This window comes from Salinivibrio sp. AR647 (assembly GCF_001995415.1).
Taxonomy (GTDB): Bacteria; Pseudomonadota; Gammaproteobacteria; order Enterobacterales; family Vibrionaceae; genus Salinivibrio; species Salinivibrio costicola.
The window spans coordinates 115,344-158,850 of sequence record NZ_MUFE01000009.1 but is presented as its reverse complement, the minus strand read 5'-3'; the positions used below and the strand labels follow the sequence as shown (position 1 = coordinate 158,850).

Annotated in this window: 46 protein-coding genes and 1 pseudogene (1 of these 47 running past the window's edge); 13 read left to right on the top strand and 34 right to left on the bottom strand. The window is 50.5% G+C overall.

Annotation, left to right across the window (positions count from 1 at the left end):
* The 10 genes and pseudogenes from BZG76_RS15580 to fkpA form a co-directional block, all read right to left on the bottom strand.
* Positions 1–254, bottom strand: a 254-nt coding sequence (locus BZG76_RS15580) for an EF-Tu/IF-2/RF-3 family GTPase (RefSeq protein WP_241824090.1), incomplete at its 3' end; no start/stop codon positions are given.
* Positions 255–425: 171 nt separating this feature from the next.
* Positions 426–849, bottom strand: a pseudogene (locus BZG76_RS15575) (GTP-binding protein); the annotation flags it as partial.
* A 100-nt stretch (positions 850–949) separates the two neighbouring features.
* Entirely contained in the window at positions 950–3,046 is a 2,097-nt protein-coding gene (fusA, locus tag BZG76_RS12265; RefSeq protein WP_025744278.1) for an elongation factor G, read from the bottom strand.
* Positions 3,047–3,121: 75 nt separating this feature from the next.
* On the bottom strand, positions 3,122–3,592 hold the full coding sequence (gene rpsG, locus BZG76_RS12260; RefSeq protein WP_025673237.1) for a 30S ribosomal protein S7: 471 nt from the start codon (positions 3,590–3,592) through the stop codon (positions 3,122–3,124).
* 97 nt (positions 3,593–3,689) lie between these two features.
* Complete coding sequence (gene rpsL / locus BZG76_RS12255; RefSeq protein ID WP_025673238.1) at positions 3,690–4,064, bottom strand: 30S ribosomal protein S12; 375 nt, start codon at positions 4,062–4,064, stop codon at positions 3,690–3,692.
* A gap of 177 nt (positions 4,065–4,241) precedes the next feature.
* Positions 4,242–4,532 carry a sulfurtransferase complex subunit TusB gene (gene tusB / locus BZG76_RS12250; protein ID WP_077461577.1) on the bottom strand — a complete coding sequence of 97 codons (291 nt, stop codon included), beginning with the start codon at positions 4,530–4,532 and terminating at the stop codon, positions 4,242–4,244.
* A gap of 9 nt (positions 4,533–4,541) precedes the next feature.
* Entirely contained in the window at positions 4,542–4,895 is a 354-nt protein-coding gene (gene tusC, locus BZG76_RS12245; RefSeq protein WP_077461576.1) for a sulfurtransferase complex subunit TusC, read from the bottom strand.
* Positions 4,896–4,904: 9 nt separating this feature from the next.
* Entirely contained in the window at positions 4,905–5,297 is a 393-nt protein-coding gene (tusD, locus tag BZG76_RS12240; protein WP_025744273.1) for a sulfurtransferase complex subunit TusD, read from the bottom strand.
* Positions 5,294–5,983 carry a helix-turn-helix transcriptional regulator gene (locus BZG76_RS12235; protein WP_174566330.1) on the bottom strand — a complete coding sequence of 230 codons (690 nt, stop codon included), beginning with the start codon at positions 5,981–5,983 and terminating at the stop codon, positions 5,294–5,296. Before BZG76_RS12235 ends, tusD begins: the two co-directional genes overlap by 4 nt.
* 162 nt (positions 5,984–6,145) lie before the next feature.
* On the bottom strand, positions 6,146–6,928 hold the full coding sequence (gene fkpA / locus BZG76_RS12230) for an FKBP-type peptidyl-prolyl cis-trans isomerase (protein WP_077461575.1): 783 nt from the start codon (positions 6,926–6,928) through the stop codon (positions 6,146–6,148).
* A 123-nt stretch (positions 6,929–7,051) separates the two neighbouring features.
* Here fkpA and BZG76_RS12225 point away from each other — a divergent pair, with 123 nt between their 5' ends.
* Together BZG76_RS12225 and BZG76_RS12220 are read left to right on the top strand one after the other, a co-directional pair.
* The gene (locus BZG76_RS12225; RefSeq protein WP_077461574.1) at positions 7,052–8,038 is read left to right on the top strand and encodes a WD40 repeat domain-containing protein; all 987 of its coding nucleotides are present in this window, start codon (positions 7,052–7,054) and stop codon (positions 8,036–8,038) included.
* A gap of 12 nt (positions 8,039–8,050) precedes the next feature.
* Entirely contained in the window at positions 8,051–8,272 is a 222-nt protein-coding gene (locus tag BZG76_RS12220; RefSeq protein WP_025744270.1) for a SlyX family protein, read from the top strand.
* 115 nt (positions 8,273–8,387) lie between these two features.
* Here the strand turns inward: BZG76_RS12220 and slyD are convergent, their stop codons facing one another.
* Genes slyD through kefG form a run of 4 tightly spaced genes read right to left on the bottom strand, consistent with a single transcriptional unit; the run spans position 8,388 to position 11,516 of the window.
* A complete protein-coding gene (gene slyD, locus BZG76_RS12215; protein WP_077461573.1) occupies positions 8,388–8,879 on the bottom strand; it encodes a peptidylprolyl isomerase in 492 nt (163 codons plus the stop codon).
* A 50-nt stretch (positions 8,880–8,929) separates the two neighbouring features.
* Positions 8,930–9,133 (bottom strand): YheV family putative zinc ribbon protein, encoded by a 204-nt coding sequence (locus BZG76_RS12210; protein ID WP_025744269.1) that lies wholly within the window; start codon positions 9,131–9,133, stop codon positions 8,930–8,932.
* A 9-nt stretch (positions 9,134–9,142) separates the two neighbouring features.
* A complete protein-coding gene (gene kefB / locus BZG76_RS12205) occupies positions 9,143–10,942 on the bottom strand; it encodes a glutathione-regulated potassium-efflux system protein KefB (RefSeq protein ID WP_077461572.1) in 1,800 nt (599 codons plus the stop codon).
* On the bottom strand, positions 10,932–11,516 hold the full coding sequence (gene kefG, locus BZG76_RS12200; RefSeq protein WP_077461571.1) for a glutathione-regulated potassium-efflux system ancillary protein KefG: 585 nt from the start codon (positions 11,514–11,516) through the stop codon (positions 10,932–10,934). The genes kefB and kefG overlap by 11 nt, the downstream gene beginning before the upstream one ends.
* A gap of 192 nt (positions 11,517–11,708) precedes the next feature.
* On the opposite strand from kefG, the gene BZG76_RS12195 reads away from it, so the two are divergent.
* The 6 genes from BZG76_RS12195 (at position 11,709) to crp (ending at position 17,254) form a co-directional block, all read left to right on the top strand.
* Complete coding sequence (locus BZG76_RS12195) at positions 11,709–13,637, top strand: ABC transporter ATP-binding protein (RefSeq protein WP_077461570.1); 1,929 nt, start codon at positions 11,709–11,711, stop codon at positions 13,635–13,637.
* 8 nt (positions 13,638–13,645) lie between these two features.
* Positions 13,646–14,125, top strand: a complete 480-nt coding sequence (locus BZG76_RS12190) for a TIGR02444 family protein (protein WP_101494532.1) — start codon at positions 13,646–13,648, stop codon at positions 14,123–14,125.
* Positions 14,109–15,080 (top strand): hydrolase, encoded by a 972-nt coding sequence (locus BZG76_RS12185; RefSeq protein ID WP_077461568.1) that lies wholly within the window; start codon positions 14,109–14,111, stop codon positions 15,078–15,080. Before BZG76_RS12190 ends, BZG76_RS12185 begins: the two co-directional genes overlap by 17 nt.
* A 147-nt stretch (positions 15,081–15,227) precedes the next feature.
* Positions 15,228–15,446, top strand: coding sequence for a YheU family protein (locus BZG76_RS12180; RefSeq protein ID WP_025744266.1), 219 nt, complete (start codon positions 15,228–15,230; stop codon positions 15,444–15,446).
* A 56-nt stretch (positions 15,447–15,502) separates the two neighbouring features.
* On the top strand, positions 15,503–16,372 hold the full coding sequence (locus BZG76_RS12175; RefSeq protein WP_077461567.1) for a phosphoribulokinase: 870 nt from the start codon (positions 15,503–15,505) through the stop codon (positions 16,370–16,372).
* Between the two features lie 249 nt (positions 16,373–16,621).
* Complete coding sequence (gene crp, locus BZG76_RS12170) at positions 16,622–17,254, top strand: cAMP-activated global transcriptional regulator CRP (RefSeq protein WP_025673251.1); 633 nt, start codon at positions 16,622–16,624, stop codon at positions 17,252–17,254.
* A 118-nt stretch (positions 17,255–17,372) separates the two neighbouring features.
* On the opposite strand, the gene BZG76_RS12165 is transcribed toward crp, so the two are convergent.
* From BZG76_RS12165 to rpe, 9 genes are all read right to left on the bottom strand, one after another.
* Positions 17,373–18,164 carry a DUF1338 domain-containing protein gene (locus tag BZG76_RS12165; protein WP_077461566.1) on the bottom strand — a complete coding sequence of 264 codons (792 nt, stop codon included), beginning with the start codon at positions 18,162–18,164 and terminating at the stop codon, positions 17,373–17,375.
* A gap of 10 nt (positions 18,165–18,174) precedes the next feature.
* A complete protein-coding gene (gene astD, locus BZG76_RS12160; protein ID WP_077461565.1) occupies positions 18,175–19,656 on the bottom strand; it encodes a succinylglutamate-semialdehyde dehydrogenase in 1,482 nt (493 codons plus the stop codon).
* Position 19,657: 1 nt separating this feature from the next.
* Entirely contained in the window at positions 19,658–20,680 is a 1,023-nt protein-coding gene (gene astA, locus BZG76_RS12155) for an arginine N-succinyltransferase (RefSeq protein WP_077461564.1), read from the bottom strand.
* 29 nt (positions 20,681–20,709) lie between these two features.
* A complete protein-coding gene (locus BZG76_RS12150) occupies positions 20,710–21,927 on the bottom strand; it encodes an aspartate aminotransferase family protein (RefSeq protein ID WP_077461563.1) in 1,218 nt (405 codons plus the stop codon).
* A 406-nt stretch (positions 21,928–22,333) separates the two neighbouring features.
* Complete coding sequence (locus BZG76_RS12145; protein WP_077461562.1) at positions 22,334–22,912, bottom strand: anthranilate synthase component II; 579 nt, start codon at positions 22,910–22,912, stop codon at positions 22,334–22,336.
* A 96-nt stretch (positions 22,913–23,008) separates the two neighbouring features.
* Complete coding sequence (locus tag BZG76_RS12140; protein WP_077461561.1) at positions 23,009–25,354, bottom strand: ExeM/NucH family extracellular endonuclease; 2,346 nt, start codon at positions 25,352–25,354, stop codon at positions 23,009–23,011.
* Positions 25,355–25,576: 222 nt separating this feature from the next.
* A complete protein-coding gene (gene trpS / locus BZG76_RS12135; protein ID WP_198532346.1) occupies positions 25,577–26,590 on the bottom strand; it encodes a tryptophan--tRNA ligase in 1,014 nt (337 codons plus the stop codon).
* Positions 26,591–26,650: 60 nt separating this feature from the next.
* On the bottom strand, positions 26,651–27,331 hold the full coding sequence (locus BZG76_RS12130; protein ID WP_077461559.1) for a phosphoglycolate phosphatase: 681 nt from the start codon (positions 27,329–27,331) through the stop codon (positions 26,651–26,653).
* A gap of 9 nt (positions 27,332–27,340) precedes the next feature.
* Positions 27,341–28,015: a ribulose-phosphate 3-epimerase gene (rpe, locus tag BZG76_RS12125; RefSeq protein ID WP_077461558.1), complete on the bottom strand. Its 675-nt coding sequence runs from the start codon at positions 28,013–28,015 to the stop codon at positions 27,341–27,343.
* 150 nt (positions 28,016–28,165) lie between these two features.
* Here rpe and BZG76_RS12120 point away from each other — a divergent pair, with 150 nt between their 5' ends.
* Positions 28,166–28,354: a DUF2970 domain-containing protein gene (locus BZG76_RS12120; protein ID WP_077461557.1), complete on the top strand. Its 189-nt coding sequence runs from the start codon at positions 28,166–28,168 to the stop codon at positions 28,352–28,354.
* A gap of 19 nt (positions 28,355–28,373) precedes the next feature.
* Here the strand turns inward: BZG76_RS12120 and BZG76_RS12115 are convergent, their stop codons facing one another.
* From BZG76_RS12115 to pilM, 9 genes are all read right to left on the bottom strand, one after another.
* Entirely contained in the window at positions 28,374–29,204 is an 831-nt protein-coding gene (locus BZG76_RS12115; protein WP_077461556.1) for a Dam family site-specific DNA-(adenine-N6)-methyltransferase, read from the bottom strand.
* A 72-nt stretch (positions 29,205–29,276) separates the two neighbouring features.
* Positions 29,277–30,866, bottom strand: coding sequence for an AAA family ATPase (locus tag BZG76_RS12110; protein WP_077461555.1), 1,590 nt, complete (start codon positions 30,864–30,866; stop codon positions 29,277–29,279).
* A gap of 11 nt (positions 30,867–30,877) precedes the next feature.
* Positions 30,878–31,957 (bottom strand): 3-dehydroquinate synthase, encoded by a 1,080-nt coding sequence (gene aroB, locus BZG76_RS12105; protein WP_077461554.1) that lies wholly within the window; start codon positions 31,955–31,957, stop codon positions 30,878–30,880.
* 19 nt (positions 31,958–31,976) lie between these two features.
* Positions 31,977–32,495, bottom strand: coding sequence for a shikimate kinase AroK (gene aroK / locus BZG76_RS12100; RefSeq protein WP_025739049.1), 519 nt, complete (start codon positions 32,493–32,495; stop codon positions 31,977–31,979).
* A 144-nt stretch (positions 32,496–32,639) separates the two neighbouring features.
* Complete coding sequence (locus BZG76_RS12095) at positions 32,640–34,382, bottom strand: type IV pilus secretin PilQ (RefSeq protein WP_443216266.1); 1,743 nt, start codon at positions 34,380–34,382, stop codon at positions 32,640–32,642.
* 15 nt (positions 34,383–34,397) lie between these two features.
* Positions 34,398–34,910, bottom strand: coding sequence for a pilus assembly protein PilP (locus BZG76_RS12090; RefSeq protein ID WP_077461552.1), 513 nt, complete (start codon positions 34,908–34,910; stop codon positions 34,398–34,400).
* 8 nt (positions 34,911–34,918) lie between these two features.
* Complete coding sequence (locus BZG76_RS12085; RefSeq protein ID WP_077461551.1) at positions 34,919–35,524, bottom strand: type 4a pilus biogenesis protein PilO; 606 nt, start codon at positions 35,522–35,524, stop codon at positions 34,919–34,921.
* Positions 35,524–36,102 (bottom strand): PilN domain-containing protein, encoded by a 579-nt coding sequence (locus BZG76_RS15385; protein WP_158009988.1) that lies wholly within the window; start codon positions 36,100–36,102, stop codon positions 35,524–35,526. Before BZG76_RS15385 ends, BZG76_RS12085 begins: the two co-directional genes overlap by 1 nt.
* Positions 36,099–37,013, bottom strand: a complete 915-nt coding sequence (pilM, locus tag BZG76_RS15275; RefSeq protein WP_108742921.1) for a pilus assembly protein PilM — start codon at positions 37,011–37,013, stop codon at positions 36,099–36,101. Before pilM ends, BZG76_RS15385 begins: the two co-directional genes overlap by 4 nt.
* A gap of 141 nt (positions 37,014–37,154) precedes the next feature.
* Between pilM and BZG76_RS12075 the strand changes: the two genes are divergently transcribed.
* Positions 37,155–39,653 carry a penicillin-binding protein 1A gene (locus BZG76_RS12075; RefSeq protein ID WP_077461549.1) on the top strand — a complete coding sequence of 833 codons (2,499 nt, stop codon included), beginning with the start codon at positions 37,155–37,157 and terminating at the stop codon, positions 39,651–39,653.
* 68 nt (positions 39,654–39,721) lie between these two features.
* Here BZG76_RS12075 and oxyR read toward each other — a convergent pair whose 3' ends face one another.
* Positions 39,722–40,630 (bottom strand): DNA-binding transcriptional regulator OxyR, encoded by a 909-nt coding sequence (oxyR, locus tag BZG76_RS12070; RefSeq protein WP_077461548.1) that lies wholly within the window; start codon positions 40,628–40,630, stop codon positions 39,722–39,724.
* A 147-nt stretch (positions 40,631–40,777) separates the two neighbouring features.
* On the opposite strand from oxyR, the gene BZG76_RS12065 reads away from it, so the two are divergent.
* The 3 genes from BZG76_RS12065 (at position 40,778) to BZG76_RS12055 (ending at position 43,415) form a co-directional block, all read left to right on the top strand.
* Complete coding sequence (locus BZG76_RS12065; protein ID WP_077461547.1) at positions 40,778–41,509, top strand: glutathione peroxidase; 732 nt, start codon at positions 40,778–40,780, stop codon at positions 41,507–41,509.
* 52 nt (positions 41,510–41,561) lie between these two features.
* Positions 41,562–43,013: a dihydrolipoyl dehydrogenase gene (locus BZG76_RS12060; protein ID WP_077461546.1), complete on the top strand. Its 1,452-nt coding sequence runs from the start codon at positions 41,562–41,564 to the stop codon at positions 43,011–43,013.
* A 162-nt stretch (positions 43,014–43,175) separates the two neighbouring features.
* Positions 43,176–43,415 carry a DUF3624 domain-containing protein gene (locus tag BZG76_RS12055; protein ID WP_077461545.1) on the top strand — a complete coding sequence of 80 codons (240 nt, stop codon included), beginning with the start codon at positions 43,176–43,178 and terminating at the stop codon, positions 43,413–43,415.
* Between the two features lie 17 nt (positions 43,416–43,432).
* Here BZG76_RS12055 and argH read toward each other — a convergent pair whose 3' ends face one another.
* Positions 43,433–43,507 carry the 3' end of an argininosuccinate lyase gene (argH, locus tag BZG76_RS12050; RefSeq protein WP_077461544.1) on the bottom strand. 1,812 nt of this gene lie beyond the right edge of the window, so 75 of the gene's 1,887 nt are visible here — the last part of the coding sequence; its start codon lies off the right edge, out of view; the stop codon is at positions 43,433–43,435.

Here is a 43,507-nt window from a genome sequence, read left to right as displayed (position 1 = left end):
AACGGCGTATGACGGCCGCCTTCGTCTTTACCTAGTACGTATACTTCTGATTCGAACTTGGTGTGCGGAGTGATTGAACCAGGCTTCGCCAGTACTTGACCACGCTCAACTTCGTCACGCTTAGTACCACGCAGAAGAACACCAACGTTCTCACCCGCACGGCCTTCGTCTAGAAGCTTACGGAACATTTCAACACCAGTACAAGTGGTCTTGGTGGTGTCTTTCATGCCTACGATTTCAACGTCGTCACCCACGGTGATGATGCCTTGCTCAACACGACCAGTTACAACAGTACCACGGCCTTGGATTGAGAATACGTCTTCGATTGGYAGGATGAACGGCTTGTCGATCGCACGCTCTGGCTCTGGGATGTAAGAATCCAGGGCTTCAGCAAGTTCAACAATCTTCTGCTCCCACTGCTCTTCACCGTTCAATGCACCCAGTGCAGAACCTTGAATTACTGGGCAGTCGTCACCTGGGAAGTCATACTCTGAAAGTAGCTCACGGACTTCCATTTCAACCAGCTCAAGCAGCTCTTCGTCATCAACCATGTCACATTTGTTCATGAACACGATGATGTTTGGAATACCAACCTGATCCTGGGCAGTCAACGTGTGCGTAGTGACGGTTTGGCGTATCGTACTCAACGTGAGACGTTGCGATGGTGATACCACGATCACGCTCTTCTGGCGCATTATCGATTGACGCGAAATCACGCGCAGCACCGCCGTATACTTTTGCAAGTACAGTACAGATAGCTGCAGTCAGCGTAGTTTTACCATGGTCAACGTGGCCGATAGTACCAACGTTAACGTGCGTTTTCGTACGTTCAAATTTTTCTTTAGACACGATCGTCTTCCTTCCTAGTTGTGAGTTAAGGGGCTTTGCCTAATAACTCAGAAGTCAGTGTTTGATGCCGGTGATCGCACCGGCATCAGGACCAAAATAATTAGCTACGCTCAGCAATTAGAGCATCAGCAATGTTCTTCGGCACTTCACCATACTCGCTGAATTCCATCGAGTATGACGCACGGCCTTGTGTTGCACTACGTAGGTCTGTAGCGTAACCGAACATTTCAGACAGTGGCACTTGGGCACGTACGATCTTCAGACCCGCTGGGCCTTCGTCCATACCGCCAATCAGGCCACGACGACGGTTCAAGTCACCGACAACGTCACCCATCCACTCTTCTGGCGTGGTTACTTCAACCTTCATCATTGGTTCAAGCATAACAGGTTGCGCGTCGTGTGCACCTTTCTTGAATGCCATTGATGCAGCGATCTTAAACGCCATTTCGTTGGAGTCAACATCGTGGTAAGAACCATCGAACAAGGTCGCTTTAACGTCGAGCACTGGATAACCGGCGAGTACACCGTTTTTCATTTGCTCTTCGATACCTTTTGATACCGCACCGATGTATTCGCGTGGAACCACACCACCGACGATTTCGTCAACAAAGACGAAGCCTTCGTTTGGCTCTGAAGGTTCGATCTTCAGCCATACGTGACCGAATTGACCACGACCACCAGACTGCTTCACGAATTTACCTTCAACTTTGGTGCTACCACGGATGGTTTCGCGATAAGCAACCTGAGGCTTACCAACGTTACACTCAACGTTAAACTCGCGACGCATACGGTCAACGATGATGTCTAGGTGAAGCTCACCCATACCCGAGATCAGGGTCTGGCCAGACTCTTCGTCAGACTCAACGCGGAAAGACGGATCTTCTGCCGCTAGTTTACCCAGCGCGATACCCATTTTCTCTTGGTCTGCTTTAGACTTAGGCTCAACCGCGATCTGGATAACAGGATCTGGGAACTCCATGCGCTCAAGGATAACTTTTGAATCCATCGCACACAGCGTATCACCCGTGGTCACGTCTTTGAGACCAACACCTGCAGCGATATCACCGGCGCGGATTTCTTTGATCTCTTCACGCTTGTTAGAGTGCATCTGTACGATACGGCCCAAGCGCTCACGCTTTTGCTTCACTGAGTTGTATACACTGTCACCAGAGTTCACTACACCAGAGTAAACACGCATAAAGGTCAGCGTACCTACGAATGGGTCAGTTGCAATTTTGAATGCCAACGCAGAGAACGGTTCTTTATCGTCTGCATGACGCTCAATTGGGTTACCGTCTTCGTCTTCACCTTTGATCGCTTTAACGTCGATCGGTGAAGGCAAGTATTCGATAACCGCATCCAGTACCGCCTGAACGCCTTTGTTTTTAAACGCCGAACCACAGGTAGCTAGAACAATCTCGTTATCAAGGGTGCGCTGACGTAGCGCTTTCTTGATTTCTTCTTCGGACAATTCGCCTTCTTCAAGGTATTTGTCCATCAGTTCTTCAGACGCTTCAGCAGCAGACTCAACCAGGAAGTTGTGCCACTCTTCTGCTTGCTCTTTCAGATCGTCTGGAATTTCTTCATAGGTATACGTCATACCCATGTCTTCTTCATTCCAGTTGATCGCTTTCATTTTGATCAGGTCGATAACGCCCTTGAACTGGTCTTCTGCACCAATGTTCAAGTGAATTGGCACAGGGTGTGCACCAAGGCGATTTTTTATTTGATCAACAACGCGCAGGAAGTCAGCGCCCGCACGGTCCATCTTGTTGACGAATACCATACGCGGTACTTCGTACTTGTCAGCCTGACGCCATACGGTCTCAGACTGAGGCTCAACACCTGATGAACCACAGAATACAACCACAGCACCATCAAGCACACGCAAAGAACGCTCAACTTCGATGGTGAAGTCAACGTGTCCAGGGGTGTCGATGATGTTTACACGGTGCTGTTTAAACTGCTGATCAGAACCGGCCCAGAAAGTGGTGGTCGCCGCAGAGGTAATAGTGATACCACGCTCTTGTTCTTGCGACATCCAGTCCATGGTCGCGGCACCGTCGTGTACTTCACCGATTTTGTGTGACAGACCTGTGTAAAACAGGATCCGCTCGGTAGTCGTGGTTTTACCGGCGTCTACGTGAGCACAAATACCGATGTTACGGTAGTGCTCGATAGGGGTTTTACGAGCCACAATAGTATCCTCTTGCTAAGGTTAACCTTAGAAAATGGGTTTGGCGTGCTCCGAACGGAACACGCCATGAAGGCATTACCAGCGGTAATGTGCGAACGCTTTGTTCGCGTCTGCCATACGGTGAACGTCTTCACGTTTCTTAACAGCAGTACCTTTGTTTTCTGATGCGTCTAGCATCTCGCTTGCTAGGCGCTGAGCCATAGATTTTTCACCACGCTTACGAGCGGCTTCAACCAACCAACGCATAGCCAGGGCATTACGACGCACTGGACGTACTTCTACTGGCACTTGGTAAGTTGAACCACCTACACGGCGAGATTTCACCTCGACCGCTGGGCGTACGTTTTCAAGAGCTTGTTCAAATACAGCCAAGTGCTCTTTACCAGAACGCTCAGCCATGATGTCTAGAGCACCATAAACGATTTTTTCAGCAGTTGACTTCTTACCGTCAACCATCAGGATGTTTACAAATTTTGCCAGCAATTCGGATCCGAACTTAGGATCTGGAAGAATTTTACGCTGACCAATTACGCGACGACGTGGCATGGATTATCTCCGTTGTCTTCTTCAGGTTTTATCCAAAACTTTTCAGTTTTTTCAAAATTCAATTGTTTGAGTGTTTGGCCTTACTTAACGGAATCCATTAAGACTTAGGACGCTTCACACCGTACTTAGAACGACCTTGTTTACGGCCGTTAACGCCTGCACAGTCAAGTGCGCCACGAACAGTGTGGTAACGCACACCCGGCAAGTCTTTAACACGACCGCCGCGGATCAGAACAACACTGTGCTCTTGCAGGTTGTGGCCTTCACCACCAATGTATGAGGTGACTTCAAAGCCATTAGTCAAACGTACACGGCATACTTTACGCAGTGCGGAGTTTGGTTTCTTTGGAGTAGTAGTGTAAACACGAGTACATACACCACGTTTTTGTGGACACGCTTCCAGCGCAGGCACGTTGCTTTTCGCAACTTGCTTCAAGCGTGGTTTGCGGACCAGCTGGTTAATAGTTGCCATTAAATAGCTCCTGATATTACTTAACGTATAAGTGTGAAAAATCTAGCCCCAATACAACAGGGACGCGAAATTTTAGGCGTCGGGGTATAGGGTGTCAAGATTTATACAGAGATCTTTGCATTGTTTGTTTTTCAAGCAGCGCGCAGGGGGCGTTTTCACGCTATACAGGCTAGGGTATTACCATGTCATTTGCGTGACATGCTCGACGCTCAAGCTCACTAATTTGTTCATCTCAATCATCACCGCGCTGGGATGAAGCTTATCGCCGAGTCCTCGAGCGTGAACATCATCACTGAGCAAATAAACAACATGATTCCCGGTAAATAAGCGCGTCGCCCACTCGCTGCTATCTACTCCCGCCAGTACCGCATCACTGATTAGTACAATCACACTGTCCTGATCGATGTAGTTTAAGCACAACGTTAGCGCTTGGTCACGATAGGGAGACGATTTCACGATATGAAGCACGTCGACTCCTTAAAAATGTAGTATACGGTCGCACTCTGACAACCGCTTTTTGACTTGTTCAAGTGCCAGAACTTGAGTGGGTAAGACGGTCTCGGTGTGTTCCAGCCCACGAGATGCCAATGAAGCGCGGCACACATAGATGTTCTCAACGTCACACAGCGGTAGCATTTTAAAGCTGGCAATGTAATCGCGGCTCAGAATCTGTTGCGGTTGCTGACCCGCTATAAGTTGTAGAACCCCATCTCCAATAAAAAAAACCGATAAGGTGTCGCAAAACGCCGAGGTGGCGAGTAACGCATCTAGCCCTTCTCGACCGCTCGCCGACCCGTGGGGCGATGTAGAAAATACAAACCCTATTTGCATGAAGCCCTCTTAAAATTGCATCACTCGGTCAGCGGTTAACAAAGCGTCAGCCAATGCACCTAAGCCTGCCTGAGAAAATCCTTCTGCCAAGGTCGCCGTCGATAATTGATGCTGCGTCGCTTCTTGCTCACTGATAATCCCGCGTCGTAATGCCGCAGCCACACAAGTTTCCAACGCAACACCGTGATCGTGCGCCAACCGCTGCCACGCTTCCACCAAATCAAATTCATCATTTGCAGGCACTGTGGTTGCGGCGCCATTCAGTACACCTTCTTGATAAAAGAAGACTTTACTCACCTGATGCCCAGCCTTTATTGCTGCACAGGCAAACTGATAGGCAGTGCGTGCCAACTGTGATCCATACGCTGGCTCGGTCACGACTAACACATAACGCAGACTCATGATTCGATCTCTTCTGTTTTGCGCTGTCTAACGTAAAGATAGACCGTATGTTTCGAGATATTGAGACGAGATGCCACACGATGAATGGCATCTTTAATATCAAAAATCCCTTTGTCATAGAGCGCCATGACTATCTGACGGTTTTTAGTGTTATTAGACACCGTTTTGTCGGCATTGACTTCTTCAACTGTCCGTTCAACGGTTTGATCCACCAGCTCTTCCACGTCACTGGCAAAGTTTACCGACGAGGCCGCTTGTTTGGCGAGATCATCCGGAATGAAGGCTTGTAGTACCTGTGAAAAAGGCGCATCTAAATTAATGTTGATACACAATAGCCCGATGATACGATTATCCCCATTGCGAATCGCTACCGTGATCGACTTCATCAAGGTGCCACTTTTCGCTCGGGTAAAATAAGCCCGTGAAAAATTACGCTCTGAGCCTTCAATATCGCGCAACATCCGCAGCGCAAGATCGGTGATTGGCGATCCCACTTTTCTACCCGTGTTTTCACCATTCGCGATCTTGATCGCTGATTTATTTAAATCGTCTAATGCGTGCAGCACGATTTCACAATGTTCACCGATCAGCGCCGCAAGCCCATCCACTACCGCCGCATAAGACCGCAGAATAACACTGTCTTGTTGATTCAATGGATTAGACTCAATGAGCTCATTTTCCGTCATCACGTTCGCGCCAAAGCCTTCTGTCGGTACCACGTACGCCTATCCTTATTCGACCGTCAATGTAAATGTCTCTGCGCACAGTTTAACAGAATTTAAGCCTAAAAATGCAAAAAGCCCCGGCGATGCCGGGGCGGATATTACACAGTCAGACGAGGCTGTCGTTTAGCCTTCGCTCGCCGCGTCTTTTTTGGTATCGTCTTTTATTTCAAGCAGTTCAACATCAAACACCAGGGTTGAGTTGGCAGGAATTGATGCGGTATCTTGATCACCGTAAGCCAACTCAGGTGGCACAACAAAAGTAAATTTAGAGCCAACAGGCATGAGCTGCACACCTTCAGTCCAGCCTGGAATCACGCGGTTAAGCGGGAAGGTAGCTGGCTCACCACGATCGTAGGAGCTATCGAACTGGGTACCGTCAGTCAAGGTGCCTCTGTAGTGAACAACCACGGTATCTTCTGCGGCTGGCTTATCGCCCTCACCCATGCTATCCACTTTGTAAAGTAAGCCAGAGTCCGTTTCTTTAACGCCGTCTTGCTGGGCAAAGTCAGCCCGATATTTTTCACCTTCCGAAATCGCGGCTTCTGCTTTCTCTTTGGCTTGCTGTTGCGCCAGTTTAGTCACGCGCTGATCAAGCGATTGCAGCGCCGCTTGCGCTTGCTCATCGGTCAGTTTTGATTCCCCTTGAAAGACATCTTTCACCCCTTGCAGTACCACCTCTTTATCAAGCTCTAAGCCGATGTCTGCCTGTTGCTCTAAGTTAGCGTTGAGGTATTGGGCTAAAGACGCACCGATCGCGTAGGCTGCTTTGTCGTCATCGTTGGCAAACGCTGCTTCCGCTTGTTCGGCAGCTTGATTGGTTTGCTCTACTTTAGCGTCGTCTTGCTGACAGCCGACGGCAAAGGCAACGGTTGCCGCGAGTAGCGACATCTTCATTACTGATTTCATTGGGTACTCCGTTGATGACAAGGATAAATCCTCGTATGGTTGTTACTGACGCATCAACAATGCGAAAGCCTGATTCTATCAATATACTCGTGGTTATATGGCTGCAAACACTGGAACTCAAGCATGGTGCCCAAAATCCGCCACATTATTTGCATTTTTATAGTTATTAACAGCTTAACCGGTTGTTGGCAGTCTGGCAAAGAAGCCCAGCGCTGGTCAATCCATCCGGAAGGGGCGACCAGTTTTAGCCTCAGTCGTGACGGCCGTTTTGCCCTGATCGCGTCTGAGGAAACGGATATTGTCCTGTGGGATCTGGTCACTAATCAGCAACTGGCCGAACTCGGTGCGCAAGATCCGGACGCCAATCCGGTCGTTGTTAGTCATATTTCCGATAATAAGCGCTATGCCATTACCACAACAGCACAAAACTTTGCCGTCTGGGACCTGGCCTGGAGCCAAGCTCAAGGGCTATGGTCTATTTCTGAAGGCATCATACGCGATGCCGCGATCAGTAATAACGGTGAAAAATTGGTACTAGCGTTGTCGAATGGAAAAGCACTATTTATCGACTTAGGCACGGGAAGGCGCTTAGAGTTCCTCGCCCACCGCGATAAAATCAATGCAGTCTCGATTTCTCCCAACGGCGCCTATGTGCTCTCAGGTGGCAATGACCATCATGCCTACTTCTGGGATACCCAGTCTGGCCAGATCATCAATGACTTTGCTTATGACCGGCGAGTGAAACAAGTCGCCTTGCATCGTGAGGGGAAGTACGCATTTGTCTCTGACGGTGGCAACCGCGCTGTGATTTGGGCCCTACCCAGTGGCGAGAAAGTCAGTGAGTTGGATATCTTTGCCCGCCAAGCCATTTATGTCAGTGCCCGGTTTTCCGATGATGGTACCTTGCTAGCCACCGGCTCACCGTCACAACGGGTCGAATTGTGGGATGTGAAAACGGGTGAAAATATAGGTCGTTGGCAAGCATTGGCCCAGCCGGATACTCGCCCACCCAGCGCAGTGGTGTATGATGTAGCGATTGATCCAACTGGACGTGTTATTTCAGGTACCTCGGCCGGGATTGCCCAAGCTTGGTTAACCGACGCGCAATAACGAGAGAGCAATATGAGCGAGATAGATAAGTTACAACAGCAAATTGATGATCTTGAGTACAAAGTGGCGTTTCAAGAAGACACGATCGACCAGCTCAATACCGCATTGACGCGACAACAAGGTGATATTGAGCGCATGACGGTCCAAATCCAGTACCTTGTCAGCAAGCTCCAACATGTTGAGCCAGAGAATATTGCTAGCCAAGCTGAAGAAACACCCCCCCCGCATTATTGAAACCACACCGTATGCGTGACGATTAGCGCGCGGTCACGACGGCCAAATAAAAAAAAAGGCGCCAAACGGCGCCTTTTATTCGATGGGACTCATTACCACTCATCTATCGTCGTGATTAGTGGTCGTGGCCACATTCTTCACCGTCTTGGTGAATGTGCCCGTGTGAAAGCTCGTCTGCAGTGGCTTCACGCACATCAACGATTTCCACTGAGAAGGACAGGGTTTGGCCTGCAAGCATGTGGTTGGCATCAACAACAACTTCATCGCCTTCAACCTCAGTCACTTCGACTGGGATCTGGCCTTGGTCGGTTTCAGCCATAAAACGCATACCAACTTCAACTTGATCGACGCCTTGGAACACGTTAGCCGGTACACGTTGTACCATGGCTTCTTGGTAGTCACCGTAAGCTTCGTCTGGGCCTACCGTCACTTCAAAGTTCTCGCCTTTTTCACGGCCTTCCAGCGCGCTCTCAAGTCCGACGATCAGGTTACGATGACCGTGTAGGTATTGGAGAGGCTCTTGTGCTGTTGATTCATCAACAAGTGCACCGTCTTCATTTTTTACTTGGTAAGCCAGGCTGACTACCACATCTTTTGCAATTTTCATGCTCGCTCCGAGACCGGAAGGTAAATGGACTGCCGATGATAACGGATCCCCTACTCCGGTTTAAAGATCCCAATGACATTCTCTGCCGACTCGGCGCCAGAGTGTGACTGTTGTGCCGATTCCGGTAACCGACTATCGTGGTAATCGCAGCTGACACATTCCACTTTGTCAATGTTATTCTCACGCCACACTCGCAATGTATCGCGTTGTTGGCACGACGGACAGGCAGCGCCTGCGATAAAACGTTTTTTCACATCAACACCTTATTCGTCTCGATTCCAACTTTGATGCCGCTCACTATCACCGCGCATTTCTCGGTCAAAAATTTCTTCCAGCTCTTTGCGCGCTTCTTTGACTCGTGATGCTGTCGCGACATCTTGACTGTGCTGAGGCAATAAATCTTCCAGCACCCGCATGTCGAGTTTACGGAACAATATTTCTGCGCGTTTCGCTTTGTACGGGTGCATACCTAGGGACTCTAACGTTTGCCGCCCAAGATCCAGCGCGCCCAAAAAGGTTTCCCGAGAAAACTGCTCGACACCGTGCGCCATCAACTGATACGCCTCGACACGACTACGCGCACGCGCCATTACTTTTAGATTAGGGAAGTGATGAGCACAAAGATCAACAATCTCCATCACTTCGTCTGGCGAATCGGTACAAATCACGATCGCTTCAGCCGTCTTTGCACCAGCGGCACGTAATAAATCGAGCTGCGTAGCATCACCATAATACACTTCGTATCCATAGCGGCGTAGTAACTTGATTTGAGTCGGATCACGTTCCAGGATGGTCACCCCAATTTTATTGGCGAACATCAAGCGACCGACGACCTGACCAAACCGACCAAATCCGGCAATGATGACTCGCGAGTCAGTCTCAGTAAATGGCGCTTGCGGAGGCAAGGATTCAGGCTCGTTAAAAGTACGCGCAAACCAACGCTGCTGGAGCGAGAGAATTAACGGTGTAGTCATCATCGACAAGCTCACGACCACAAGCAAAAAGGCATTTAATTCTTTATCCAGTAGCCCTTGGCTACGCGCGGCAGTGAAAATCACAAAGGCAAACTCGCCCCCCTGACTGAGCAATACCGCCATTTGACTGCGCGCCTTGGGCGCGACACCAAACGCTCGTGCCAGTCCATACAGTAAGCAGGCTTTACCACCGACTAACGCAGCCACGGCACCGATGATCGCCCAGGGATATTCCAGTAAAAGCCCTAAGTCGACCGTCATCCCAACCGCTATAAAGAACAGCCCGAGTAATAACCCTTTAAAGGGCTCAATTGCCGTCTCAAGCTCATGCCGGTATTCACTCTCAGCCAACAACACACCGGCTAAAAACGCCCCCAGCGCCATCGATAGACCAAGGCTTTGCATGGCCAATGCAATCCCGATGACCAAGGCAAGCGCGGTGACAGTAAACAACTCGGTGACGCCACTCATGGCAATCAGACGAAAAATAGGGCGCAAGAAAAAGTGACCGCCGGCCAAGAGAGCGCCAATGCCTAAAAACATCCAGAGGACATCAAACCAACTACCTGCACTGCCACCGGCCAACGCTGGGATCACAGCCAGTATCGGGATCACGGCGATATCTTGAAATAATAAAACGGCAAATCCAGATTGTCCGGTTTCGCTGCGCATTAAGCGTTGGTCTTCGATGATTTTCATCGCAATCGCGGTAGAAGAAAGTGCCAGCCCCGCCCCGATCACCACGCCTTGTGGCAACGTGAGCCCAGCGAAGACACTTAATACCCCTATCACGACCCCRGTCAGCACCACTTGGCTACCACCAAGGCCGATAATGGGGCGCCACATTTTCAATAGCTTTTTAGGGTTAAGCTCCAAGCCAATTAAAAACAGCAGCAGCACCACACCAAATTCGGCAAAATGCAGGGTTGAGTCGACATCATCGATTAAACCCAGCCCCCAAGGGCCAATCACAATGCCTGCTACCAAGTAGCCAAGCACCGAGCCCATCCCCAAACGCTGCGCCAAAGGCACCGCAATCACGGCTGCCAATAAAAAGATAAACGCGATGAGCAGAAAGCTATGATCCACGATGTGCCTCCTGCTTCGCTAAAGGGTTAGCCAACCAGTCCGCATAGAGTTCAGCAAAGGCATTGCGATCCGCATCGGTGACGCGGCGCGCCCAGTGAAGAACTAAAGGTGAGACCCAGTGCATGCGGCATAACGCCGCCGTCAGTTCAAAAGGTTGCAATAACTCCTCCATGGAATATTTGTTGTAGCCGATTTTACTGAACGCTTCTGCTGCTCCACCTGTAGTGACCACAAAACGACATGTTTTTCCCGCTAACGCATCTCCCCCTTGCCCATGAGCAAAGCCTTTTCCGAGCACCACATCAATCCACTCTTTCAATAACGCCGGGCATGAGTACATCTGTAAGGGATGTTGAAACACCAACACATCGGCGTCAGTCACCAACGCACGCTCGTGATGGATATCCACCACAAAATCCGGATAAGCGGCGTAAATATCATGCACAGTGACATTCGCCAGCGGGCGTATCGATTCGAGTAATCGACGATTGGCGACCGATTCATCCGGATCAGGATGCGCCACGATAACAAGCACCTTGGGAGGGCGTGGGTTGTCCTTCTTATCTTGAGGCATACGCTTCCTTATCGTTATGATTGGCCAAGCACGCAATCTGTTCTTTATGCCATGTTTTAACTTTAACATACAAAAAGGCTAACCCCCTGTCTAACCACTCTCGCCACGGGGTGGGATTTGGCAATCTCCGCATCAAGCTGGTATAACGACCGCGCAACGTGCATCCATCAACCCAAGACAGACTGAGTAATCATGATTCGCTTCTCCGACATTCAATTGCTTCGTGGTGGTAAGCCCCTGCTTGACCACACCTCTGCCATCATTGCACCCGGCGACAAAGTCGGCTTGGTGGGTAAAAATGGCTGTGGCAAGTCCAGCCTGTTTGCCTTGCTACGCCACCAACTTTCGCTTGATGCAGGGCACTATGATTACCCCAGTCAATGGCAAGTGGCTTGGGTGGCACAAGAAACCCCCGCATTGGATAAAAGTGCGCTGGAATATGTGATTGATGGCGATACCGAATACCGTGAGCTGCAAGACGCGTTGCGTAACGCCGAAGCCAACGATGATGGCAATGCAGTGGCGTTGTTACACGATAAGCTCGATGCGATTGGCGGCTATACCATAGAGGCGCGCGCCGCAAGTTTGCTGGATGGCTTGGGGTTCAGTCAGACGCAAATCCATTGGTCATTAACGCAGTTCTCTGGGGGCTGGCGCATGCGACTTAACTTGGCACAAGCTTTGTTATGTCGCTCAGATTTACTGCTACTCGACGAGCCCACCAACCACCTCGATTTAGACGCAGTGATGTGGCTAGAAAAATGGTTGCAGCAGTACCCGGGAACCTTGGTCTTGATCTCACACGACCGTGATTTTCTTGATCCTGTGGTCAATCGTATCATTCATATTGAGCACGCTAAGCTGAATGAATACACCGGTAACTACTCGGATTTTGAAAGCATGCGCGCGCAAAAGTTAGCACAACAGCARGCGCAATATGAGAAGCAACAAAAGCAAGTTGCTCACATGCAATCCTACATTGACCGTTTCCGATACAAAGCCAGCAAAGCCCGCCAAGCGCAAAGTCGGATAAAAGCGCTGGAACGCATGGAAAAGGTGCTACCGGCTCAATACGATAATCCATTTAGCTTTACCTTTTTACCCCCTGATGCATTGCCCACTCCCATTCTTATGATGGATAAGGTGGCCGCTGGCTATAACAAAACGCCAATTATCGAGAACATTCGCCTTAACTTAGTGCCTGGGGCGCGCATTGGCCTGTTAGGGCGTAACGGTGCGGGCAAATCAACGCTGATCAAGTTATTGTCGGGCGATTTGCCGGCGATGGCTGGCGAGCTAAGCTACTCTCAAGGGGTGAAAATAGGTTATTTTGCCCAGCATCAACTCGATACCTTACGTATCGATGAAACGCCGCTCCAGCATCTAAATCGCTTAGCACCAACTACTGCCGAGCAAACCCTGCGAGATTTTCTCGGACGGTTTGGCTTTCAAGGTGACAAAGCGTTGGAAAACATTGGCCCTTTCTCTGGCGGCGAAAAAGCACGTTTAGTCCTTGCATTGTTAGTCTGGCAAAAACCGAACTTGTTACTGTTGGATGAACCGACTAACCATTTGGATCTCGACATGCGCCAAGCGTTAACGCTCGCATTGCAATCCTATGATGGCGCGATGGTGATCGTCAGCCACGATCGCTTTTTATTGCGTGCGACAGCCGATGACTTGTATTTGGTGGACAAGGGCGCAGTGCTACCTTTTGATGGCGACTTAGACGACTATCACCGCTGGCTGACCGAACAACAACGCGCTGATCGTGCGGAAAACAAAAAGCAAGCCGCAGACGAAAAACTTGCCCCACAGCAAACGCAGTTAGATCGAAAAGCACAAAAGCGTCGTGAAGCCGAATGCCGAAAACAAACGGCGCCACTACGAAAAAAAATTGACCGTTTAGACACAAAGATCGAACAACTTTCTGCCATTATCGCAGAAGCAGAAAACCAATTAGCGGATCCCGCTATTTACCAGAGTGACAACAAAGCCCGTTTAACGGAGCAATTGCAACGCCAAGCCGATGCAAAGTCGACGCTCGAAGAGGTGGAACAAGAATGGATGGAGCAACAAGAAGCGCTAGAAGCCCTGGAGGCGACATTCAACCAACACTAACGCCTGGGATGGCAAACGCCGCCGATCTTTGGCAGTTTTGTTTGCACCACTATGCTAAGCAAGAGGTCAAACAAGCCTGCCTTAAATTACAAGACGAGCACCAAGGCAATGTGAACCTTGCTTTGTTGCTCGCTTGGATTGAAAGCCATGGTTACGGGCTTAGCCCCGAGAGCCTCACCCAGCTTAAGCACGCCTTGAGCCGGTCTGAACATTTGCTGATCGCTTATCGCCATCTAAGACGCGATCTCAAGCCACGCGTGGGCACCGGCCAATATAAAAAAATGCTCAACTTTGAACTCAGTTTAGAAAAGTTCCAGCAACAAGACTTGATTGAAGTGCTTAATCGTCAATCCTGGCTCACACAAGCCGCGTCTCCCTTGGCCTATTATTGCCGCCAGCTATCCCCCTCTGCCCGAAATCTCTATACACCACTACGGGTAGACCGGCCTACAAAAGAGGATGGAGCAGACGATGATGACACCCTTTAATCCCATTCCAACTGCCCGTAATGCGCATCTGCAAACCTTACTGCCACGCCTGCTGCGCCGGCAACCGCTTTTTGCGCCTATTTGGCAAGCGTTTGATCTACCTGACGGTGACTTTGTCGATCTTGCATGGACGCATCATCCCGAAGTAGGACAGCCTATTATTGTCTTGTTTCATGGCCTAGCAGGAAGCTTTGATAGCCCTTATGCCAATGGATTATTGGCCGCTTTCAAACAGCAAGGCTGGTGCGGTGTGGTGATGCATTTTCGCGGTTGCAGTGGCCGTCTTAATCGCGCGCCGCGGACTTATCATTCCGGCGAAACGGAGGACGCTCGGGCATTTTTGACCTATTTACGCCAGACCTACCCGAACAATGAGATTGCCGCTGTGGGAGTCTCTTTGGGAGGAAACATGTTGGTGCGCTACCTGGCCGACTATCAGCATGATCCGATTGTCAGTTGTAGTTGTGCTATTTCTCCCCCGCTCGATTTAGCGGCGTGCTCGACCCGTATTCAACAAGGGTTTTCCCGTGTTTATCAAGCGTATTTGCTACGGTCGATGCGACAAACCTTATCGGAAAAACTTACCCGACACCAAAAAGTGGGTCGGTGGCATGCTGGGGAGCGGCCAAAGATTAAAACTCTGTTCGAGTTTGATCAAACGGTCACCGCACCGCTGCATGGCTTTGACGATGCTCAACACTACTATCAAAGCTGTAGTGGTTTATCTGTCCTTGACGCTATTACGGTCCCACTTGCGATTATCCATGCGAAAGACGATCCCTTTATGACCGACGCAGTAATCCCAACCTCGCCTCTGCCCGCGAATATTGACTATCAACTGAGCGAGCATGGTGGGCATGTTGGTTTTGTTACCGGCAGTTGGCGCCAGCCACAGTTCTGGCTGGAGCAGTCGGTGCCTCACTGGTTAGCCTCACGCCTTTGCTCGTCCCGTTAAAAAGGGACGCCACGCAAAGCAAAAAAGACCGACGCACATTGATCTACTGCATTGTGTTGAATGATTGGGTAAAATGCGAGCTGATTCACAATATCAGCATCAAGCACCCTAACGTCTCAGCCATAAATCAACAAAAGGTGATGTAGTATGATGGTTCCTTGGCAATCGGTCCCTGAGGAAACACTGACTCGTTTAATCGAGCACTTTGTGTTACGGGAAGGAACCGATTATGGTGAGCAGGAAGTCAGCTTTGCACAAAAAGTGGCGGATGTTCGCCAACAACTGCAATCCGGCGACGCCGTGATTGTGTATTCTGAGTTGCACGAGACAGTGGATATTCGTCGTAAGGAAGCACTCAGATCTTAGCATCGCTGTACGCAATAAACAGCGATACACATTCAGACTGAATGACAGGGCGCGTCATGTCGGCTAAACATCCAATCATCGCGGTCACCGGCTCTTCAGGAGCAGGGACCACCACCACGTCCGAAGCATTCCGTAAGATGTTCCAGATGATGAACATCAAAGCGGCGTGGCTAGAAGGGGACAGTTTCCATCGCTTTACGCGACCGGAAATGGACGTCGAGATCCGTAAAGCACGTGAGCAAGGACGGCACATTAGTTACTTTGGCCCCACCGCCAATGATTTTCCGCGATTAGAGCAGTTTTTCCGTGAGTACGGTGAACTCGGCACAGGCAAATATCGCCGCTACTTGCATACCTTTGATGAAGCGGTGCCCTACAATCAAATGCCAGGGACCTTCACACCATGGCAGGATTTACCCGACAATACCAACGTACTATTTTACGAAGGCTTGCACGGCGGTGTGGTTGATGGTGAGGTCAATGTCTCCCAACATGTCGACCTATTGATTGGTATGGTCCCGATCGTCAACCTTGAGTGGATTCAGAAATTTGTCCGCGATACCCGCGATAGGGGCCACTCACGCGAAGCGGTCACCGACTCAATTGTGCGGTCGATGGACGATTATTTGCATTATATTACGCCGCAATTCTCACGCACTCACATTAACTTTCAACGGGTGCCGACGGTCGATACCTCCAACCCACTGAACGCCAAAGGCATTCCTTCGTTGGATGAGAGCTTTGTGGTGATCCGCTTTCGAGGGATGAAAAACGTCGACTTTCCTTATCTGCTGCAAATGATCACGGGGTCTTTTATGTCACGGCATAATACACTCGTCGTGCCAGGCGGTAAGATGGGCTTTGCGATGGAACTTATCATCCGTCCATTGATTCAGCAGCTAATCGAAAAAGGCAAGATTGGCTAGGGCGTAGCGCATCTATCGTGTATTACTTCTCAAGCCGTGATCTTAGCCACGTTTTTGCCAGGTTTTTAGGCGGTTGGCCTAGATCAAAATCAAGAAATTGCTAACAAAAAAAGATACACTCTTGTTAACATACAGTGAGCTTGTAGCCCGCGCCCAGACTTCGTATTCTGTGCATAGATCTGGTGGGTTACCCCTCAGACAAAGATAGGACGTTGTTGCCGGGCAACACATGCAGAGGAAATAAGTTATATGGTTCCAGGAAAACCTCAAACAGACCCTACACTCGAGTGGTTCCTTTCACATTGTCACATCCACAAGTATCCGTCTAAAAGCACGCTGATTCATGCAGGCGAAAAAGCGGAGACCTTGTATTACATCGTGAAAGGGTCTGTCGCCGTTCTAATCAAAGATGAAGAAGGCAAGGAAATGATCCTGTCTTATCTTAACCAAGGTGATTTTATCGGTGAGCTAGGCCTTTTCGAAGATGATCAGGAGCGTACCGCTTGGGTTCGGGCTAAGTCTCCTTGTGAAGTGGCAGAAATCTCATTCAAAAAGTTCCGCCAACTGATCCAGGTTAACCCTGATATATTAATGCGTTTGTCCTCACAAATGGCGCGCCGTTTGCAAGTGACCAGCCAAAAAGTGGGGGATCTTGCCTTCCTGGACGTCACGGGCCGTATTGCGCAAACCTTGTTGAATTTAGCGAAGCAACCCGATGCCATGACGCACCCTGATGGCATGCAAATTAAGATCACACGTCAAGAAATTGGCCAAATCGTTGGGTGTTCGCGTGAAACCGTGGGGCGTATTCTTAAAATGCTGGAAGAGCAAAATCTTATTTCAGCCCATGGTAAAACCATCGTGGTATACGGTACCCGCTAATCACAGCGCTCTCTGTATTCCCAACCGACGCCCTGGCGTCGGTTTTTCTTTTTAAAACAAAAAAAAGGAAGAGCGAACTCTTCCTTAACTGTGTATGCCTCGTTATATCAGCTATTTATTAGTGCGTGCTCTCAAAAATTTTATCCGCTGAAGCGGCAACAAATCCCTGGTACAACTCACCGTTGGGCAACACATAACGCTTAGCAAACTCATAAAACCCACCTGGAATGGTTTGCGTGCCATCAGAGAAAACAACAGCGACACGGTCAGCCATGGTGGAGGATTGCTCCAGATAAACGGATGCGTCCCCTTTTACTTCACCACCCGCTTCGTTAATTGCAAAGCCATTGTCTCGCAGCTTTTGATTAACCGATTGGCAATGATCATGAGCCTTTAACTGATTGACACTCACCGTGAAATGATTCGCACCATAACCGTGCGCGGCTACCCAGGACGCGTATTCACTCTCCTCAGCAAGCGCTTGATAGGTGGCGCTATCGATGTCCCAAAGCCGCCCCTGATGAAGAAAATCGCTCCCTGTTAGTGACGACGCATCGACTTGTGCCACCAGCTTGTGAACAATGGCTTGCAGCGCAGGCGAGCATTGCTCGACCATCAATTCACTGATAAACACTTTCGGCATCAAAGGATCGGGGTGCTCGAAATGGCAGGCATTGAGCTTTTTCGCTTCAAAGGTATAGTCCCCTTTTTGCTGATAGCCTAGCGCCAGGAAGGGGCGCGCCAAGACCTCAAGCCCAACCTTGGGCAAACCAAATGTCCGCAAGGCAATATGATCATTGATTAAAGGCTGCCCTTCTTCGAGCAAGGCATGTACCTGATGTGCCGATGGGCAAAGACGGTTAATATAGTCTTGCCATAATTTATCGAATAACGCTTGGCCACTGTCCATGTTGGTCTCCTTAATCTTGTTGAGTCGGAATACCGGGGGCGAACGTCTCAGGCAGTACCACCTGCTCCCCTTCCATTGATGCCATGGGATAAGCGCAATAATCGGCGGCATAGTAAGCGCTTGGACGTAAATTACCCGACGCACCTGGCCCGCCAAATGGCGCATCACCGCTTGCCCCTGTCAACTGACGATTACGATTCACAATCCCTGCGCGAATATGATCGAGGAAGTATTGCCATTCGCCCTCGTCTTCACTGATAAGGCCTGCCGACAAACCATAGCGGGTATCATTCGCCTTCGTGATCGCATCAGCCATATCCTGATAGCGCTGCACTTGTAGTAGCGGACCGAAATACTCTTCGTCGGGTAACGCTTGAATGCCACTCACATCTAAAATCCCTGGAGAAATCACCGCATCGTGTAAATGCTCGCACTCTATGACGGGGGTTGCTCCCAGATCGATCAATTTTTGTTGTGTGGCCAAAATCCCCTCGGCGGCAGCCATTGAAATTTGGGCGCCCATGAAAGGTGCGGGATCATCAAACTGTCCGCCCACTCGCACGGTTTTGGTCCATTGTGCTAGGCGAGTCAAGATCTTGTCACCCACTTCTCCCTCAGGCAGTAGCAGGCGGCGTGCACACGTACACCGCTGACCGGCACTGAGGTAGGCCGATTGAATAATGGTGTATACGGTGGCGTCTAAATCACCGAACTGATCACTCACCACCAAGGGGTTATTGCCCCCCATTTCCAGCGCCAGCATTTTATCGGGCTGGCCAGCAAACTGACGATGAAGAATATGCCCCGTATTGGCGCTACCGGTAAACAATAAACCGTCAATACCGCGCGCTTGGGCCAGCGCCTCACCGGTATTGCGCCCACCTTGTACCAGGCTGATCAGTCCTTGCGGTAATCCCGCTTCGAGCCAATAGCCCAAGGTCTTCTCTGCGACTTTTGGCGTCAGCTCAGAGGGTTTAAATACTACGCTGTTGCCCGCCAATAAAGCTGGAACAATGTGGCCATTAGGTAGATGCCCAGGGAAATTGTAAGGCCCGAATACCGCCATAACGCCAAGTGGACGATGGCGTAATACCGCTTGGGTGCCATTGACGTCTTTTTCACGTGAGCCTGTTCTTTCGTGGTACGCGCGCAAGGAGATCGCCACTTTGCCTACCATGGCCCCGACTTCGGTTTTGGTTTCCCACAAGGGTTTGCCCGTTTCTTCGGCAATGACCCGAGCCAGTTCATCGGTATTGGCTTTCACTATTTCGGCAAAGCGTTCCACCAGCGCTTGGCGCTCAGAAAAATCGGTATTGCGCCAACGCAAAAACGCGTCGCGTGCGGCGCTGACCGCTTGCTCCACTTGCGAACGACTCGCTTCTGCACCTTGCCAAATACATTGACTATCAAAGGGGTTTTGCGAGGTCATGATCTCGCCCTCGCCTTTCACCCACTYGCCATGAATCAAATGGCCTGCTGATTGCTTTGTCATTTTATCCCCCCATAGCAATCAAACGCAGTTGATCGCCGTTTTTTACATTCAATGCATCGGCAACCGCTGGGCTAATCACAACTTGATTGGTTTCGTGATCGATCGCAGCTTTCGCCGCGGTGGCACGGAAGCCAGCAAAATCGGTATTCGATATTAAATAATCCTGTGCGCTACTGTGCTCTCGTACGCGCGCTGAGGCGGTGAAAGAGTGACGTACAGACTCAATATTGGGGCGTAAGCATTCTACCGTTGGGCCCGCATCAAAGATGTCGACATAACCACGGCAAGAAAAGCCCTCTTTTTCCAACAAGCGTAATGCTGGACGGGTATTCGGGTGCACTTGACCGATAACTGCACGAGCTTCCTCACTCAGTAGGCTCACATAAATCGGCAATTTAGGCATTAAGTCGGCAATAAACCCTTTGGCACCAATCCCGGTGAGATAATCCGCCAAGGTAAAGTCAATGTTAAAAAAGTTGTCTTTTAGCCACTGCCAAAATGGCGAGTTGCCCTCGTCATCCGACACACCGCGCATTTCGGCAAACACCACGTCAGCGAAGCGCTCTGGAAATTGCGCCAGCATTAGGAAGCGGCATTTAGACAATAACTTACCGTTTAACCCGCCACGAAACTCTGGACGCATAAACAGGGTGCAGATTTCTGTCGCCCCCGTGTAGTTGTTGCCAAAGGTCAACACTTCAACAATGTTGTGCACGTTCAGTTTGCGTGATGAATGTACCACCTTGGTCAGATGGTAACTGTAAAACGGGTTATCAAGACCAATGGCGGCTTCGATGCCCGTGGTCCCTGCGATTTCACCGGTTTCTAAATCTTCGGCGACCATCAGATATCCCTCTGGCCCCGGCTCTGTCACCTGTTTGGCAAAACTCTCGAGCGAATTATTAATCCGCCCCTGTAGCAAATCGGCATCGACCGGCAAGGAGGTGAATCCATGCCCGGACGCTTCCGCACACAACATCAGTGCATCAAAATCTGATGCACGGATCGGCCGAATAACTAACATCTCAAATCCCTCCGAGTGAGTCAGGTCGCTTATCCTGCGACGACCTTGGCAATCGCACGTTCTAGGCGTGCCATTCCTTCTTCAATATCCGCTTTGGTAATGACCAGTGAGGGAGTAAAACGCACCACATTAGGCCCGGCAACGAGAACCAATAAGCCTTCTTCGCCTGCCGCAACCAAGATATCGCGTGCTCGGCCTTCCCAGTCTTGGTTCAGTGCCGCACCGAGTAACAAGCCTTTGCCACGCACTTCACTGAAGATGCCATATTTATCATTGATCGCTTCTAACCCGTCACGGAACCATTGCTCACGCTCTATGACACCGGCAAGCACGTCGGGTTTGGTCACTTCATTAACCACCGCTTCTGCCACCGCACAGGCCAGTGGATTACCGCCATAAGTAGAGCCGTGAACCCCCGGCTTCATATGCGCAGCCAAGGCGTCGGTCGTTAACATGGCACCAATTGGGATCCCGCCACCCAGTGATTTTGCGGTGGCTAAAATATCGGGCTCGACCCCAGACTCTTGATAAGCATAAAAAGTACCGGTGCGCCCGTTCCCCGTTTGCACTTCATCAAACACTAAAAGCGCATTGTGTTTATCACACAGTTCACGCACGGCTTGGAGAAAACCTGGCTCTGGCGGCACAATCCCACCTTCACCTTGTAAAGGCTCCATCATCACCGCACAGGTTCGGTCCGAAATATGATCGGCCAATGCGGCAATGTCATTGTAAGGAAGGTGTGTTACATCGCCGGGTTTAGGTCCAAAGCCATCGGAATACGCGGGCTGACCACCTACGGTGACAGTAAAGAAGGTGCGACCATGGAAGCCTTTGGTAAAGGCAATGATTTCACTTTTATGCTCACCATGTTCTTCTTTTGCCCAACGACGTGCCAGTTTCAGGGCCGCTTCGTTCGCTTCAGCGCCCGAGTTAGCGTAAAACACGCGGTCGGCAAATGAGAGTTCGGTGAGGCGTTTAGCCAGACGCAACGCGGGCGCATTGGTCATGACATTACTCAAATGCCACAGTTTCTGGGCTTGCTCGGTTAACGCATCAACCATGACCGGATGACAATGGCCTAAACAGCTCACCGCGATACCACCGGCAAAATCGATATACTCTCGGCCTTCTTGGTCCCAAATGCGCGACCCTTTACCGTGATCAGGAATCATCGGCATTGGGTTGTAACATGGCACCATGACTTCATCGAAGAGTTTACGTTCTACTTTGTGCTCCATTGTCATCACTCAATCCTTCTATGTTTTATCTATGAGGCATAGTATTTACATTATTTTAACCGCAGCAATAGCAGATTATGTTTTGTTTTCAGCATGGTAACAAAGCTCATGCAGTTTAAAGAGATAGTTATGCATAAACTGTGAGCAAAGAGAAGATGAAAGTGAGTAAGGCTATGATGCTAAGAAGGCAAGATTAACGGACTAGAGACCGACAGTTGCATAAGGTTGCAGCCGTTGACAAAGTGATTAAAAACAGCGAAATGTAAAATTAGTGATAAAGATCGCTATTTTTTGCAACCATTGCTGAAAAAAAAGACTCAAGAAAGGAAGACATACGGTAAAGGCTGCACGATAGAGGCCGCCACAGATAGAGCGTCAAAAGACGAACATATTAACCTGCCCGCACCGCTACCTAAGATTGTTGAAGAAAATTGGCTAACAAGGCATGGCCCTGCTCCGTCAGAATACTTTCCGGATGAAATTGCACCCCCTCAATCGCCAGCTGCCGATGTTTGAGCGCCATTATAATCTCACTGCCATCGTTATCGATAGCGGTCGCTGTGACGGCCAAACAGTGAGGTAGGCTTTGAGGTTCAACTAATAAAGAATGATAACGCGTGACAGTGACAGGGCTAGGCAGGCCTGCGAAGACCCCTTCTCCTTGGTGGGTAACTTGGGACGTTTTGCCATGCATTACCGTACGAGCTCTCACGACGTTCGCGCCAAATACTTGTGCCAGCGCCTGATAGCCAAGACAAACCCCTAAAATTGGAATTTTCCCGGCAAAGTGTGCAATCACCGCTAAGGAAATCCCCGCTTCATCCGGGGTACAAGGGCCAGGGGAGATAACGATGTGCGAGGGAGCCATCACCTCAATATCCGCCACACTAATGGCGTCATTTCGCGCAACATGGACCGATGCGCCCAGCTCACAAAAGTACTGATAAAGGTTATAGGTAAAGGAATCGTAATTATCGATGATAAGAAGCACTGTGCTACGCCATGCGATGGAAAACCGGCATGATGCTACCACAGTGCTGAATAGGCGTCATCCAGGTGCGAGCAACCTTCGCTGCCCGCCACAAGATTACGGCTGGGTGAGCTGACAGCGAAATCCGGTGTATTTAACCGTCATCGCGCTATCTGCAGGTGCACGGCCGCAGTAAACCGGGATCAGCCCTAGCGCTTTCACGGATACCCTTATCGAATCATCCGTCTGCAGCGCCAAGGATTGAACCAAAGGGCTAGCCTGGTCAAAGGTGCGCGTCGCGCGCCATTTCATCCACGCATGATCCGGACTTTTTTGTCCATTAAGTAAGGGGATAATAGGCAAGAAACTGCGATTATTGATCGTCACCGAGACGGGGACCACGGGCTCAGGATAATCGAGTGAGATCAGCACAGGATCGTGATCGGATGACGAGAATGGATTACTCGATTTCACCAATTCTCCGCTATATTGTCGGCTGTACTCAAACAGAGTGCTCTCTACTGAGTTAATATGCCACTCTTCCACCCCGACCACTTTGCTCGCCAAACTGGCATTGGCGAGTGCATGATCTAACGCGCCCAGCTCTCCAGAAAATGAGTACGAGTAGGCTTTATCCCCTAACCACTGCGTTGCGAGGTTGGTATAACCAAGACCTTGCTCAACGACGCTTGGCGTTGGATGCATAGGCACACCACGAATTTCAGTGCCCGCCGCGGTGATAATATCGCGCTGGCCCTCAGTACGCTGATAATCCGTTAGCACCCGCACCGGATCTTCTTGCGCATAAGCATTGAGATCACCCAAAATTAATACGTCACCGTCGACCGCTTTGAGATGGTCACGCAATGCAACGGCGGCAGACACGCGAAACGCATTGCAGTGTCCCTGCATATCCGCGGTATCAGTATCAAACTCACCCGCAATCCAGTCTTCATAGCAGCCTGAGCCTTTCGATTTAAAGTGATTCACCACCACACTGAGCGGCTGGTCATTAACCATAAAACGTTGAATTAGGCTATCACGCTGGTATTTGTCGAGTGTCTTAGTTTCTCCGTCTGGACTTTCGCCGCTGATATGCTGCTCTGGCATGGGTACCGCTTGCGCCTCACCTGCGAGATTGACCTTCGCGGGGCGATAAATCATGCCCACCATAATCGCATCTGAGCCAAAATAGGCGCCCTGATTTTTCTCTTGGTCACTGGGTTCGACAAATTGGTAATGATCACGCGAGTCAGCAAATTGCGCATTTAAATGGGTCACCAGATCAGCAATGGCGCTGCCAGCCTCAAAGCCAWTATTCTCAATTTCCATCAAACCGACAATGTCGGCGTCCATCGCGGTGAGTGCATTGACAATTTTAGTGCGTTGCAACCCAAACTCAGCCGCCGTTTTCGCCCCACGGTTACAGCCACGATTCGCATCGGCATCGGCACGATCATTACAGGTCACGTTGAGTGGGCCACCGACCGCACTGGCGCTGGTGAAATAGTTAAGTACGTTAAAACTGGCCACCTTAATGTCAGCGCCAGGCACGTTATTCGGTGCCGGTTGACGATCATTTTGGTGCACAATATCACCGGCAGTGATGGTGTTTGTTGCAACAAGTCGGTATTGGTTGTAGCTATAACCCATAACACCGCTCAAACGCTCGACCCGATCGCCAATACGTAGATATCCCTGCTCGGCATCTAAGCCTGGAAAATATGGGATCTTGCCGTCTTTCGCTTTTTGATCGCTCTCGATATACAGCTGGTTATCGCTATTTTTCGCGGCGAGTGCCTCAGCGTCAGGCGTTAACGCGGGATACTGTTGCGTGGGTTTGTATAAAGGGGATTGATGCGATAACACCATATTGTTACGGAAGGCATCGTAGTCAAAGCCAAAGTTACGCGTGATCACCAAATCGCTATCCGCGTCCATGGTGACGTACATCCCTTCGTAGCGCTCAAGTGCCTCGTGCAAAGTCTCATCGGGTTGAACACGGAGTGCCGTCGGTGCAATCGTCCCCTGAGGTGCTCCCTTAGCCACTTGTTCATCGGTAACACCCAGTTGGGTATGCCCGTAATACTCTTTGATTTTCCCGCTGGCACAAAGCGTATCACCGGGCACCAAGTCTAAGTCTTGCGCGTCACGCAAATAGACAAACAATCCGTCGGACGTTGCCGGGTTACCATCGCCTTGCGGATCTTGAATCCAGACCCCTTTGTATAGGCCTTGGGTGATCGCCGTCACCACCCCTTGTACAGCATAGGTTTTGTCTGAGCTATATTGGCCATCTGGGACGAGCGGGCTCCGTGCACCATCACCTTGAATGGCGTAGATGGGGGTTGGGGTTGTCACCCCACATTGGTAGTTCTCGGTAAGTGGCGCTTTTGCCGCCGCGGGCAGTGCAACGCCGGCCAGCACCAAAGCAAGGGGCGACCACATCAATGGCTTTTTCATACCTGTTCCTTCACGTAAATTGAGTGTTTACTCGAAAATCGGGTGCATTATTCATGATAGATACAGAATATGACGTGATATGAATCGCATCGAGGCTAGCGATTATTGATGAATTCGTTAGAAGTGAGAGGCCGGTTCAACCTTGATCAAAAAAGCAGCGAGACTGGCCCGCTGCTTACTTATTTTGTGATTATACCAGGTTTGTACTATTACAAACGCGTGCTACACACGTGGCACAAAACCGACCGCATCATAGACTTTGCGTAAGGTGTCTTGTGCCCGTGCAGAGGCATGCGCCGCCCCTTTTTGCATCACACTATCGAGCATTGCGCGATCAGCTCGAAACGCATGATAGCGCGCTTGCAACGGCTCTAGCATCGCGACGACGGCGTCTGCAGTGTCTTTTTTCAGGTGGCCATACATCTTGCCTTCATACGCTTTTTCTAGCGTATCAATTGACTCACCCGTCGCCCCAGACAATAACCCAAGCAAGTTGGAAACACCCGGTTTTTGTGCACTATCAAAACGGACACGCGGCGGCTCTTCTGAGTCCGTGACCGCACGTTTGATTTTTTTCGCAATCGCTTTTGGATCTTCGAGCAGCCCGATCACATTGTTACGGTTATCGTCAGATTTCGACATTTTTTTGGTCGGATCTTGCAGGCTCATCACCCGCGCATTGACATCGGGTGTGTAAGGCTCAGGCAGAGCAAACACATCGCCATAGCGATTATTAAAACGGGTCGCAACGTCACGCGCCAGTTCAAGGTGCTGCTTTTGATCGTTACCCACCGGCACTTGGTTGGTTTGATACAAAAGAATGTCTGCCGCCATCAATACCGGATAACTAAACAATCCCGCGTTAATGTTCTCTGCATGGCGCTGCGACTTATCTTTAAACTGGGTCATCCGATTCAACTCACCCATTTGGGTGTAGCAGTTTAATACCCAGCTGAGTTGCGCATGCTCAGGCACGTGGGACTGGACAAACAAGTTGCTTTTTTCTGGACTGACTCCCACCGCGAGACACAGCGCTAGCGCATCTAAAGTCGCTTCGCGCAGGGAATCCGCCTCTTGGTGAACCGTAATGGCATGCAAATCCACCACACAGTACTGGCAATCATAATCATCTTGCATCTGTTCCCACTGACGCAACGCGCCCAGATAATTACCAATACTCAGCTCGCCTGAGGGCTGCACACCACTCAATACAATGGGTTTCGAAGATTGACTCATGATGATTCGGTTCCTTTACATGTTGCCCGTGTGGGCGGTTTTATTTGCTGGTAAAAAGCGTTACGCGGAGTAATTGGCCACCACTGCCTCTAGCTGGCTAAAATGGTCCAGTACATAGCTAGGTTGGCTGTCACTGATTGGCTCACCGTAGTTGTAGCCATAAGTGAGGCCAACGGAGGCCATTCCCGCATTGTGTGCTGCTAAGATATCATTTTTTGAGTCACCGACCATCAACATCTGGGCATTGGTTAAGCCATGCTTATCGCGCAACAGGTGCAAGCCTTCTGGGTCAGGTTTGCTGGTTGACAGACTATCACCACCAATCACATCACTGAACAAGGCCGCTAAACCTAAATCCTCTAAAATAGCAGGCACGAAAGCGAACGGTTTATTGGTGACGACGCCCAGCTGATAACCCTGCTGGTGCAACGCGGTGAGCGTCTCTTTCACGCCAGGATATAGCACCGTTTTTTCGTGACCATTGTGCTCATAATGGTAGTTAAAACGTTCTCGAGCTTTTGCAACGAGCGCAGGGTCCAGGCTCGGATCATAATCATGCGCACGGGACAATGCGCGACGAATCATAATATCCGCACCATTCCCTATCCAACCGGTCACCTCGGCTACACTCACTGTTGGCCGGTCCAAATCCGCCAGCATCATCTGCAGCGCTTGGGTCAAATCGGGCACGCTATCAACCAAGGTGCCATCTAAATCAAATGCAATATAACGCAGGCTCATACGACTTCATTACCTTTCTACTTTTGCCAGTTCGGCACGCATTTCTTCAATTGCGGTTTTATAATCCGGTTGACCAAAAATGGCCGACCCTGCGACAAACATATCCGCGCCCGCTTGGGCAACGTCTGCAATGTTATTGGCCTTTACACCGCCGTCAATTTCCAGACGAATATCTCGCCCGCTGGCATCAATACGCTGACGGACCTCACGCAGTTTATCTAAGGTGGTGGGAATAAAAGACTGGCCGCCAAACCCAGGATTGACCGACATCAACAGGATCATATCGAGCTTATCCATCACATAATCTAAGTGGTGGAGCGGCGTTGCCGGGTTAAAGACCAAACCCGCTTGCATGCCGTGCTCTTTGATCAACTGCAACGTGCGGTCAATATGCTCACTGGCTTCAGCATGAAACGTCACCATGTTCGCGCCCGCTTTAGCAAAATCAGGAATAATGCGGTCGACCGGCTTAACCATCAAGTGAACATCAATCGGTGCGGTGATCCCATAGTYACGTAAAGCCTGACAAACCGGGGCACCAAATGTCAGGTTCGGAACGTAATGGTTATCCATCACATCAAAGTGAATCACATCTGCACCCGCCGCCAATACGTTTTCAACTTCTTCACCCAATCGGGCAAAGTCTGCAGATAAAATCGATGGCGCAATCAAAAAATCCTTCATAGTGCGGTCGCCTCAATTGCCAAAAAGTCGCCGTAATTCTACCCGATATCGGCCATGAAGTCTTACCTTAACCATGCTTAATCTCAGCGAACACTGGCAAGTGCCAGAGAATTAACTAGAGTAAAAACAGAAGCTGAAAATGGAGGCAGGATGGGCGAAAAACCTAGACTAAAACAGGTAGTGACAAGTGTCGTCGCTGCTTTGTTTGGGGTGCAATCACAACGCAATCGCGAGCGAGATTTCGGCTATGATTCACCGGCAATTTATATCATTACCGGCGTTATCATGATCGGACTCGTCATTGGCGCGCTGCTGGTGATCGTGAGCTGGTTGACGTGAGCGCTTGAGGCAACAGCGCTTAAGGCGTGGATGGCTGAGGGGAAAAAAGTGCCAATAGCTCATCCACCTTATTACGACCATTGCCATTACGGCTGATGGTACGCTTAACTTTCACCACATTAAAACTCGCACCACGATATAAACGGCGTGTATAGGGCGTATCGTGATTGGAGATTAATACCGGCACCCCTTGGGCCAACGATGCTTGCTCAGCATGCTCAGCCAGCAAGGCTTGATCATCCAGCGTAAAACCATTGGTGGCGTAGGTGGTAAAATTCGCCGTAGCAGTTAAAGGCGCGTAAGGGGGATCGCAATAAATCACTGTCCCTTTCGTCGCCCGAGCAAAACTCTCCCCATACCCTTCACATACAAATTCCGCACGCTGGGCCTTTTCTGCAAAGATCGCGAGCTCTTTTTCCGGAAAATATGGCTTTTTGTACGACCCAAATGGGACATTGAAACCGCCTTTTTTATTGTACCGACACAAGCCATTAAAGCCGTGACGATTCATATACAAAAAGTACAGCGAACGCAAATAAGGGTCTGTGGTAAGGTTAAACTCCCGGCGGACATCTAGATAGCGCTCTTTTTGGTTGTACTCTTGGCAAAAGAAGACGCGCGCATCCGCCACAAAACGCAACGGCGTTTGCTTAATAATATTGTATAGATTGATAAGATCTGGGTTGATGTCAGCCAGAATGTAATGTTCGTAATCGGTGTTTAAAAATACCGATCCAGCACCGACGAAGGGCTCGATAAGCGTGTTCCCTTCGGGAAGATGACGACGAATGTCATCGACTAGCGAGTATTTACCACCAGCCCACTTTAGAAACGCGCGATGCTTTCTCATTGCCCCTGATCTATCTCTGCGGTGTGAAAAGGGGCGGATTGTACCCTATTTTGGCTCATCAATCAGCGGATTTTACTGCCCATTTGCGCGGTTGATTTCACGGTGAACCTGACTAAAAGACTTCACAAACGGCTGCAGCGCCCGCAGATTATCCGCCAATGTCAGTTCCGCACGACGCGCATCCGTGACGCTGGCATAATCACCCAGTAACACCATGTACCAGTCAGCATTGTTGCGTTGGGTTTGATATACCTGAACCCGATCACTCAGTTGGTAGTTAGCGATAAAGTCTGTCGCATCTTGACGCGAACGCAAGGCTGCAAGCTGCAGGGCATAACGCTGGGCAGGTACATCAAGCAAAGCTTGCGCGTCAAAAGATAAGCGATCATCACTGGCCGCTGTCGACGCTGTCTCTGTAGATGCTGCCTCTGTAGACGGCGAGGCGGCGGTATTTTGCGATTGCGCCAGATCTGAGGGCTCATCCGGTGTCGCGGGCGCAGGAATCGCTTGGTTAATCTCGCTAGCAAGTGGTTCCTCAACCGCCTGGGTGCCATCGCCACCGGCATCTTGTTCGTTAATAATGGCGTCGACAACATCATCAGGTAAAACCACTCTCTGGCCCGCATCATTGCGACCGACGGTTAACCCCTCACCGTTGACTTCCTGCGGTAAATTCGCCTGATCATCGGTCACCGCTGCATTCGATCCCGCTACGGTGTCGGTTTGATCCACTGCCGAGTTGCTATCTTGGCCCGTCTCTTGCCCATCAAGGGTTTGTGGGTCAGTGGTCGCTTGCTGCTCGTTGAGCAAATCATCCAAGTTTTTTAACCCGTCAGGGAGCATTGTCTCAGCCGACGAGGCGTCATCTTGACTCGGAAAAGCCCACCAGATCGCACCGGCACCCACAATCATCAGCACCACGGCCAACAGCAGCATTAAAAAGGGTTTATTATTTTTCGCGGGCTTTTTATTGTCTTTACTCACAGCGCCTATCTCCTGATTGTCCTTTCCCATGATGGTGCCGGGGTAAACGGTTTGATTAGCAAGCTTGGCTAACCACTGTTTTTTACCCGCTGCATCAATACGTTGCGTGACGGCTAACACATCGATGAACATCTCTTCTTCACCGTCATTAAGCGGCGAGATCTCGAGCTCCAGCGGCTTTTGGTCGTGCCCGTAAGACACCTGACGTAGCCACTTGTTCAACTTTCCTGGCAAGGCAAAGAGTACAACATTAATCCGCCAGTGTGCTTGATGCTGTGCATATTGCACCAACGCCCATAGCTCAGACAGTAATCCAGGAGTCAGCCGATGCGCATCATCAATCACAATGAGTGCATCACACCCAGCCCCGTCAAGCATCATCGTCAAGCTATCTAACAGCGGATCCGCTTGATTAAAAACACCGTCTTTGACAATTTGTCGCAGCAAGATAGCGCGACGTTGGTCATCGCTTTGTGCCGTATGGCACGCGAGTAAGGCATGAACATGGGCATCCGCCCACTGCTCCATGTAGCGCTCACTTAACCAGGTTTTACCCGCCCCATCAGGCCCGGTGACTTGGATCAGATTCGCGCTAAATCGAGTGATAAATTGCAGTCGAGAAAGGAGCTGGGTTTGGCTTTCCAGATCCAGAGCTAGCGTATCAAACGTGTCTGTCATGCATTCAATGGTTAACCGGCATCAATCACATCAGCGATTAGCTGGTGTGGAACATCTGCAACCACTTGAGCCTGGCCTATCGCTGTTGGTAAAACCAGACGCAACTGTCCTGAAAGCACTTTTTTATCACGCATCATGTGCTTAATAAAAGCATCGTAGTCCATTTCACGGGGAGCCTGCACGGGAAGATGTGCACTTTGTAACAGGGCCGTGATGCGAGTAACCGTTTTTTCATCAATCAAGCCATGCTGGCACGCCGTTTGTGCCGCCAACACGGTTCCAGCCGAGACCGCTTCACCATGAAGCCAATTGCCGTAGCCCATTTCGGCTTCAATCGCATGACCAAACGTGTGCCCCAAATTCAACAGCGCGCGTACGCCTGTTTCGGTTTCATCTTCGGCCACCACATCGGCTTTGATTTGACAACAACGCCTTATCGCGTAAATCAATGCATCAGGAGAGAGCGCGGTCAGCGCCACCATTTCACTGTCAAGCCAATCAAAGAAAGGGGCATCGGCAATCACACCATACTTGATCACTTCTGCCATCCCCGCAGCAAACTCACGACCGGACAAGGTGCTTAGCACCTGCGTATCAATCACCACCGCTTTGGGTTGATAAAATGCGCCAATCATGTTTTTGCCAAGAGGATGATTAATTGCTGTTTTCCCACCGACGGACGAATCGACTTGCGACAGTAATGTCGTGGGAACTTGAATAAAATCAACGCCGCGCTGGTAACAAGCACTGGCAAATCCAACAATATCGCCAATCACGCCGCCCCCGAGGGCGACGAGCACGACATCACGGTTATAATTATTTTCTAAAAGAAAGGTGTTGATGGTGTTAAACGTTTCGAGCGATTTATACGCTTCACCATCAGGCAAGCTAAGGCAGGCTACATCAGTTGCGCCTGCCCGCTGAAGGGTTGAGACCAGAGTGGCGCTATAAAGCGGCATCACTGTCTCATTGCTAATAACAGCAACCCGACGGGAATGGACGCCCTCAAACAGGCTCGCATCTGCTAACAGCCCTTCACCAATCGAGATAGGGTAGCTACGTGCCCCTAAGTTAACGTCTATCCGTTCCATGGTCGGGTCCTGTGGTCGGTTATTGCTGCTCTAAGAGCGCCATGATTTGATTTGCCACCACTTTAGCGCTTTGATCATCAGTTCGTACAACGTAATCCGCTATTTCTTGATACAAAGGATTACGTTCTTCTGCCAATGATTCCAGCACTTCACGTGGTTGGTCAGTTTGCAACAATGGTCGTTTCTTATCGCGTTGGGTACGTGCGAGCTGCTTTTCGATGGTGGTTTCCAAATACACCACCACCCCACGAGCAGAGAGGCGATTACGGCTTTCTTTGCTCATAATCGAGCCACCGCCAGTCGCGAGAACGATACCTTGCTCTTCAGTGAGGTCGTTTATCACGTTTTCTTCGCGTTTACGGAAACCTTCTTCACCCTCAACGTCAAAGACCCATGCAATGTCTGCTCCAGTACGATCTTCAATCACTGAATCAGAATCATAGAATTCCATGTGAAGTTGCTGAGCGAGATGACGACCAATTGTGCTTTTACCAGCCCCCATAGGGCCTACCAAAAAGATGTTTCGTTTTTCAGCCATTTTAAGCAATTTTACGCGCGGTTAAATAAGACAACACCGCCCGCAGGCTTAATGTAAAAAGCCCGAGGCGCCAATTCCTCACAGATATTTCGTGATCAGATTAAAAATTATCTCAGGACAGTGACCCCTTTGGCAACACCTAACCTACCCTGTGACGATTTTAGGGGTCACAAAGATCAGAAGTTCGCGTTTTGCATGGTCTTTTAACTGATGTCGAAACAAACCTCCGAGCAAGGGAATATCTCCAAGGAGAGGCACTTTGGTTTCTTTGTTGATCATCGTGTGCTGAAAAATGCCACCTAAGACCACAGTTTCACCATTCCGCGCCAAGACTTGGGTATTGATCCGTTTGGTACTGATCGACATCGCCTCACCTTTTCCGGCCACGACCGACTTTTCCGGCATATCTTGGGTCAGCTTTAAATCCAGCACCAAGGTATTATCCGGCGTGATCTGAGGCGTGACCGACAAACTCAACACCGCTTTCTTAAAAGAGACGGCCACCGCCCCACTGGAAGAGGCTTCCAAATACGGCAGCTCTGTCCCTTGTTCAATATAGGCGGCTTTTTTGTTGGTGGTGATTAATCTTGGGCTCGAGACCACTTCGGCTTTTCGTTCGCTCTCGAGCGCAGAAAGCTCCAAGTCGAGCAGTAAATCGTTGCCTAACTTAGCCACTTGAAAGGCCATGCTCGAGGCAGAAGGATTGACTGCAGCTAAATTAACATTGAGGAAATCACCAATACTGCTCCCCTCACCGGCGGCTTCATTTAGGCTATCAGGACCTTGCTGCGCCAAATCGCTATCCCACATGATATTCCCTTCGACCGAGGATCCCACCGTGGTTGAGCCGTTGCGATTCAAAAGCCCCCAACGTACGCCAAGCTCGTCGACCGAGCCTTGCTCTACCGTGACAATACGCGCTTCGATTTCCACCTGCTTAACCGGCACATCGAGGTGCTGAACCAAGGTGCGGATACGATCAATGTTTTTGTCAATATCGCGAATGATGATCGCATTGGTCCGCTCATCCAGCGACACCGCCCCCCTTGGAGATAACAAGCTCACGCCTTGCGTTTGACCGCGAATTAATGCGGCTACCTCACTGGCTTTGGCGTAATTCACGGTGATAACCGCCGACGATAGCGGCAACAAGGTTTCTGCTTGCTGCGCCATTTCCAAATCCTGTTTTTCTTGCGCCATCAGCTCTCGACGAGGGGCAACAAGCATCACCTCGCCACGTTGACGCTTGTCCAGCCCTTTCACTCTTAAGATAACCTCTAACACGTCTTGCCAAGGCACACCGTCAATCCGCATGGTGATATTGCCCTGAACACTGTCTGAGGTGACTAAATTAAACTGATTTTGCTCAGCAATCAGTTGGAGTACAGCGCGAACTGGAATGTCTTGGAAGTTGATCGAAATCGGTGCATTCGGATCAAAGGATGCAGCTGTCGTCGGTTCGGTGGCTTGTATGGTTACCACTAATTGTTGTTTTTGTTGATGGTAATCAAAGGCGATCGCTTGCGCCGCTTGCAGATAAATTTTTGCGTGTCCAGAGGATTGCGACACATCGATCGCAGTAATTGCTGAATCCCTGTCTTGGGTATCGATCCGCTTCATTAATGACGGTTTAATCGTTACCTGCGGTAATCGGATATGGAGTTGATCGGCGCTCGGCTGACGAAAATCCGCCATGATCGCAGGGCTGTCGAAGCCCAAAATCAGTTGTGCCTCTCCCTGAGCAGAGCGGGTTAACTGTAACTGGCTCAAGGTTGTCATCTCCGCAGCCTGAGCGGACGCGCCCATAAAACACACCAGGATCAGCGCCACGCGCACAAGCGACCACGGTATAAGGGTATATCGGGCGTTATACGCCGCGAAAATCATCATAACAGTTATCCTTTACGACAGGTTAGGTTCGATTGAAAGCGTCACGGTCCGTTGCTGCCAGCATCCTAAACCATCAGGTAGTGCCTGGTTTATCGCGACATGATCACGCGTCACCGCCATCACTCGGCCGTGGTGTTCACCAAGCCGGTCGCCACGTGCGACTTGCTTGACCATCCCATTCGGCAAAGCAATGAGTGCCTGTTTTTGCCCCCCTTTAGTGAGGCTTCCTTTCATTTCAAGTTGTGTTAAAGGTAAGGTTGAAAGCGGACTGTCACGCCAATGCAAGGCCGGTTGCCAGCAATCACCAGGAGACATCCGTTGTGGGTCTGCTGCGACCGATAAAACAAATGGATCGCGCGTTTCTTTTGCAAAGGGGACAGGTTGATAAACACTAGGCGGCGGCATGCGTGTCGCGGTAACCGTCGCTTGCGCTTGCACCTGGCGCATAAATTGATGAATGTCATCATCCGTTTTTTGACAACCACTCAAGATCACGATCAACACAAATACACTGGCTCTTAACATGACGCGTCCTAGTTTGTGGGTTGATTGAGCGCGGGGCGGCCGGTATAGCGATACGTCGTCGCAGACACCGAAAATTGCAATGGCGCTGCAGACGGCGGCTGTTCGGCCTCGCGCGCGAGGACAAAGTCCTGCAATGACACTAAGCGAGTCATCGCGGCAATATCGGCACTGAACGCGCCAATATCTCGATACTGGCCTTCAAGCACAATGTTGATTGGAATGGCGTCTAGCCAGCTTCCTTGCTTTCTCGGCTGCCATGCGAGCGTTTCAAACTGCAACTGGTGACGCATCCCCACCTCGTTCACACCAGCCAGCAGGCCCGCGAGCTCTTCTTCCTCAGGCAATTGCTGAATCAGTCTTGCGTAGCGTTGATTAAGCGTCTCTATTTGCGCCTGGACATCGGGTAACGCAGCCACCTCATGCGCTAACTGTCGATAACGTGCTTTCAGGTGAGACTCTTGCCGGTGAGCATCAAGCAAGGTCGCTTGATTTGGCTGTCCAGCGCCTAACCAGCCGACATACCCCATTACTATCAGTAAAGCACCCCATAAACTCAGCTTTACCGACCAAGGCGCAAACGGTAGTCGTCGCCACTCCCATGCCATCGAATCCATCACTGTTCGTCCTCCTCGCGCTCCGGTAATTGGGGGGAAACATAGTGTGTCAGTGAAAAGCTCAGTCGAAACCGTTTATTGGGCCCGACGGTGTGATCACCCGTCACTACGGTATCGATATCGAGCCCCTCTACCGCTTGCTGCGCTTCCAACGCGGCCAGCAAACGCGCGAGCTCTGCGTTTGAATTCACCCACCCTTCTAAACGGATATGGCCTTTTTGTTGTGCCAACCGGGTTAAATAGGCACCAGCAGGCATCACCGTCGGTATAAAGTTGAGCACCTCAGTGACATTATTACGCTGTCTTTGCAGTTGATTGACCAACCCGAGCCGTGATTGCAAGGCGCGACGTTTAGTGTCTTGTTGCTCAAAGCGCACTAAGGTTTGTTTAAACTGCGTGATGCCTTGTTCAAGTTGTTGATTACGGTGTTGCTGCCCCGCTATCTGATAATGCTGCCACTGGATGAATCCCATCCCGATGATCAGTGCGCTCCCCACAACCGCAAGGGTTTGCAGGATAAAATGGCGTGCCTGTCGACGTTGCACTTGCGCGCGCCAGGGGAGTAAGTTAATCCTCATGAACCGCTCGCTCCTCGGAGCGCAAGCCCAAGCGCCGAGCAAGCATGAGGGCTTAGAGAGGGCGCGCCAAAGGGTTCGCCAGGTTGAATAAACACACGTTGGGCAGATGAGGGGCAGAGAATGTCGCTGGGCCAGTGACCGCTTAGCCATAAGGTTGAGATAGGCACCGCGTGTTCGCTCTCCACGCGTTGATAGGCATGATCCAAATGTTGTTGTAGAACGCGAGAGGATGCCGTTGCCTCGCCTTCTGAGCCAGATCCTCCTAGCGGCATTGCGACGGTCAAAGATTGTTGGTACAGCCCGCCATCGGATAACGCGCGCACCGCCGTCAACTTGCCGGCATCGAGATGTAGCCATAGCGGTGAAGTCTGTGGTTGGTAGTGACCTATCAACGCATCATAAACTGCTTGCAGCCCATGCTGCTGCGTATCGACAACACTTACCTTTAATCCCACGTCTTTCAACGCCGAAAGTATTGGCGTGAGTGTCTGTTGGCGACAGGCCACTACCTGGTACTGCGCCTGTCCTGGCTGATGGTTCAACGCATGCTGTTTGGTGAAATCGAAGAAAAGACCACTAATTTCCATATTGAGCGCCATGCCTAATGCTTGTCCGACCACGGCTTCCTGCTCGAGAGGATCATCCACATCGGCTGCCATCAGGGTCTTACTGATCACGGTGTCATCCTCAACGCCTACCACCACACTCGGTGACAAACGTTGATACCAGGACACTCGGCTCAATAGTGTGTCTTTGAGCGTTTTCATCGTGGTTGTCAGGGTGTCTTCATCACCAGCGGTCAAGATATGATGCCCGGAAACCTTGAAGGATGAAGGGGACGGGCATAGCGCAATCGCGTGGCTTTCCGTTTGGCCCAAAGCGATACCTAAAACTGCCGAACTTGGAATCATTTCGTGTTAGGCTCCAACGTCAGAGTAAGGTCAGTATTTACAAAACTGTCCTCATCACGGGTTATTTTTTATGCTGGTGCCTTTATACTACTCACGTATGATTATTAAACGGCTAAACGGCAACGAAACGGGAAATCTCAGGTGAAGTTCATAAAGCGTTTGCTTATCTTTGCACTGGTTTGCACAGTGCTTGGAGTCACAACAATCTTTGGGTTTTACCTTTATGTGAAACCCGACCTCCCCGATGTGGCGACATTGCAAGATGTTGAGCTACAAACTCCGATGCAGGTCTATAGCGCAGATGGTGAGTTAATCTCGCAATTCGGCGAAAAACGGCGTATTCCAGTCAAACTCGAGGATATACCTCAACCTATGATTGATGCCTTAATTGCCACCGAAGATAGCCGCTTTTATCAACACCCAGGCATTGATCCTATTGGTATTGTTCGTGCCGCGGCGGTTGTCGCCATGTCTGGCAGTGCCAAGCAAGGGGCCAGCACCATCACCCAACAGCTAGCACGAAACTTCTTCCTGACCAACGAAAAGCGAATTATGCGCAAGATAAAAGAAATTTTTATCGCGGTGCATATCGAACAATTGCTCAGTAAAGAAGAGATCCTTGAGCTCTATTTCAACAAAGTCTTCTTGGGGTATCGCTCTTATGGCGTAGGGGCAGCCGCACACGTGTATTTTGGCAAAACCTTAGATCAACTGACCTTAAGCGAAATGGCCGTGATCGTGGGGTTACCCAAAGCGCCCTCCACCATGAACCCACTTTACTCGCTTTCACGCTCAACCGAGCGACGGAACGTAGTGCTCGGCCGCATGTTGAATGAGGGCTACATTTCTAATGCGGAATACCAGCAAGCGAAAAATGAGCCTATTGTCGCCAGCTACCATGGCGCCGAAATAGAGCTCTCAGCACCTTATGTTGCTGAAATGGCTAGGGCTTGGGCGATTGAGCAGTTTGGCGAAGACGCCTATACCTCAGGGGTACGTATTTTCACCAGTGTGGATGCGGATATGCAGCGCGCGGCCAATCACGCCGCCATAGAGAATATCCTCGCCTATGACCGACGCCATGGTTTTCGTGGCCCAGTAGCCACGCTTTGGCAAGCACCTAGCGAACGCTGGCAACATCAACGTATTGTTGATCACCTTGCCAAGCAACCCAGTTACGGCCCCTTGGAGCCTGCGGTCGTGACCGATGTAAAGGCACAATCGGCTCAGGTTGTCGGCCCTAATGGTCGTGATATCGAGCTGCCTTGGAAAGGACTCGACTGGGCGCGCCCATACATTACTGATAGCCGTCAAGGGCCGGCCCCTAAACGCGCTGATGCGTTCCTCGCCAGTGGCCAACAAGTGTTTATTCGTCGCGTCAATGACAGCTGGCATTTGGCGCAAGTACCTACCACCAATACGGCCTTAGTTTCTATGTCTCCGTCAACGGGGGCAATCAAAGCCTTGGTCGGTGGGTTTAACTTTGTCCACTCCAAGTTTAACCGTGCCACACAGTCAGTTCGCCAAGTGGGCTCAAGTATCAAGCCCTTTATTTACTCGGCGGCAGTCAATGAGGGAATGACGCTAGCCAGCCTTATCAATGACGCGCCCATTAACCGTTGGGATCGCAGCCAAGGGGTGGCATGGCGTCCTAAAAACTCACCGCCACGCTATGCCGGCCCGACGCGCGCACGATTGGGATTAGCCCAGTCGAAAAACGTCATGGCGGTGCGTGTCCTCCGTCGTGTTGGCTTGGACGATACCTTAGATTATCTGACTCGCTTTGGCTTTAAACGTGATGATCTCCCTCGCGCTGAAGCGATTGCTCTGGGGGCAGGCAGCTTAACCCCCGTCGAAATGGCACAAGGGTTTAGCGTATTTGCCAATGGTGGCTACTTTATGGGGCCTTTCATCATCGATCGGGTAGAAACGCCCTTCGGTGAGGAAATTTATCGTGCCAACCCACCGGTTATATGCGACCACTGTGAGCGCAAACCGGAAAAAGCTGACCCGTTTAATGAGCAAAACTTATTGACGGACAATGGTAATGACCAACCAACACCGAGCAATGCCAAGCAAGTGATTGATGAACAAAATGCCTTCTTAGTGCGCGAAATGATGCAAAGCAACATTTGGGGCGGCGGCGATTGGCGTTATGGCACCGGTTGGAACGGCACGGGCTGGCGCGCTCAAGCGCTTAAACGTCGCGATATCGGCGGTAAAACCGGGACCACCAATGACTCAAAGGATACTTGGTACACTGGCTATGGCCCAGGTATCGTCACCACGGTTTGGGTTGGCTTTGATGATCATTCGCGTGAACTCGGTCGCACCACTCGTAATGCTAATTTAGGCGACGAGCGTCAACCGATTTATGGGGCGGAATCTGGCGCGAAAACCGCAGAACCTGCTTGGATTGACTTTATGCAACAAGCTCTCGCTGACGTGCCAGAGCAAAATAAAGTGGTGCCGTCCGGCATAGTCAAAGTACGGATCGATCGCGAGACCGGACTGCTGACAAGAAAAACCGATCATACCTCGATGTTTGAGTACTTTATCAAAGGCACCGAGCCGACAGAATATGTATCGGATCAGTCTGATGGCAACATTTACGAGTCCAGCACGGAATCCTTGTTTTAACTCGATAAACGCTTAAACCACAACGCCCACATCCGTGGGCGTTGTCACCTCAATGCCAGTATCTTGTGTTAGCGGTGATTTAAGCCGCTCCTTATCGCGGTCATCTGGCCACCAATGGCGTCCGCAAGCTGTTCATATCGTCCTCGTAACGGTGATCCAGGGCGATAATCGAGCGTGATTTGTCGCGACGGCGTCGGTGACGTAATGGGGATATACACCACACCATCGCGTTTATCGGCAGGCACGGACAGCTGAGGCAATAAGGTAATCCCACTTCCTGCGGCCACCATGTTGCGTAACGTTTCTAGACTGGTCGCGCGGAAACGTTGATCCTCTTGCGCACCGACTTTAAAACAAAAGCCCATGGCTTGATCGCGCAAACAGTGGCCATCGCCCAGCATCAACAAGGTTTCCCCGTCTAACACATCAAGCGCAACTTCAGCACATTCCGCCAACCGGTGCTTTTCGTTGACCGCAAGCAACATCGGCTCATCATAGAGTGGCAGCTCTTTAAGGTGCTGTGTTTCTTCGACAGAGGCTAGGATAACGCAATCGAGCTTGCCTTCTTCCAACTGCTGAACCAGTTGCTGGGTTTGTCCCTCATGAATAAACAGCTCTAAATCTGGGAAACAATCTCGCAGCATCGGAATGATTTTGGGTAATAGATACGGCCCCACGGTGGGAATAAAGCCAATATGTAGGGGGCCGGTCATACTTTCACCTTGCTCACTGGCCAATTCGGTTAAAATTGTGACTTCCCGCAATACGTTACGTGCTTGCTGTACTAACCTCATACCGGCATCGGTGAACAAAACCCGACGACTGGTACGCTCAAGTAAGCTGACGCCGAGTTCATCCTCCAGTTTACGAATTTGGCCACTCAAGGTCGGCTGGCTGACAAAGCAAGCCTCAGCGGCTTTGCGAAAATGTCGGTGTTCAGCCAACGCAACCAAATACTCCAAGTCACGAATGTTCATCGTTGTCTCTTCTATAGGGGATAACTATCAAAACCATAGCATCAAGCGATTAGAGCTATCAATCTTATTTAGCAATACTAGACCCATCAAAACACAGCGAGTCACTTCTCGCTTAACAACTTTAATTGAAAACAAAAGGAACGATTCATGACAGCAACCAAAGAAGGCCAGCCAGTACCACAAGTAACCTTCCGCACTCGCGAAGGCGATCAGTGGAAAGACGTGACCAGCGATGACATCTTTGCCAACAAAACCGTCATTGTGTTCAGCCTGCCAGGCGCGTTCACCCCGACGTGTTCTTCTTCGCATCTGCCACGCTATAACGAGCTGTTCCCTGTCTTTCAACAACACGGCGTTGATGACATCGTTTGTGTCTCGGTCAATGACACCTTTGTAATGAACGCATGGAAAGCCGACCAAGATGCTGACAACATCCATGTACTACCTGATGGTAACGGTGAATTCACCGATGGCATGGACATGCTGGTCGACAAAAATGATCTTGGCTTTGGCAAACGCTCATGGCGCTACAGCATGCTGGTGAAAAACGGCGTGGTCGAAAAAATGTTTGTTGAGCCAAACGAACCAGGTGACCCGTTCAAGGTCTCTGATGCCGACACCATGCTGGGCTATATTGCTCCTGAGCATAAACTGCAAGATTCGATCACCGTGTTTAGCAAGCCAGGCTGCCCATTCTGTGCCAAAGCAAAACAAGCACTGATCGATGAAGGACTTCAGTTCGAAGAAATTATCCTCGGTAAAGATGCCACCACGGTCTCTTTACGCGCAGTCACCGGCCGTGCCACGGTGCCACAAGTATTTATCGGTGGCCGTCACATCGGTGGCAGCGAAGAGCTCGACACTTACCTAAACCAGTAATCCGCTGTTTGGGCGGCAGCCTTGCCGCCCGTTATTTTCCCAGGAGAAAGCAATGAAAACATTAACGGTTGATGTGGCTGTGATTGGTGGCGGGACCGCCGGACTCGGTGCCTATCGCGCGGCAAAAGCACAGACAGATAGCGTGGTGATGATTGAAGGCGGCCCGTATGGCACCACCTGTGCACGTGTTGGCTGCATGCCATCCAAACTGTTAATTGCGGCCGCCGAAGCGGCGCACCATATCGATAAAGCGCCCGGTTTTGGTGTCTACCCAGGCGGAAGTACCGAGATAAATGGTCGTGAGGTAATGGATCGGGTTAAACGCGAGCGTGATCGCTTTGTCGGCTTTGTATTGGAAAGTGTCGACGACATCCCCGCTCAAGACAAAATCGATGGCTATGCACGTTTTGTCGATGATCATACCTTGATGGTTGACGATCACACCACTATCCATGCTGACCGCATTGTGATTGCGACCGGCTCACGTCCGAGCTGGCCAGAGGCCTGGAATCACCTCGGTGATCGTTTGGTGGTCAACGATGATATTTTCGAATGGGATGACTTACCTGAATCGGTTGCCGTGTTTGGTCCGGGCGTGATTGGCCTTGAACTGGGTCAAGCGTTACACCGCCTCGGTGTCGAGATGACTATGTTTGGCGTCGGCGGCCAAGTGGGTCCACTCACCGACCCAGATATCATGGCATATGCGGATAAAACCTTCAGCGAGGAGTTTTATCTCGATGCCGATGCCAAGGTTGAAGAGATGATCCGTGAAGGTGATAAGGTCCAAATCCGTTACCGCGACAAAAACGGCGAAAGCCAGTTGCGTTGGGTTGATTACGTGGTTGCCGCCACCGGTCGTCGCCCCAATGTCGACAAACTTAACCTTGACGCGACCAGCATCAAAGTAGACGCACGCGGTGTCCCAGTAGCCGATAGCTACACCCTGCAAACCACCGCAGCGCATATTTTTATTGCCGGTGATGCTAACAACCAAATTCCACTGCTGCACGAAGCGGCTGACCAAGCCAGAATTGCCGGTGACAACGCGGGGCGCGGCAAAGATATCCGTGCGGGACTGCGCCGTAGCAAGCTATCCGCGGTCTTCTCCGATCCACAAATTGCGATGATGGGCGAAAGCTATAAAGCAATTACCGATCGTCTCGGCACATGTGGCTGTTTTGAAATCGGTGTGGTTTCCTTTGAGGGACAAGGTCGCTCACGGGTCATGCTACGCAATAAAGGCTTATTGCATGTTTATGCCGAGCAAGGCACAGGACGTTTCTTGGGCGCAGAAATGATTGGGCCGAACGCCGAGCACTTAGCACACTTACTCGCCTGGGCTCACCAAAACCAAATGACCATTTCGCAAATGTTGGATATGCCCTTTTATCACCCAGTAATTGAAGAAGGGGTACGTACCGCACTGCGTGATGTCAACGCCAAACTCAAACTCGGGCCAGAGATGATCAAACACTGCATGGATTGCGGCCCAGGCTGCTAATTCACTGTCCTTTTCGCCGAACGCTCGGCGCTTTACAGGCAATGCCTGTTGCTTCCCCAAGCACTTGCTTACCTTTTGCCCTCCTTCGCGGAGGGCTTTTTTGTATCCAACGACTCACTGCGCCACAATGGCGTACCGCCCTCACTGACCAAGAGAGCCCATATGGCTTGTAAATATTGTCAATCTGGCATTTGGAAGCAGAAGTTAGGACGCTGCACGCGTTGTATGACCCAACTTGCTGTCATTTCTGCCATACTTTGGCCGTTTTGGTGGTGGGCCTATGCCGACACGCCACGGCAAGTTGAATCGATCGCATTACTGTTCGCCGCTGGCACTGCCAGCGCGCTGCTGCTGCTTCATTTGCTGATTTATCCGTTTCGGCGCAACAGAAAGCGGCCCTAAAGCCGCCCCACACTTTTTTACTCAATCTCTGCATGTGAGAAGGTAGAGATCGTCGCCGGCCCCGCAATGTTATAGGTCAGAGCCACTTCATC

Excerpts from the sequence above, each read along its gene's own strand:
- BZG76_RS12150 (WP_077461563.1), bottom strand. The coding sequence starts at position 21,927 with ATGACAATGGAGCACAAAGTAGAACGTAAACTCTTCGATGAAGTCATG.
- slyD (WP_077461573.1), bottom strand. The coding sequence starts at position 8,879 with ATGAAAATTGCAAAAGATGTGGTAGTCAGCCTGGCTTACCAAGTAAAA.
- BZG76_RS12085 (WP_077461551.1), bottom strand. The coding sequence starts at position 35,524 with ATGGATTCGATGGCATGGGAGTGGCGACGACTACCGTTTGCGCCTTGG.
- BZG76_RS12235 (WP_174566330.1), bottom strand. The coding sequence starts at position 5,983 with ATGACGGAAAATGAGCTCATTGAGTCTAATCCATTGAATCAACAAGAC.
- BZG76_RS12180 (WP_025744266.1), top strand. The coding sequence starts at position 15,228 with ATGATGGTTCCTTGGCAATCGGTCCCTGAGGAAACACTGACTCGTTTA.
- BZG76_RS12090 (WP_077461552.1), bottom strand. The coding sequence starts at position 34,910 with ATGTTAAGAGCCAGTGTATTTGTGTTGATCGTGATCTTGAGTGGTTGT.
- trpS (WP_198532346.1), bottom strand. The coding sequence starts at position 26,590 with ATGAGTCAATCTTCGAAACCCATTGTATTGAGTGGTGTGCAGCCCTCA.
- tusD (WP_025744273.1), bottom strand. The coding sequence starts at position 5,297 with ATGAGTCTGCGTTATGTGTTAGTCGTGACCGAGCCAGCGTATGGATCA.
- oxyR (WP_077461548.1), bottom strand. The coding sequence starts at position 40,630 with ATGAACATTCGTGACTTGGAGTATTTGGTTGCGTTGGCTGAACACCGA.
- BZG76_RS12175 (WP_077461567.1), top strand. The coding sequence starts at position 15,503 with ATGTCGGCTAAACATCCAATCATCGCGGTCACCGGCTCTTCAGGAGCA.
- BZG76_RS12110 (WP_077461555.1), bottom strand. The coding sequence starts at position 30,866 with ATGACAGACACGTTTGATACGCTAGCTCTGGATCTGGAAAGCCAAACC.
- BZG76_RS12115 (WP_077461556.1), bottom strand. The coding sequence starts at position 29,204 with ATGAGAAAGCATCGCGCGTTTCTAAAGTGGGCTGGTGGTAAATACTCG.
- astA (WP_077461564.1), bottom strand. The coding sequence starts at position 20,680 with ATGTTAGTTATTCGGCCGATCCGTGCATCAGATTTTGATGCACTGATG.
- BZG76_RS12220 (WP_025744270.1), top strand. The coding sequence starts at position 8,051 with ATGAGCGAGATAGATAAGTTACAACAGCAAATTGATGATCTTGAGTAC.
- BZG76_RS12185 (WP_077461568.1), top strand. The coding sequence starts at position 14,109 with ATGATGACACCCTTTAATCCCATTCCAACTGCCCGTAATGCGCATCTG.
- BZG76_RS12130 (WP_077461559.1), bottom strand. The coding sequence starts at position 27,331 with ATGAGCCTGCGTTATATTGCATTTGATTTAGATGGCACCTTGGTTGAT.
- kefG (WP_077461571.1), bottom strand. The coding sequence starts at position 11,516 with ATGCCTCAAGATAAGAAGGACAACCCACGCCCTCCCAAGGTGCTTGTT.
- aroK (WP_025739049.1), bottom strand. The coding sequence starts at position 32,495 with ATGGCTGAAAAACGAAACATCTTTTTGGTAGGCCCTATGGGGGCTGGT.
- rpsG (WP_025673237.1), bottom strand. The coding sequence starts at position 3,592 with ATGCCACGTCGTCGCGTAATTGGTCAGCGTAAAATTCTTCCAGATCCT.
- BZG76_RS12120 (WP_077461557.1), top strand. The coding sequence starts at position 28,166 with ATGGGCGAAAAACCTAGACTAAAACAGGTAGTGACAAGTGTCGTCGCT.
- aroB (WP_077461554.1), bottom strand. The coding sequence starts at position 31,957 with ATGGAACGGATAGACGTTAACTTAGGGGCACGTAGCTACCCTATCTCG.
- crp (WP_025673251.1), top strand. The coding sequence starts at position 16,622 with ATGGTTCCAGGAAAACCTCAAACAGACCCTACACTCGAGTGGTTCCTT.
- BZG76_RS12190 (WP_101494532.1), top strand. The coding sequence starts at position 13,646 with ATGGCAAACGCCGCCGATCTTTGGCAGTTTTGTTTGCACCACTATGCT.
- BZG76_RS12065 (WP_077461547.1), top strand. The coding sequence starts at position 40,778 with ATGACAGCAACCAAAGAAGGCCAGCCAGTACCACAAGTAACCTTCCGC.
- BZG76_RS15385 (WP_158009988.1), bottom strand. The coding sequence starts at position 36,102 with ATGAGGATTAACTTACTCCCCTGGCGCGCGCAAGTGCAACGTCGACAG.
- BZG76_RS12165 (WP_077461566.1), bottom strand. The coding sequence starts at position 18,164 with ATGGACAGTGGCCAAGCGTTATTCGATAAATTATGGCAAGACTATATT.
- BZG76_RS12225 (WP_077461574.1), top strand. The coding sequence starts at position 7,052 with ATGGTGCCCAAAATCCGCCACATTATTTGCATTTTTATAGTTATTAAC.
- fkpA (WP_077461575.1), bottom strand. The coding sequence starts at position 6,928 with ATGAAATCAGTAATGAAGATGTCGCTACTCGCGGCAACCGTTGCCTTT.
- tusC (WP_077461576.1), bottom strand. The coding sequence starts at position 4,895 with ATGCAAATAGGGTTTGTATTTTCTACATCGCCCCACGGGTCGGCGAGC.
- BZG76_RS12060 (WP_077461546.1), top strand. The coding sequence starts at position 41,562 with ATGAAAACATTAACGGTTGATGTGGCTGTGATTGGTGGCGGGACCGCC.
- rpsL (WP_025673238.1), bottom strand. The coding sequence starts at position 4,064 with ATGGCAACTATTAACCAGCTGGTCCGCAAACCACGCTTGAAGCAAGTT.
- BZG76_RS12095 (WP_443216266.1), bottom strand. The coding sequence starts at position 34,382 with ATGATTTTCGCGGCGTATAACGCCCGATATACCCTTATACCGTGGTCG.
- BZG76_RS12055 (WP_077461545.1), top strand. The coding sequence starts at position 43,176 with ATGGCTTGTAAATATTGTCAATCTGGCATTTGGAAGCAGAAGTTAGGA.
- pilM (WP_108742921.1), bottom strand. The coding sequence starts at position 37,013 with ATGATTCCAAGTTCGGCAGTTTTAGGTATCGCTTTGGGCCAAACGGAA.